At 57.6% G+C, this 57,671-nt stretch carries 37 protein-coding genes, 3 pseudogenes and 1 other annotated feature (1 of these 41 running past the window's edge); of the genes and pseudogenes, 12 read left to right on the top strand and 28 right to left on the bottom strand.

Features of this window, described 5'->3' with window-relative positions; genetic code table 11:
• The 13 genes and pseudogenes from XH87_RS00205 to XH87_RS00145 all read right to left on the bottom strand — a co-directional run.
• Positions 1 to 667 (bottom strand): IS3 family transposase gene (locus XH87_RS00205; RefSeq protein ID WP_271585701.1). Its coding sequence is split into 2 segments (ribosomal slippage): positions 1 to 376 and positions 376 to 667, totalling 1,233 coding nucleotides (it extends 565 nt beyond the left edge of the window); the frame shifts between segments, so codons are not numbered across the junction.
• Positions 267 to 383 (bottom strand) — a sequence feature (AL1L pseudoknot). Its footprint overlaps the gene before it by 117 nt.
• Before the next feature lie 408 nt (positions 668 to 1,075).
• Positions 1,076 to 1,372, bottom strand: coding sequence for an addiction module antidote protein (locus tag XH87_RS00200; protein WP_271585700.1), 297 nt, complete (start codon positions 1,370 to 1,372; stop codon positions 1,076 to 1,078).
• Between the two features lie 3 nt (positions 1,373 to 1,375).
• Positions 1,376 to 1,672, bottom strand: coding sequence for a type II toxin-antitoxin system RelE/ParE family toxin (locus XH87_RS00195; RefSeq protein ID WP_271585699.1), 297 nt, complete (start codon positions 1,670 to 1,672; stop codon positions 1,376 to 1,378).
• A 76-nt stretch (positions 1,673 to 1,748) separates the two neighbouring features.
• A complete protein-coding gene (locus XH87_RS00190) occupies positions 1,749 to 2,660 on the bottom strand; it encodes a mandelate racemase/muconate lactonizing enzyme family protein (RefSeq protein WP_271585698.1) in 912 nt (303 codons plus the stop codon).
• Positions 2,661 to 3,345: 685 nt separating this feature from the next.
• Positions 3,346 to 4,266, bottom strand: coding sequence for a TauD/TfdA dioxygenase family protein (locus tag XH87_RS00185; RefSeq protein ID WP_271585697.1), 921 nt, complete (start codon positions 4,264 to 4,266; stop codon positions 3,346 to 3,348).
• Between the two features lie 761 nt (positions 4,267 to 5,027).
• Positions 5,028 to 5,318, bottom strand: coding sequence for an aldehyde dehydrogenase family protein (locus tag XH87_RS36680; protein ID WP_442868224.1), 291 nt, complete (start codon positions 5,316 to 5,318; stop codon positions 5,028 to 5,030).
• 220 nt (positions 5,319 to 5,538) lie between these two features.
• Positions 5,539 to 6,230, bottom strand: a pseudogene (locus tag XH87_RS36675) (aldehyde dehydrogenase family protein).
• 836 nt (positions 6,231 to 7,066) lie between these two features.
• On the bottom strand, positions 7,067 to 8,236 hold the full coding sequence (locus XH87_RS00170) for a M20 aminoacylase family protein (protein WP_271585694.1): 1,170 nt from the start codon (positions 8,234 to 8,236) through the stop codon (positions 7,067 to 7,069).
• On the bottom strand, positions 8,233 to 9,408 hold the full coding sequence (locus XH87_RS00165; RefSeq protein ID WP_271585693.1) for a M24 family metallopeptidase: 1,176 nt from the start codon (positions 9,406 to 9,408) through the stop codon (positions 8,233 to 8,235). The genes XH87_RS00170 and XH87_RS00165 overlap by 4 nt, the downstream gene beginning before the upstream one ends.
• A 690-nt stretch (positions 9,409 to 10,098) precedes the next feature.
• The gene (locus XH87_RS00160) at positions 10,099 to 10,959 is read right to left on the bottom strand and encodes an acyl-CoA thioesterase (RefSeq protein ID WP_271585692.1); all 861 of its coding nucleotides are present in this window, start codon (positions 10,957 to 10,959) and stop codon (positions 10,099 to 10,101) included.
• Positions 10,960 to 12,778: 1,819 nt separating this feature from the next.
• Entirely contained in the window at positions 12,779 to 13,639 is an 861-nt protein-coding gene (locus XH87_RS00155; RefSeq protein ID WP_271585691.1) for a MaoC/PaaZ C-terminal domain-containing protein, read from the bottom strand.
• Positions 13,640 to 13,761: 122 nt separating this feature from the next.
• Positions 13,762 to 14,856, bottom strand: a complete 1,095-nt coding sequence (locus tag XH87_RS00150; protein ID WP_271585690.1) for a KamA family radical SAM protein — start codon at positions 14,854 to 14,856, stop codon at positions 13,762 to 13,764.
• Positions 14,857 to 15,999: 1,143 nt separating this feature from the next.
• Entirely contained in the window at positions 16,000 to 16,893 is an 894-nt protein-coding gene (locus XH87_RS00145) for a TauD/TfdA dioxygenase family protein (protein ID WP_271585689.1), read from the bottom strand.
• Between the two features lie 1,620 nt (positions 16,894 to 18,513).
• Between XH87_RS00145 and XH87_RS00140 the strand changes: the two genes are divergently transcribed.
• On the top strand, positions 18,514 to 18,726 hold the full coding sequence (locus XH87_RS00140) for an avidin/streptavidin family protein (protein WP_333909168.1): 213 nt from the start codon (positions 18,514 to 18,516) through the stop codon (positions 18,724 to 18,726).
• A 71-nt stretch (positions 18,727 to 18,797) separates the two neighbouring features.
• Here XH87_RS00140 and XH87_RS00135 read toward each other — a convergent pair.
• The 4 genes from XH87_RS00135 to XH87_RS00115 all read right to left on the bottom strand — a co-directional run bounded on the left by XH87_RS00135 (position 18,798) and on the right by XH87_RS00115 (position 29,001).
• Positions 18,798 to 20,023, bottom strand: a protein-coding gene (locus tag XH87_RS00135; protein ID WP_442868223.1) for an IS3 family transposase whose coding sequence is annotated in 2 segments (ribosomal slippage) — positions 18,798 to 19,759 and positions 19,759 to 20,023 — 1,227 coding nt in all. Because the reading frame shifts where the segments join, the coding sequence is not laid out codon by codon here.
• Between the two features lie 2,006 nt (positions 20,024 to 22,029).
• Positions 22,030 to 24,276, bottom strand: a complete 2,247-nt coding sequence (locus tag XH87_RS00125) for a di-heme-cytochrome C peroxidase (RefSeq protein ID WP_271585688.1) — start codon at positions 24,274 to 24,276, stop codon at positions 22,030 to 22,032.
• A gap of 67 nt (positions 24,277 to 24,343) precedes the next feature.
• Positions 24,344 to 25,714 (bottom strand): hypothetical protein, encoded by a 1,371-nt coding sequence (locus XH87_RS00120; protein ID WP_271585687.1) that lies wholly within the window; start codon positions 25,712 to 25,714, stop codon positions 24,344 to 24,346.
• 89 nt (positions 25,715 to 25,803) lie between these two features.
• Positions 25,804 to 29,001, bottom strand: coding sequence for a hypothetical protein (locus tag XH87_RS00115; protein WP_271585686.1), 3,198 nt, complete (start codon positions 28,999 to 29,001; stop codon positions 25,804 to 25,806).
• A 1,292-nt stretch (positions 29,002 to 30,293) separates the two neighbouring features.
• Here XH87_RS00115 and XH87_RS00110 point away from each other — a divergent pair.
• The 4 genes from XH87_RS00110 to XH87_RS00095 all read left to right on the top strand — a co-directional run bounded on the left by XH87_RS00110 (position 30,294) and on the right by XH87_RS00095 (position 40,447).
• Positions 30,294 to 32,123 carry an AAA family ATPase gene (locus XH87_RS00110; protein ID WP_271585685.1) on the top strand — a complete coding sequence of 610 codons (1,830 nt, stop codon included), beginning with the start codon at positions 30,294 to 30,296 and terminating at the stop codon, positions 32,121 to 32,123.
• Positions 32,120 to 32,770, top strand: a complete 651-nt coding sequence (locus XH87_RS00105) for a 4Fe-4S single cluster domain-containing protein (protein WP_271585684.1) — start codon at positions 32,120 to 32,122, stop codon at positions 32,768 to 32,770. The genes XH87_RS00110 and XH87_RS00105 overlap by 4 nt, the downstream gene beginning before the upstream one ends.
• Positions 32,771 to 33,101: 331 nt before the next feature.
• A complete protein-coding gene (locus XH87_RS00100; protein ID WP_271585683.1) occupies positions 33,102 to 39,050 on the top strand; it encodes an AAA domain-containing protein in 5,949 nt (1,982 codons plus the stop codon).
• Entirely contained in the window at positions 39,050 to 40,447 is a 1,398-nt protein-coding gene (locus XH87_RS00095) for a hypothetical protein (RefSeq protein WP_271585682.1), read from the top strand. Before XH87_RS00100 ends, XH87_RS00095 begins: the two co-directional genes overlap by 1 nt.
• 360 nt (positions 40,448 to 40,807) lie before the next feature.
• On the opposite strand, the gene XH87_RS00090 is transcribed toward XH87_RS00095, so the two are convergent.
• The 4 genes from XH87_RS00090 to XH87_RS00075 form a co-directional block, all read right to left on the bottom strand.
• Positions 40,808 to 41,458, bottom strand: a complete 651-nt coding sequence (locus XH87_RS00090; RefSeq protein WP_271585681.1) for a hypothetical protein — start codon at positions 41,456 to 41,458, stop codon at positions 40,808 to 40,810.
• Positions 41,459 to 41,893, bottom strand: coding sequence for a helix-turn-helix domain-containing protein (locus XH87_RS00085; protein ID WP_271585680.1), 435 nt, complete (start codon positions 41,891 to 41,893; stop codon positions 41,459 to 41,461).
• A 7-nt stretch (positions 41,894 to 41,900) separates the two neighbouring features.
• Positions 41,901 to 42,401, bottom strand: coding sequence for a hypothetical protein (locus XH87_RS00080; RefSeq protein ID WP_271585679.1), 501 nt, complete (start codon positions 42,399 to 42,401; stop codon positions 41,901 to 41,903).
• A gap of 159 nt (positions 42,402 to 42,560) precedes the next feature.
• Positions 42,561 to 42,794 carry a hypothetical protein gene (locus XH87_RS00075; protein WP_271585678.1) on the bottom strand — a complete coding sequence of 78 codons (234 nt, stop codon included), beginning with the start codon at positions 42,792 to 42,794 and terminating at the stop codon, positions 42,561 to 42,563.
• Between the two features lie 497 nt (positions 42,795 to 43,291).
• Here XH87_RS00075 and XH87_RS00070 point away from each other — a divergent pair.
• The 4 genes and pseudogenes from XH87_RS00070 to XH87_RS00055 all read left to right on the top strand — a co-directional run.
• Positions 43,292 to 43,531: pseudogene (locus tag XH87_RS00070) on the top strand (integrase core domain-containing protein); the annotation flags it as partial.
• A gap of 3 nt (positions 43,532 to 43,534) precedes the next feature.
• Positions 43,535 to 44,056 (top strand): toxin-antitoxin system HicB family antitoxin, encoded by a 522-nt coding sequence (locus tag XH87_RS00065; protein ID WP_271585677.1) that lies wholly within the window; start codon positions 43,535 to 43,537, stop codon positions 44,054 to 44,056.
• A complete protein-coding gene (locus XH87_RS00060) occupies positions 44,049 to 44,324 on the top strand; it encodes a hypothetical protein (protein WP_271585676.1) in 276 nt (91 codons plus the stop codon). Before XH87_RS00065 ends, XH87_RS00060 begins: the two co-directional genes overlap by 8 nt.
• A gap of 674 nt (positions 44,325 to 44,998) precedes the next feature.
• On the top strand, positions 44,999 to 45,181 hold the full coding sequence (locus XH87_RS00055) for a hypothetical protein (RefSeq protein WP_271585675.1): 183 nt from the start codon (positions 44,999 to 45,001) through the stop codon (positions 45,179 to 45,181).
• Between the two features lie 348 nt (positions 45,182 to 45,529).
• Here the strand turns inward: XH87_RS00055 and XH87_RS00050 are convergent, their stop codons facing one another.
• From XH87_RS00050 to XH87_RS00040, 3 genes are all read right to left on the bottom strand, one after another.
• On the bottom strand, positions 45,530 to 45,718 hold the full coding sequence (locus tag XH87_RS00050; protein WP_271585674.1) for a hypothetical protein: 189 nt from the start codon (positions 45,716 to 45,718) through the stop codon (positions 45,530 to 45,532).
• 267 nt (positions 45,719 to 45,985) lie between these two features.
• Positions 45,986 to 46,660, bottom strand: a complete 675-nt coding sequence (locus tag XH87_RS00045; RefSeq protein ID WP_271585673.1) for an HAD family hydrolase — start codon at positions 46,658 to 46,660, stop codon at positions 45,986 to 45,988.
• Between the two features lie 10 nt (positions 46,661 to 46,670).
• Positions 46,671 to 48,245, bottom strand: coding sequence for a hypothetical protein (locus tag XH87_RS00040; protein WP_271585672.1), 1,575 nt, complete (start codon positions 48,243 to 48,245; stop codon positions 46,671 to 46,673).
• 1,593 nt (positions 48,246 to 49,838) lie between these two features.
• Here XH87_RS00040 and XH87_RS00035 point away from each other — a divergent pair.
• On the top strand, positions 49,839 to 50,225 hold the full coding sequence (locus tag XH87_RS00035; RefSeq protein ID WP_271585671.1) for a hypothetical protein: 387 nt from the start codon (positions 49,839 to 49,841) through the stop codon (positions 50,223 to 50,225).
• Positions 50,226 to 50,522: 297 nt separating this feature from the next.
• On the opposite strand, the gene XH87_RS00030 is transcribed toward XH87_RS00035, so the two are convergent.
• The gene (locus XH87_RS00030; RefSeq protein ID WP_271585670.1) at positions 50,523 to 50,705 is read right to left on the bottom strand and encodes a hypothetical protein; all 183 of its coding nucleotides are present in this window, start codon (positions 50,703 to 50,705) and stop codon (positions 50,523 to 50,525) included.
• 395 nt (positions 50,706 to 51,100) lie between these two features.
• Between XH87_RS00030 and XH87_RS00025 the strand changes: the two genes are divergently transcribed.
• Positions 51,101 to 52,243, top strand: a complete 1,143-nt coding sequence (locus tag XH87_RS00025; RefSeq protein ID WP_271585669.1) for a DUF4236 domain-containing protein — start codon at positions 51,101 to 51,103, stop codon at positions 52,241 to 52,243.
• Positions 52,244 to 52,368: 125 nt separating this feature from the next.
• Here XH87_RS00025 and XH87_RS00020 read toward each other — a convergent pair whose 3' ends face one another.
• From XH87_RS00020 to XH87_RS00010, 3 genes are all read right to left on the bottom strand, one after another.
• Complete coding sequence (locus XH87_RS00020) at positions 52,369 to 53,703, bottom strand: IS5 family transposase (RefSeq protein ID WP_271585668.1); 1,335 nt, start codon at positions 53,701 to 53,703, stop codon at positions 52,369 to 52,371.
• Positions 53,704 to 53,963: 260 nt separating this feature from the next.
• Positions 53,964 to 54,170, bottom strand: a complete 207-nt coding sequence (locus XH87_RS00015) for a cold-shock protein (protein WP_271585667.1) — start codon at positions 54,168 to 54,170, stop codon at positions 53,964 to 53,966.
• A 1,469-nt stretch (positions 54,171 to 55,639) separates the two neighbouring features.
• A complete protein-coding gene (locus tag XH87_RS00010; protein WP_271585666.1) occupies positions 55,640 to 56,803 on the bottom strand; it encodes a T6SS phospholipase effector Tle1-like catalytic domain-containing protein in 1,164 nt (387 codons plus the stop codon).
• Positions 56,804 to 57,159: 356 nt separating this feature from the next.
• Between XH87_RS00010 and XH87_RS00005 the strand changes: the two are divergent.
• A pseudogene (locus XH87_RS00005) lies at positions 57,160 to 57,671 on the top strand (transposase); the annotation flags it as partial.

Raw genomic sequence — 57,671 nt, 5'->3', positions numbered from 1 at the left:
GCCGCCTTGTCGCTGATCGTGGTCCTGATGGGCTTGCCACGGATGACCCCCTGCAAACCCATGTCCCGCATCAGTCGCGACACTGTGCAACGGGCAACATCGAAGCCTTCGCGTTTGAGCTGGCGCCAGACCTTGCGCATGCCATAGACGGAGAAGTTCTGATCGAAGACGCGCCGAACCTCGATCTTCAGCGCTGCGTCCTGCCGGGCGCGCGCCGACAGCTTGGCGGGATCGCGCCGTTTGGCCACATGGGCATGGTAGGTCGAGGGGGCGATCGGCAAGACCTTGCAGATCGGCTCGACCCCATGCGCCCCACGATGCTCGTCAATGAAGGCGATCATGGCTTGGACCGGCGGTCGAGCTCCGCCATCGCAAAATAAGCGCTCGCCTTGCGCAAGATCTCGTTGGCTTGCCGAAGCTCACGGTTCTCCCGTTCCAGGGCCTTCAGCTTCTCGGCCATCTCGGTTGGAACGCCGGCCCGCTGCCCGCTGTCGACCTCGGCCTTCTTCACCCAGTCATGCAGGGTCTGCGGGGTGCAGCCGATCTTGGCCGCAATCGAGGTCACTGCCGCCCACCGCGACGGGTGCTCGCCGGCGTGCTCGAGAACCATCCGAACCGCGCGGTCCCGGATCTCAGGCGAAAACTTGTTCGTCGTCTTGCTTGTCATGGCTCCATCCTCTCAGGAGTTGGAGCCTCCGGCAAACCCGGGGCGGTTCATTAGACCGGCCGTTGCCCCGTCATGCGCGCTCCTTTTGTGTTGTGGAGGTTCGAGGCGGCGCTTGGCGACGCGGACACGCGGCGGTGTCCGTGTCCGACGAGGAATGAAGAGACTGTGGACGAGGATGATTGCTCCAGTATCGCCAGAACGGGATAGCTCCATACATAGCCGGATTGCCGGTCATAGCATGACGAAGAAGCCGGAAGACAAGGTTTAGCGAACGAGAAGCCCAACAGCGCTTCGAGGCTGCACTACTTGGCGCGCTCAAGACGCCGCATGAGCCGCTGAAGGAAAAGCCGAAGGTAAAGAAAAAGAGAGCCAAGAAAAAGCCCGGAGGGTGATCCGGGCTTTTGCGCTTTAGGCGACTTTGGCTACTTTTGGTTCTGCGTGTAGATGTATTCCTAAAGATCCAAGCACCTTGAGGACGGTCCCGAATTCTGGGCGCCCCTCGGAGCTAAGCGCCTTATAGAGGTGCTCGCGGGAGAGTCCTGCGTCTTTAGCAATGGCGGTCATTCCGCGAGCGCGAGCAACGGTGCCAATGGCATCAGTGATAAACGCTGGGTCATTGGTTTCGAATGCTTCGCTGAGATAGGCCGCGATTGCTTCTGGACTATCTAGATACTCTGCTGCATCAAATGGTCGGGTTTTGGCCATTGCTCACTCCTCCAACTCACTCGCGATCTTCTTTGCGTTGGCGATGTCTTTGTCTTGTGAGTCTTTGTCGCCACCGCAAAGAAGCAGGATCAACTCTTCACCGCGCTGGGTGAAATAAACTCGGTATCCCGCACCATGGTGGATGCGAAGTTCGCTTATTCCTTCCCCGACCGGCTTGACGTCTCCCGCGTTGCCCTTGGCCAGTCTATCGACCCTAACTAAGACCTTGGCCTTAGCCACCGCATCGCGTAAACCACTGAGCCAACTGGAGAATTGCTCCGTTTCTCTTATCGCCGGCACGTGTAAGTTATAAGATACACAAGCCTTTTGTCAACACGAAAGTGAAGTCCCGGTTCCTATCGCGTTGGCCGGTGCTTCACGAATTTTGGCCTCGGATTAGGCTGTTTGCCCGCAGGAAGCGCCGGCCCAGGCGGAAGTCGAATTCCGCGAAGCGGTGCAAGTGCCCGCCTGCAGCGCAGGTATCGGGCTGCGCGATGTCGAGCGCGTGCGTGACGAACAGCTCCCGAAACCCAAACCGAGTAAACTCACATTCGCCGCCCGCTATCGGGATCGAAAGCGCCGACTTTACCGCACGATAACCGGCAATATCTTCCGGCGGAACCGGTTCCTCGAACCAGCCGATATCGTGCTGCTCAATCATTCGCCCGAGTCGGATGGCTGCAATGCTGTCATAGGCGTGATTTGCATCTATCATGATTGCCACGGTCGGCCCGATCGCTTCGCGCACAGCGCGCGTCACGGCAGCATCTTCCTGTACGCCGAAGCCGACCCGAAGCTTTAGCGCAGCAAACCCTTCGGCGACGTAGCCTGAGGCCTCTTCGGCAAGATAGTGGATTGGATCTGCTGCTCTGCGTCGATACAGGCCGGTAGCGTACGCGGTGATCTGGGTACGCTGCGCGCCGCCCAGTAGCTGATGCACCGGAGCGTCAAAATACTTGCCCTTGATGTCCCACAATGCGATATCGATGCCCCCGAGCGCCTGAATCACAACGCCTTTCTGGCCGTGATCGCGGAGTCGTGCATAGATCATACGCCAAAGATAGTCCGTGCGTACTGGATTCTCGCCGATCAGCCATGGAGCGACGCAATCGACCACCGCGGCCGTTACCCGCGCGGGGCCATAACATTCGCCCCATCCCACGACACCTTGATCTGTCTGAACTTCGACCAACATGGCCGTGCGGGCGTCATACCAACCACGCGAACACGCAAGCGCTTCTGAGAGCTCTGCTTGAAGAATGTGGGTGCGAACCGCCATTATCTTCATCGGCTTGATCTCTTAGTCGCGTGGCTCTAGTGCCATTACAAATCGAATGTCTCTGGACCATGATTCAGCCCAGCGGCAACGTAGGAATGCGCAACCTCCCAACATATGGCGTGCAGGCAATGATATCCCGCTCGCAGAAGGACCGGCGTTTTGGTGCGAGCGCGTTGCCGGCCTCGACCTTTCCGTTCCTCGGAAGCATCGAGGCGGCGAAGCGTGCTTTGTCTCTTCGAAGCGCCGACTTACTGAGTTCGTGGATGAGCCCACCTTTACCGACCCTATTCTTGCCGCAGACGTATCTGCTCCAGTGGCGATCCGCTGCTCGCCCTGTGCCGTTTGTCTAGACTGCATGGCGAGTACCTCGCGCCTCTCTCGGCCCCTTTCCGGACGGACTAACTGGTCCCCGCTACCGATTTCGTAGCATCAGACACGCAGTGGCTGTTCAAGCGCTCCGTGCGAGCGGTACGATCGTCACAGCAAGCATCAGCGGCCATTACTCGCGGGCTTGCAGGCTTTTCGCAGAGAGTCCCGAAGTTCACCAACATCGCTAGGAGATTCGAGGTCACTAAGATGTCACCTTTATCTCAGTCTGCATGACACTCGCAAAGCCGACAGCCATTCACTTCAGATGCTACCGGCGTTATGGGTAGGCTCTCATCAGCTGTATGACCCTAAATTGGTAAGCAGCCTAGGAGGCCTGCGCCTGCTTGGTGACCTTGATCCGCGTTACGCTGCGTCGACCTTCCGCGCTCACCGGCACCTCGCCGTCGATCACCGCACGACGTACCACGCGATGCTGATCGCCGTAGTCATTGACCGCATAATGTTGGGTCGCGCGATTGTCCCACATGACGACGTCACCCTGCTTCCAGTTCCAGCGCACTGTATTCTCGGGCCCGGTGATGTGAGACTGGAATAGATCGAACAATTTCTGGCCATCGTACTTGGAAAGTCCGACAAAGCGCCGCACCAAATCGCCAAGCACGAGTGTGCGTTCGCCGGTTTCGGGATGGACGCGCACGACTGGATGCTCAGTCTCATAAACCGTTCTGGTGTAGATCTCGTCGAAATGCTGTCTGTCCTCCTGGCTCGCATTCCCCATTACAGTATAGTCATAAGCATTGCTATGAACTGCCCATAGTTCGTCTGCAAGGCGTTGAAGCGGCTTTGGCAGCCAGAGATAGGCTGCCGCGGTGTTCGACCATACCGTATCGCCACCAAATGAGGGGATTACGACGCCTCTCAGGACAGCAATCTTGGGATAGGCATCCACGAACGTCACATCGGTGTGCCAGAAGTCGGCCCGACTACCGCCGCGCGCCGAATCCAGCTCAATCATTGAGGTCGTCCCTTTGGTAACCGCCATCGTCGGATGAGCCACAAGCCTACCAAAACGAAGAGCAAACCGCTCGTGCTCGGCGTCATCCAGATGACTCTGATCGCGAAAAAACACAACCTTGTGCTCAAGCAGGGCATCCTTGATCGCCCCGATCGTCTCGTCCGACAAATCTCCCGAGACCTTTATATTGGTCACTTCAGCGCCTATCCGCGCAGCGCGCTTGGTGACCTTAACACCCGTGACTTTGTTGTTCAACTTTGCCTTGCTCATCGTCGATTCTCCCGGTGTAGTGGTTCTTCGCTAGACGACGCTGGTCAGCAGCAACGCAGCCTGCAATAACGATCACTCCCCCATCGCACGCCCGTACTAATGCCCCCATCATCGGCTAGCCCGAATCTTCCGCTTTATGGTGCTGCAGGCAGTGCTCGGGTCTCTGCTTTCGTTTCGGTTCGCAGAACGCGTTTGAGAGCTCCTAGCGGGAGGCGTTCGGGTGCGCGCGGATGTCACGTTCATGGAAGCGCCTCGTCTCACTGCAGCATGCCCAGCAAGTGCTGTGCCAGCTGCTGCAGGGGCTGAAGGACACGCCGTCCATGCAAGAGCCGCAGCATGTAGTCCGAAGTTGGACAACCTGAGCGGAAGCGGTCTTGTAGGTTTGTGCCGAATGCGACAGCAAAGGTTAAAACACCGAGCGGCGGCGCTCGACAGGGCGAGAGCAGGATCGCAAGTTATCGCCTAAATCGACCTGGGTCTGCGTCGCACTGGGTAAGCGTGGTTCTCGCACGCAAGTTGGTTGGGGATTCGCAATGTGAAAAGGTCCGACGTGCTACAAAAAACAGCTTAAGCCGGTTAGGTCCAGACAACGCGGTTGAGAAGGCGATAAATCATTGCTACGAGAACGTCTCGCAAAACCGATGATCAGGACCGGCTCTGCTCCGGGTCATGCTAGCAGGTGCTGCCTGATATTGCGCGTGGGAGCCCGAGCTTCGATGATTGTCATACTTTTAACTGACGCGGCCTCCAAACGATTTGGCTCACGATAGCATCCGAACCATACACCCAGGCCAGCCGCTTCGACTTATGTCGCGTCGGATGCTAAAGGGGCTATGCCATCCACCTGACATGATCACACTCGTCTTCACCTTCATATATTGTTCGGCCGCCTCCACTCCGTGCTCGATGCCAAGACCGCTCGCCTTGTGCCCACCAATTGGGGTCCCAGTGGAGAGAGTATGGGCACAATTGATCCAAACAATGCCGCTTACCAGCAAGCGGCGGGCCCGTTCGGCACGATGAAGCGACGAGGTCCAGACCGAGGCGGCCAAACCATATCGTTCGCAAGCTGCCAAGCTTCTTCATCGGTATCGAAAGGACGCAGCGCATGACTGGACCGAAAATTTCCTGTCGCGCAAAATCGCTTCGAGCGCGTACTTCGTCACGATCATAGGCAGGAAGAAATGTCCACCAGCCACGGGCCGATAGTGTTTTTGGCAAACATACCCCCCATCCACATCCGCGGTAAGGCGCCGAACACGCGTAAGCTGCTCAGCGGAAATGAGAGGGCCGATCTGCGACGAGAACGCGTGCGCAGCTCGTGCAGGTTTGGCCAGCATTCTTGAAGGTGCTGAAAACCGCGGCGGATGCTGCGCGTGGCAGATCAGCGTCATCGAATGCGATCAGCGGCGATTTTCTGCCAAGCTCAAGGATGACGCCCTTGAGCGCTTCACCGGCTGCGGCCGCAACGCGTCGGCCGGTCGCCATGGATCCCGTAAAGCTGATCTTCGATACCCGCGGATGCGTGATGAGCGGCGCGCCTGCTTCCGCTCCAAATCCAGTAATAATATTAACGACACCGTCTGGCAGCCCCGCTTGCTGCATTAGCGCAGCCAACAGAAGCGTAACCAGCGGACTCTGCTCGCCGGCTTAAGAATAATCGTATTTCCACAGGCGATGATTGGCGCGATCTTCGTTGCTGCATTCAACAAGAGATAATTCCACGCCGAAATCGCTCCTATGACCCCGAATGGCTCTCGCTCGACGAGTTCCGTCGCGTCATTTCCCATCGGCACAGTGCTGCCGTGCAGCTTGTCAGCTAGGCTGGCGTAATAATCGAAAAGCCGGGCCGCATGCTGCACGGAATCGGTTGTGGTCTCGCTGATCGGTCTTCCGCTGTCGAGCGTCTCAATCGTGCCAAGCCCTTGGGCATGTTTCCGGATCTCCTGCGCGATGCGGAGCAACAGCCGGTACGCTTGCCGCTATCTCAGGTCCACGACGCCGCGGCGGCGTCAGCGGCCCGCACGGCCCGATCCGCATCTGCGGCCTGCGCTCTCGATGCGACCATCAGATGCCGGGCATCAATCGGGCTCGTGACTGCGAACGTACCAGCATCAGTCGCGCAGCACCATTGTCCACCGATCCAGAGCGTGCCTTGGCGAACGCATTCCACGGGAAGCAGATCTCGAATGTCTTGGCATCTCCCTCCTCTCTTCTTAAAACATGTGTTGCTACGCGTAACCGAGGCGCTACCGAGGCTTGATGCATCTGGTTTGCCGCCGCGGAGTTCTGGCGAACCTGACTCTCTGCGAACAGCGTAGCTATAGAAGCAGCCGCGGAACCGAGCTCAGTACATGACGTTTCTTCCCCTACATCGTCCTCAGTTCGCAGTTCCATGAGTACTGGTATCGCAGCTCGTCTGCCAGCATTGGCATGTCAGTTCGAGCACGCTCTCGGGCTTGGCGGAAGCCAGTAAAGTCGGCGCGCGTAGCTTGACCTCGCCAGTGAAGCCATGCACTCAAGTGTCCATCGGCGTCTGATTGCCGATACAAAGTGTCGCGTTCGCCAACATCGGCTCACTCAAGTAGCCGACCGGGCACTTGTAAACTGATTGGCTGAAGCGCAGGATCGGCGCGCACAAGTAGCGAAGGCATTTGTACGCTCGGTGGTTTGTACTTTTCGACCCACAGTTCAAGATTTGCAAGGAGCCGAGGGCTATTGCTGCAATCGGAAACACCGAGCAATTCTATCGTAACTGTATCCCTGGCTTAGATGTGGACAGGTGGTGGTGCGGTCACCGCTACACATCAGAGGCCAGCACCGTCTCGACGACGTTCGCCCAATAGCCGATCCCATAAGGCAAGGCGTCATCATTGAAGTCATATCCCGGGTGGTGTAAGCTAGATGTCGATCCGTTGCCAAGAAAGATGATTGCGCCCGGCCTTGCTTCAAGCATGTAGGCGAAATCTTCCGAGCCCATCCGTGGGCTTGTCTTCTCATCGACGCAAGCCGGTCCAACCAGATTGCATGCTGCTTTGACCGCCAAGTTTGTTTCTTCCGGATGATTGATCGTGACCGGCGCGGACCTGCGGTACCCAAATTCGACATCTGCGCCAAATCCCCGCGCTATGCCTCGCGCAGCCGCAACTATCTGCCCTTGTGCGAAGTCGCGCAAGCCGGCCACAAGAGTTCGGACGCTACCCGCCAGCTCTACCTCGTCCGGAATGACGTTGTAGGCCTGAGCGGCGTTGAGTTTGGTGACCGATATCACGAGCGCCTCCATCGGGTTTGTGTTCCGAGAAACCAAGGTTTGCAGGCCGACGATGATCTGTGCGGCGATGACTACCGGATCGATGGCCTCATGAGGCTTGGCGGCATGGCCGCCCCTTCCCTTCACGATGAGGTCGAACTCGTCGAGAGCGGCCATGATCGGACCTGGGCAGATCCCGAACTTGCCGACGTCGATTCCTGGCACATTGTGCAGGCCGAACACCTTCGCTATTGAGAATCTGTCCATGATTCCTGCCTGAACCATCCTTTGGCCGCCCTCTCCACTCTCTTCAGCAGGCTGGAATATCAACGCCACCGATCCCTTGAAGCGCCGAGTCGTCGCAAGGTATTTCGCGGCGCCTAATAGCATGGCCATGTGACCATCATGCCCACAGGCGTGCATCTTGCCCGACACTTTCGACGACCAGAGCTTCTCAGACCGTTCAAGTATCGGCAGCGCGTCCATATCCGCGCGCAGTGCGATAGTCGGCCCGTTTCCACATTTGCCGTCAATCAAGGCGACGATACCAGTTTCAGCTATCCCCGTTTCGATATGATCAACGCCGAAAGAAGCGAGCTTCTCGGCTAAAAACCTAGCCGTGTTGTAAAGCCGATATTCCAGCTCGGGATTCTCATGAAGATGGTGGCGCCAAGCAGTTGCCTCCGCCAGCAGATGTTGAAACGCATCGATGCCATTCATTTGGAACCCACAGTATGAAATAGGTTGTGATCTGTACGGCTGAGCAGTTCCGCGCCAGACTCTGTGACGACCACGTGCTCGCTGCAACCAAACAGATGACCGCTTTCCCCAAACAGAATAACGGGAAGATGAAAGGTCATTCCCGGCTGCAAAATCTCCTCTGCGGCAGGCTCCAGGCTGAGGTTCCCGCGTTCTGTCCAGTGGATGCCGCTTTGGTACCCAGTACGATGGCGAAAGGCGCCCGGGCGTCCAGATTGCTCAATCACCTTGCGCGCGGCGGCGTCCACGGTCTTCGCGCTTACCCCCGGCTTAATCGCGGCAATGGCGGTTTCGAGCGCTTCAACCGAAAGAGCGTGCAACGATTCGGCCTCACGATGCCGACCAACCACCGCGCTGCGGACCAGCCCTGCGGCATAGCCGTGCTTCACGCCGCCGATCTCAATCATGGCGGGTTCATTGTTTCGAATTACGTGTGGGGTCGGGACACCGTGCGGCATCTTCGTCCGATCACCGAACACGAGAGTAACGGATCGCCATATTTCGCCGCCAGTTTTGCTGGCTTCTCCAACTATGGCTGCGTACGTTTCCGCTTCGCTCACGCCTTCGCAAACCGAGTTCCGAAACACGCGCACGGCGAGATCGGTTGTCGACATTGCTTGACGCATCACATCGAGCTCAAGCGGGCTTTTCACTGCAGCGACTGACGCAACTAGATGGGAGGCGTCGGCGGCTCTCATGTCTGGACACAGTGCCTGCAGTGCACTCACATCGGCCGGCGCCAGATTCCAACATCCGAGTTCGAGACCCACTCTCCGATCCTGCAGCCGATGCTGGCGAAGAACCTCGGCACAGGTGTTCGCAAGATCGCCCTGGTGCCTATAACAAATGACCTCATCGACGCATCCTTCGGCGCGGACAGCCTCGGCATCGTACTCTCTTGCAACGAGAACCGGCGCATGGCCCGGCGCTAGAATCAATGGGAACGGCGCGAAGTACCCACCAAATCCATGATAGCCGGTTAGATATCTGAGGTGGCCGATAGCAGTAACCACAATTGCATCAAGTTCGGCGCGCGCTACCGCTTCAAGCACCTTCTGCTGCCGGCGATCGTACTCCGACTTTGGGAATGGAGGACCCGCCCACGGAATTTCCGAACCTGTCGCTGTGAGCATAGAAGCCTCCATCTTCGGCCATACCGTGCCTGCGCCTTTTCCTCTCTCGAGCGACTTCGCGTCGACACTCTGCGATCGGATAGACCCCGGTCTGCTTCGTAGCCGGCGGCCCCCAGCCCTCAGCATTAAACACTGAAGCGCTCAGAGACGGACGTCACAACTGCCGGGTTTAGTAGTTTCAGAGCTGACGAGCTAAGCATTCGGGCGATAGCTAGCCTAGTGAGGATCATGTCCCAGCAAAGCACCTGAACCAATTACGACAAGAGCGAACACCCAGTCTTGTTTACGGCGTATTCAAAGCGAAAAGCATTGTGAAGCACTTCGAGCGAACCAGTGTGCGGCTCGAGTTGGCGCGATGTACACCGCGGTTTATAGCGGGCCTCCTACGATGGTTGCGCAGACGCATGGTCAACCATTTTCCTGCCGAAAGTGGATCGGCCAACGGCGCGACGAATGTGTTTATGAACGGAGTAAAGTCCTAACACCGTAGACTTCATCGCAGAATGAAAGGTCCTGAGCGTCGGGGAGACCGTACCGAGAGTCGCCTGCCAAGAGGCGATGTGATTTGCCAGGTATCCAATGGTCATTGATCCACTCCTTTGTTTCTCGGGAAGGCACGCTTGCAAGCAGCATGGACGGGCAGCTTGCGCTCGCTGGCTCAAGCCACACTTTCCCCCGCGCTGCGCAAGCTCAGCGTCGCTCGCGCACCGAGCCCTCCTGGGCGACCGAAGCCACCAGCGTGCCGTCGCGCCTAAAGATCAGCCCACGAGCGAGGCCGCGGCCGCTCTGCGCGCTTGGCGAATCCTTGGCATAGAGCAGCCAATCATCGGCACGGAAGGGGCGATGAAACCACATTGCGTGGTCAAGACTTCCGGACAGAATGCGTCCATCGAACAGCGTACGCCCATAGCGCGCCATCACGGCATCCAGCAGCGACAAATCCGAGGCATAGGCCAGTGCGCAAATGTGCAGCGCCGGATCATCGGGCAGCTTCGTCGCGGCCTTCATCCACATATGAACTCTTCCGCCCTCGATCTTCTGGCCAACATACCGGCCGATCTCGACGGGACGAAGCTCGACCGGACGATCAGGTTCATAGTAGCGGCGAACAATTTCCGGTAGATCCGGATATAGTGATTGCTTCGACAATTCCTCAGCTGCGAAATGCTCAGGCCCTGGCACCTCCGGCATTTTATCCTGGTGTTCGAACGCGCCTTCCTCACCCTTATGAAAGGAGACTATCATCGAAACGATTGTGCTACCGCGCTGCAATGCCGTGACGCGCCGGGTCGAATAACTTTTACCGTCGCGCAGGCGCTCGACCTTGTAGATCAAGGGTACCTGAGGATCACCGCTGTGGATGAAGTAGCAATGTAGTGAATGCGGCAGCCGGGCTTTGACTGTGCGACATGCTGCAAACATCGCTTGTCCGATGACCAGGCCACCGAATACCCGTTGCTCCCTCGCGCTCGGGCTATTGCCGCGAAATAGGTCAATCCCGATCGAGTCAAGGTCGAGAATGGCCGCAAGGTCGATCCGACTTTTTTGCATTCAAGAGCTCTTAGCTTGTTCAGTGTCATGGGCGGACCGGGACGACGAAGAGCCCCAGCGTCTTGAGGCTTCGAGAGATGAAGCATCCTCGGAGCGAAACGCCGCGTTTCGGGGGCCGGTATTCGAGCTGCCTCTCCGCTACCAGCACTCCATACGTGCGACAATTCACGCCGCCCCATCTTTCGATAGGCTCAGCGCCTGTGACAGTCGTTCAAGTCTAAAGCAATCGGCATGCCGCTCCGCACATCAGCCGACCCCAGCAAAGAACACAGTGGCGAGCTTCTTGTACCGTCGGCACTGGTCGCACTGTCGGCGTTTTGTTCCGGACATGTCGTGAACCAAACAACTGGCATGCAATTGGTGTATGTAAGATACGGCGCGACAGCTTATTTCAGCTGCTTCCTAGGATCGCAGGTCGTACCCGCTGCGGCTGAACGCGATGCTTCACCGCTGATGGCATAGCCGGCACGCTGACGACGACCATTTCGCCGTCCGAATGACTCAAAACTGAAGGCGCGCAGGGTTTGCAGCATGGATCGTATATTGTCGCGCTTCCACTAGATGCTGTCGTCTACTGCTACGCACACGGGTTGCAGGCTCATGATGCTTCGAGCATAGTTGTCGCGCAAGAGAGCAGAAGGCATTATTCGCTCGATGCTGATAAAGGTGACAGCACGGTCTTCATTATTAGGTATGATGCGTAGGTTCGTACCAGTCTTCAATGTGAGGTGGGCGAATTGATGATGTCACCGAATTACAGGAACGCCGCGCCTCCAAGACAAGCAAGAAGGCGATTATCAATTCGATCGACCTGGATTGCACAATCGTGCCTCGTGAGATGGCCGACATCTATCCTGTCAAGACGAAATGTCTAGGCTGTGGCGTCCACAGCGAAGCCTCTGTCATCTCCGCCTATCTGAAAACGCGCACCGTGGTCGTTGACGGCGGTTGCTTGCATGTCGCCAACGGCCTTAAGGCACCTTCTCCCGGACGACATCCTTCATCCTCCCAGATGGCGGCGATACGATATCGTGATCAGTAGTGCAACTTCCTTCTTCATTGTTGATGCTTGGGGACCGGAAGCAGGTCACGTGCGCGTGCATCGCTTTTGTGCAATGCATCACATTCCCAAACCCTTTCTTGCGGCACGTGCCGTCGCCTAGCTAACGCGCTAGTCCCACACCCAAAATCCGCCGAGGCTTATCACAAGGACGCCATTCTAATGTTCGCAAGGCTCATGCAGCAGTCAATCGGAAATCTTGCCTCATGGCGAACTCTGCGCCCCAACAGCCAAGGGCCGAATGGTTCAACTCTTCAGTTTAACCGCTATAGCCTGGAAGGCGTGTCTTCGGCCCCTGACTGCTGCTAGGAATTTAACTGCTCCATGCGTACGATCCAGAAACCCTGTGCTGACAAGTGATACAACGTTCGGCAGACTGCTCAATGAGATCGGTCTATTTCTTCGCCGCTCGTCGACTGTCTCTCGTTGAGGGACGCATTTGAGATCGCATGCTCTTTCCGTTCTGCAAGCTTGCGCCACTTCTCTAGGGAGTTCAAGCGCGCTTCGGCGTGGCCTCGCGCGTTTACCTGGCTTCGAGGACTACGAGAAGACGCACCGCCGTCGGTTGAGGTCCTCGCGCGCGATCAGCCGAATGGCCCGCCCTTGAGGGCCGCAGTTGGAGTGCTCCGAACGCCTCAGGTTCGTTGCGCAGCCCATCTATGCAGACGTTGCCGCCTTTCATGCATGTTGGCAATAACCGCTAAAAGAGTGCGACAAACTCGCAGCCGGATAGGTTACAAGGAACGGTCCGAACCCTGCTCAGTGTAGCACCGTCTGCCCATTCTTGACGACCGTAACCCGACGCTCTCTCACGCAAGCTTCGAAGGAGATCGAATTACCGTCCTTCCAGAGATTGACGGTAACAACTTCTCCCGGGAACACGGGCGCCGAAAAGCGGGCGCGATGACGATGAAAAGCAGACGGATCGTAGTCGGCATAGCTCTGCAGGACGGCTCTGCAGGTCAGCCCATACGTGCACATTCCGTGCAGAATGGGTCTTGAAAAACCGGCTCGACAGGCGAACTCCGGATCACTGTGCAAGGGGTTTCGGTCGCCAGAAAGACGATAGATCAGGGCTTGGTCAGGTCGGGTCGGGATATCGAGTGATCTATCTGGTGCTCGGCGGGGCACCTGGTGCGGCTCCGGCATCCCCTCCGATGGCCCACCAAAGCCGCCGTCACCTCTCGCGAATGTCGACGAAAGGATTGTGACGATCTTGTCGCCGCTCCCCTCTCTGACCACCACCTCGTTCTGAACGATCGCGCCTTTCTCCTTACCCTTGTCATAAATTCCCCTCACACGCGCGTCCGCCGTCACGTTCGCTGCGACGGGCATTGGCTTGTGAAACGTAATGTCGCGTTCGCCGTCAACCACCATGACGCGATTGAGGTCAATGACTCCGGGGCGTGCGCCCCAAACGCAGACGGAAGCAAACGTCGGGATCACCTTTAATGGCTTCGAAGTTGCAAATGCTTCGTTGACAAATTGTAGCTCCTCCTCCTTCAGCGGATCTGAGCCCATGCCAACTCCAAGTGCATAGAGCATTACCTCCCTGTCAGTCCAGGAATAGCGAGCTCCACAGGTCCTTAAGTTCAGTGCAGCGGGATAGTCGAGCGGCATCCGAGCCTTTCTACGCTTGAGACCGGGGCGCGCCGCCGGCGGCTGAACTTGAATTCGCTTCGTGGGGCGGCCGGCGTACCGCACTCGCTCCGACCCGTGGGCTGGAGCGCGCGCGTTAGATTTCATTGTTCGGGCAGATCATCAAGCCAGCAGGCTGTCGCGACGTGCGGTCGGGAAAAGATCGTTCCGATCTTCTCAGTAACTTTATTCTGGTGGTAGCGCATATACACCCGGCCATCCTGGCCTAAGTCCAAAAGCTCTATTTTTCCTGTGTAATGGGACATGATGTATTTAAATGTCTTCTCGATCCCGCTCAGACGTTGGTTGATGCCGCGTACTATCTCTAGTCCCCGCCGCAGTGGGACTTGGAAGTGCGACGCACCCTTCACGGGCCTCGCCTGAAATAAGTAGTAAGGTCGCACTCCGATTTCGTGGCATTTGGCGAAGGTCGCCGCCAATATCTCCGGATCGTCGTTGACTTTGGCGAGAAGCACCGACTGATTAAGGAATTGCACGCCCTGTGCTCGCAAGGCGCGAACTTTGTGCTCCGCCTCGCATGAGATCTCACCTACGTGATCGAAATGCGCGACGATCATTGGGGTTTTACCCGCCTTGTGGATACGCTTGAATAAGGCCGATAGAGCGGAATCCGCAAACCGCCTTGGCTCATAGGCCAGCATTCTTGTGCCAAATCTGATGGAATTCAAATGGTTTATTGACAGCAGGTGGTCAACGATCTTGTTCAGTTTGGTGGTGCTGAGCACGAACGGGTCACCTCCGGAAAGAAGTACGTTCGTCATCTCAGGATGGCGCGCAATATATTGCGCGGCCTGGTCCAAATCCGGTGCGATTTCATCCGAAGCCTTGCCCACAATGCGCTTGCGAAAACAGTAACGGCAATATGAGCCGCAGCGTTCCGTCACCAGCAATAAACCGGTCTGGGCGTACTTGTGCTGGAGTCCCGGCGCGACCGTGTTGTCGTGCTCGCCGCTCGTATCCAAAGTGCCCGGGCTCTCGAACTCCTCGACTGAGGGCTGGACGACGTACTTCAGCTGATCGTAGTAACCGCTTTTGAGAATTTGTTCGCGATAAAACTTTGTGACGTGATAAGGCGTGATGTTGTTGGCTTGCAGCTCATTGTCGCTAACCACGCGCGTTTCTTCAATGAACTTCAACACGTGTGCTCTGCAATCCAGCGGATTAGCTGTGGTTTCCATTGCCGCACCTCGTATGCCCTTATCATCGCGGTTTAATTCAATGCGATCTTCCCCGTCTACAATACAGTATCAACAGTGGATCGATACCTACCTAGTGTGGTGAGGACTATCGGGCTCGAGAGTTGAGGAAGGTGCACCGGTACTCGCCTGGTGTGCGCTGAGGTTAGCGGCGCGACCGCGAACCTAGGTCGCAGCCATGAGGGCGTGTTGAGATAGACTTGAATCCCAAGGGATAGCCAAATCAGGCGAACCGTGATTCATCCTCGAGGCGCGGAAGAGGCTGGCGGGGTGGCGCATCGGCGACTCTTCCGATTTGGGTGAGCGAGGCCGTGGCTAAGGGCGGTCTTTCAGGCGGCACGGACTTTCCGGGGTAGCGAGCGCGATCCATTGGGTGTGGGATTCGCGGAAACGCGCCGCACAGCAGCTTTGCCGACCGGCGCGGATCGACGTTCCGCGATGAAGCGGCAGCGGGATTGGCTCGCTGGAACTGCGGCGTAGCTGATGGCACGTCGTTACGCCTGGGCCGATGTCAGCCCACGCGCCATCGGCGATGGGCCGAACGGCCATTGGAAGACGACCACGTTCGTTGCGGGTCTCACCTGCAAAGGGCTGATTGCATCTTTCGTGGGCGACGGCCCGATCAAGGCCGAGTACTTCCTGGCCTATGTCGAGCAAATTCTCCTCGCCGTACTGCGCCGGGGCGACACCATGATCCTCACAATCTGTCGAGCCAGAAGAACGAAGAGGGCTTGCTCATCGCAGGCGCCGGCCTACTCTTCCTGCCGCCCTACGGCCCGGATCTCAAGCCGATCGAGATCGCATTCGCCAACCCCAAAGAACTGTTGCGGCAGGCCCAGGCCAGAACCGCGGCGCCCTCTGGATCTCATCGGGCGACCCCGAACATGTCCACTCCTGAAGAACGTGCCAACTACGTACGTCATTGCGGATGCAATCCGCTTTGATCGGGACCGGCTCCAGTGAACCGCGCAGCATGCCCAAGCTATGCGACCAGCGCGCCCAAAAGAGGCAGATTGCCCGCGCCGGTTCGCCGGTCCTGCCGGGATAAGCTCGAAGGCCCGGCTCCGCTCGACATTGCAGGGCCGCAACTTAGCCTTGGACCGCCAGCGTCTTGTGCGGACACTGCTAGGCAGCCTCAGCGGCCCGTGATTTCAGCCTCTTGATGTGCGATACGCCGGTGTCAATCGCAAGCTGGTCCATGGCCAAATGAGGACTGCCAATTTTGTTCACGGGGTACGCCTCAATCGCGCGATTGTCCCAGATTGCGACGTCGCCAGATTTCCAATTCCAGCACAGGGTGTTCTGCGGGGCGGTGAGATAGGATTGCAGAAGTTCGAACAGCCTTTGGCTGGGATAGCGCTGCAGGCCGACAAAGTTCTGCACGGAACGACCGAGCGAGAGCATGCGTTCGCCAGTCTCGGGATGAACACGAACGATCGGATGTGCCGTTTCGTAGATCGCTCCGGTGGATACGTCCTTCCTGTCGGCTTCGGTAGCCCCATCCGTCGCAGTGTGATCGAATGCGGCGAAACGCACAGCCCAGAGGTTATCGGCAAGCATCCGCAGCGGATCGGGAAGGTCAAGATAAGCGGCCACCGAGCTTGACCAAGCGATCTCCCCGCCAAAAGTTGGGATCGCTGCACCTCGCAGCACTGAAATTGCTGGGCGGGCGGCACTGAAGACGTCGGCATTGGAGACGTCATCACCGTCCATCTGATCGACATGATCGCGCGCGCCATCAGGGAGCGTCTTCCGGATTGTTAAGCCTCCCCTTGTGGCCAGCATTGTGGGATTGCGTATCAGCGAGCCAAGCCGGAGCACAAAACGCTGTTGCTGGGCATCATCGAAATGTCCCTGATCACGGAAGAAGATGACCTTATGCTCTAGCAGCAGCCGGTTGAAGGCTTCGATGACCTCGTCAGGCAAATCGTCCGACAGCGTAATGTTCTTGATTTCGGCACCAAGCCGGTCCGCGTGCTTGACGATGTCTGCTCGCGGGATGACGTTATCAATGGTCATTGTGCCACTCATGACGGCGCCTCTCTGTGGATGTTTAAAACAAGCCCCGTGTTTGGTGGTCGTGTCTGGCGACAATCGCGGCAAGGCCGTCGAGGACCCGCATCCGAATTGTCTGAGCCTGGGTCACCACGCCGCACAATTAGGCGGCTGACTTTTGATACACACCACCAGCATCTTAGGATCTGACTCCCTCTGCGTGCCGACGCGGCCATTGCCGTTCCCATCGAAGGACATTGCATATAGGGCCACCAAATCGATTTGCTGCCTGATCAACAGTGCAGATCATAGACGCAATCCATGTCCGGTCCATGAAACGAAACCAGCTTTCTTTTCGAGCTTGCGTAACGTTCGCCTCGTCTCAGAACTCGTGCTTGGAAAATCCGCGAATAACGATTGCGTCGTCACCTCACGCGACCGGCATGGCCTCATCCGCACGACAAGAATCGGACTCGTTCGCGGCCTGCCCTCGCGAAGCGAGGTACGACAGGACGCCTCGCTTCGGTAAACCAATTCTCTCTTAAGTCGTATATTATATCTTCAACTACCTCAACGGGTCTGCAATCACTTCCTCGCGACTTGGAGTTGTCCAATGCGCGTCGTCTTTTCGTCGGCTGGTTTATTGGGTTGTTCTTCTTGCCGAGCAGGAAAGCCGCGCAAAATTCGAACGCTGCAATTCCCATTGCAGCTAAACAACGGACTCAATCCCTCGATTTGCGAAATCTGCGCTCATCATCGAATGCAGGTCGTCAGGGCTGAGACCTACGTTCTTGGCTCGGTCCGGAGGCGTAGATTTTCCTTACGGAGCGCAGCTTGTTTTGGCTTCCTGGCAGTTGACCGCACAGAATAGAGACAGAGCGCGGGACCGCGCAGGAATACCGTGCGCTCCCCGAGACAATGCAGCGACTTCGCGCTCTCACATTGCAAGCCGCAAATTCTGGCAGGCTATTTTTGCTCCACTATTGGCAGCACGGCTGAAGGCAGCGTCGGATCTAAGATCATAAGCCCCGGTCCATCTTCCTAATGATCGCCCTGCCTTCCTCTCCTCTAACAACTGCAAGGCGCGTGATCACGATCACACACGCACCAAAAATGCGCTATTTCAGAGAAGACGATGAAAGAATGCACCGGCAGCGTAACAACGCACCCACGCGGCCGAGCCATCGTGCAAGATGCTCATCGCCGCAACAAAGCCCCGCTCAAAACCTAAGGTTCGTCACAAGCCGCAGTAAACTCCATTAAGCTTACTTGCATGTGCAGCCAAAGCTGCTTGTAAGCAGCTCGCGCGGCGCGAAATTGTGCTTTGAGCCTTGCTGGTCCGCTTGGCAGATCGGTCTCATTATGCCGCTTAAGATAAGGGCTTCACCGGGCGGGGCTGTTAGCAGCTTGGCTCTGCGCAATGAAAAGGACGCGGGGCAAAGCGGCGTTCAATTTGAGCGCTCTCATAAAATTGGACGACGCCTGTTTATGGACGGATGATTGGCTCCTTACGGAGCTCGGTGGAGTGGACGATGTCGTAGGAGGCTTGGGAATGACCCCGTGAATGCTTTGGAGTGGGACTAGTGATTCCGGCAGAGGCGCAACCTATCTGGCCATGGCCCAACCAAATGCTGAACACTAAGCATCAACAGCTTTGACCAGAATACAGGCGCGATCTCCCGCACCTATACAAACAATGCAAGCAGCAGCTGCGACGAACCTCAAGCAGTAACTGGCTGGCTTGCTCAGACCAATCAAGGCGCAGCCATCAGTTTTACCGTGAACTTTGCCGGATGTGGCTCGACGACCGTTCGGACGGTCAATAGCGCGTCGAGCTATCAGGGGCTATGGCTGTGAAGTGGACCCCATGCGTGGGACCACGAGACCGGTTTGTTAGTTGGATTCTCGACCGCTCCGATCTCCTGATATCACGCTGCGAACAGCGCTGTCTGCTGTTGTTGCTGCGGCTGTGGGCATGTGGGCAACGCGGCAGCGTTGTCCAAGCGCAGCGTCATGTCCACAGCCAGACCGGCGGCCATGCCTTCGTGCCACACCTCCATCGGCGTGCGATTGGCCAAGGCTTGGTGGGGGCGCACGGCGTTGTAAAACGCGAGCCACGAAGCGACGCCGGCGTGGGCCTCGCGGCCGTCGGCGTAGCCTTTGAGGTAGATGTCCTCGTGCTTGAGCGAGCGCCACAGCCGCTCGATGAACACGTTGTCCATCCAGCGGCCGCGGCCGTCCATCGAGATGCGCACGTCGGCCGCCATCAGCGCGCCGGTGAAGGCGGCGCTGGTGAACTGGCTGCCCTGGTCGGTGTTGAAGATCTCCGGCCGCCCGAAGCGGGCAAAGGCTTCCTGCAGCGCAGCGACGCAGAAGGACACGTCCATCGTGTTCGATAGCCGCCACGCCAGCACCGCCCGGCTCGCCCAGTCCATGATCGCCACGAGATAAAGGAAGCCGCGACCGATCGGAACGTAGGTGATGTCGGCGCACCAGACCTGGTTGGGGCGCTCGATCGCGAGGCCCCGCAGCAGATAGGGGAAGATCTTGTGCCCCGGCGCGGGCTTGCTGGTGCGGGGCTTCGACCCGAGCGCCGCGATCCCCATCTTGCGCATCAGCCGCTGCACGCGCTTGCGATTGATGGCATGGCCCTCGGCGCGCAGCATCGCCGTCACCCGCCGCGAGCCGAGGAACGGCCAACTCGTGAACAGTTCATCGATCCGCCGCATCAGCGCCGGATCGTCATCGTCGTTGGCGGCAGGTCGCGGCCGATAGACGCTTGAGCGGGCGACGCCGAGCAGCTGGCACTGCCGGCGCACCGACAGCTCTCCATGGTTGCGGTCGACGAGCACGCGGCGATCCGGGGCGCTCATCTTCCGGACCTCTTCGCTAAAAAATCCCGCTCGATGATCAACTGCCCGATCTTGGCGTGCAGCTTCTCAATCTCGCGCTCGTGTCCGGCTGCGCCGTCGCTGCCGCTCTCGAACGCCCGCGCCGCCTGATCCAGAAGCTGCTTCTTCCAAGCGTAAATCTGGTTCGGGTGCACCTGATAGCGCTGCGCCAGATCGGCCACCGTCGCATGCTCCCGCAGCGCCTCCAGCGCGATCTTCGCCTTCAGCGCCGCGTCAATCTTCCGTCTCGTCCTCTGCGTCATTCTCCGCTCCGTCGGTTGTGACGGAACGGCCCAAAATCCAATTAGTCAACCGGTCCGATTTTCGGGGTCCACTTCACGAGAGCAGCGCAGGCGGGAAGCTCTCGAACTCGAAGAAGAGCCCCGAAGTGACATCAAACTCGAGTTGGTTAGCTTCGATACTAAAGCAGACGGTCACCGATGGTTCACAAGCAACCTGCGGTCGACCGGAACGATCCGCCCGGTGCATACGCCCGAACTGACTTCTTGTCAGTTGCGCGCCTCCCAGCCTCTCTGACGTCATGCGCGACCACCGACGCAACCGTCTTGACGCACTTGTTCGTGAGAGCTGCAGGATGGCGAGGCTGTGCGCGACAAACAGGATGAGAGCGAAATCTCACCTTGATCGGCGCCACCTACCCGACTGTGCGATGCAAGCAGCCGACGCTTGCCGGTTTTCTCGCCCTTTCCGTTCGCGCTGCTGCGGTTGGGTCGCTGATCAGCTCAGCCGCCGCGCATTGTATCACGTCACCCCTTCGCGCTCGATCACCACAAGCCTTCGTGCAGGGCCCGCTCCGGAAGATCTTCGGCGAGTATCCAGCACTCTCCGCGCGATCCGATTCGAAGTCACCACAGCGCTGCCTGTAGCAGTCGGAGGCCTCGCTCGGGCCGGTGTGGCGGTTCGCGACAGATTGCTCAATGGTTCTAATCCGTCGACGCGACATCGTCAGGCCTGATATTTTTCCCTTGAGCCTCAGGCGCGCTTCCGTGCCACCTTTTTTCAGCTAGAATAGTTTACTCGAACTTGCGCTGGTCGCCGTCTCTGCGCACCATGTTCCTTGCGGATTGCTTGGTCAGTCGTCGGATGCCGCTATGATCCCGCTTCGCGAGACCCGCTGGCCAGTCCCTGAATTGAATCGGTTTACGGCGACCCATGCTGTCTCGGGCGCATAGCCATTCCGGATCAGCTTCCACGACGGCGCGCTCCCTGAATGCTTCCAGCTCCGCGGGATTTTGCTGATGGATTCGGATCGGCATGCTTAATCCAGTTTGGTTGAGCCGGTAGGTTCGCCGGCACCGCTACTTTCGGATGAAGATCGACGAGAACCTTGCTGTAGCCACATCGAGGGAGCACTGGTCAAGGCGTTCCGCCCAACTTGCCTGAGAACTTCGACGGACGTCTCGCCGCGAGAGGCGGCTTCTAGAATTTTGGAAGCGACGTGCGCTCGGATGCCGGTCTCGTCACGCGGCAACTCCTGGCAAACTTCATCCAGAATTCGACGGAGACAGGCGATGGTTTCGGAGTTGAGCATAGAAGGTCTCCTCCAATGGAGCGGTGCAATGACTGCACTGAACGGCGCATTTCACGACATAAATATTGTCAATTGCCAATGTGAACGGCGACGGAAATGGCTTTTAAACCTCTTCACTTAAGGTTGCATGATCATACATGAAGAACGTCGCGCGTCATCAAGTCTGGTGTCTTTAGCGAAGATTATCGACATACTCGGGCAAGTCGTTCGATAGCCTGATGGTCTTGTCCGCGCTAAGCTGGCCTCGCGGTTGAACATGTCCGCTCGTGGCGCATCATCAATGATCGGCGATTTATTCGATGTCGTGGACCCGACAAGCTCTGTCGATGACGCTAGACTAGCCCGCGCGCGCGATCCAGTTCACGTTCCGAGTACACGTCTGCGCACTCTGCACCCAGCTCGAGCGCGGGAGCACCTCCTGACTTAGCAGCACCGAAGAAGATCGGGGCTCTACTCCTGATCAAGGCTCTGATCCTGGCCAGAGTTCAGCCTTCTGATCGAATTAATCAGCCAAGCCCGGCCGGCCCGGCATGACCCGCAACCGAATCAAGGACCGCCGCCGTCATCCGATCCTCGAAGGGAAGTCCGGCAACTCCCTCGCAGGACATTGAGTGACATGTCCTCAATAGGCGGATGAGTTTACGAGGCGTTCCCAAAAAGATCGACTTGGTTCTGGCGTCGGGCGACGAGCGCCGAGCTTCCAGGGTGACGGCCTCCTTACAGCGTCTTCAAATACTCTAGAAGCGCCCGCCGTTCGGCGTCGGTCAATTCTGGCCCGATGACCCCAGGCGGCAGCTTCGTGATGTCGGTTTCCTTGCCCTCAAAAGAATGCCCGCGATTGCTATTCCCAAGCAAAGATACGTTGAAATCCGTCAGGCCGGCCGCGCAGGCGTCGCTCGCTCGTACTTTCGCAACGAGCCCGACGTCAACAGGATCGAATTTGCGGCTGCCCACGCAGAAAGAGCTCGGCCGCCGGCCCTGCGGCAATAACATGTCCTTGAGCGTCGGCACGGACCCGTTGTGCAGATACGGAGCTGTTGCCCAAACACCGTCCAGCGGACGCGCCCGGTACTGAGGTTCAAGGGCAAGGACATCTTCGTCCTTGCCATTACGGCGCACCCGCGCTCCAATGTATGCTCGCGGGTTTTGGCAATTCTTCCTCGGCCCCCACATCTGCTGCTTGGATTTATCGGAAGAGTCGTTCGCGTGGTTCCATTGATCGATCGTCTTGCCCACGACATCCATCAGCGCGAGCACGAATAAGGGGTTTGGCGCCGGATCGGCCGGAAGGCCGCATCCCCAGACTTTGTTCAGGTCATCGATCGGATTGAGGCCGAGTGACGCAGGTAAGTGAACACGCCGAGTCGTCAGGACATTGGATTGTTGACGATCAGTGCCGATCGCGTTCACCGGCAGCTGAGCGACGTTGAAATAGTGGCGTCCACCGATCTCCACCCAATTCTTCTCGCCCTTGGCAGAGCGATCCGGGTTCTCCGGCTTCCAGAACGAATCCTCCGGCCACTTTGCGTCGAATGCGGGATCATTGACCGGCCCTCGGTGGCATTCAAAGCAGTGCGAGCGATAAAGATCGCGGCCTTTCTCAACGAGTTTTTCGTCGATGGCCCAGGCCGGGTCGCCTCGAAACCTGTTCTGCGCATCCTTCCATCGTGGCGCGACAAGCCCATTGAACTTTCTGCCGCTTGCCTCCGCCGACGAAAAGGGATCGGTACCGCGCAAAAGCTCCTCGAATCGCGCAATGTCCGATAGATGAATGGATGATTCAAATAGCGGCCGTCCCGGCGCGGGTGCCCTCATATTGATTTTCGCGCTGACGCCGAGCGCTTCACCCGAATTGCGAACAAGCTCGTTGAGAACGGAGGCGTCATACTGCGCCCAAAGGAAGTACGGCGTGTCCCAGATTGGCGGAAAACTCACAGGAGCGTCGTTGCGCGCGAAGTTGCCCTTGAGGAGCGGATCTGGGAGTTCTCCGGTCGCTGGATCGAGAAAATTTGTGTAGAAGACCTGGTTGCCGATCCGGTTCAAGGCATCAAGCCGACCGAAACCCTCGTCGAGATTCGTGACGCCCTGCCCCGTCAAAAGGCTATCGTTTGCGGCCTTTTGCTTCTTGATCTTTTGAAATGCGAGCTCCAGATCACCTCGAAGCTTCTTGCGGTCGACGCTTCGACCTTCAATGCTTTCCAGCCGGTCGGCGAAGCGCTCAAACCGCCACGGCAACATCAGCGTATAGCCGATCGATAGCCCAATGACCCGTTCAACCTCGCCGAGATTGACCATCGCAGGCCCACCATCAAAGCGGATGCTGACATTCTTGTATTCGAGATGACCGGTATGACAGGCTGCGCAGGTTAGTCCGATCTGATCTTCGTAGAAGCCTCCCGTTGTCGGGTCGACGCCCCCTTTCAGGATCGCGAAACCTACAGGCAAACCATTTGCATTGTCAGGCGTGCTCGCTGTCCAAGTGGCGCTAACGCCCTTGGCATCCTCCTGGTAGCCGTACGCAGGTGAGCTAGCGTCAAAGTCCTTTGAGCTCGGACTTGGGATGAAGCCAAGGCGTCGCAGATACTCGTTGTCCGTCAGGCTCGTGTAACGGATCGACAACTCAGGACGTTCTAGAGCCAGGAACCATCTATAGGGCACAGGAATAGTCGCCGTGCCTTGGGACGTGTGGTGGAACCAGTAACGCTGCTGCGCACTCCAGTTCTGCGGCAGCCAGTATGCGCTATCGATCTTCGATGGCGCTGGCAGCGTCGCGGGCAGCAATTGGGCAACCAGATTTGCGTCATTCTTGACCTTGAGCGCCGCATCGCGAAGCTTCTCCGGTACGAAATACGCAATCCCTATTGACGCCGCCACGACGAACACAATCGCAAACAACAGACCGGCGACATGAGGCCACCGCCTCACCACGCCACCCACCCAAGAGTTGAACGAACGTGCCCCCATCCCGAAATCTCCTTAATCTCAAATGCGCCTGCCGCCGCGCGTGCGCGCCAGCCAGCAATGGCGGCTATTACTTGTTCAGCAATTGGCTATTGATGAAGCTGACGACGTCAGCGGTCTCGGCTGCCGCGCGTCGCGTTATGGTCGCGGCCGCTGGGCCACCATGCAAGAATGAGGGGAACCAACCGAAATTGCGAACATTCCAGTCTTCTTTCGGTAGAACGGCTCGGTTTACGCCGGACACCGCGAAGCCTTGCACTTTCCTGGCCAGCGGCTGCGCGGTTTCGGTGTGACAGCTCACGCAGTCCGTATTGAAGAAATGACTCTTCTTCGTATCGGCAATGACATTGACGATCTCGAGTACGCGGCTATTGGCGACCTTGGCATCGATGAAATCGGCTGTCGAAACACCCTTACGATTGGCAAGCGGCAAGGGAGGATTCTGCAGCGCCGCGTGGCGACACGTCGTTGGATTCTGGTTGTTCGTGACCGGCCGCGGGACCACGTGCGTGTGGCCTACGATGCTAAACATCTGCGCGGCATGAAGGCCGTCGAGCGTCGGGCCAGGCACTGGTATTAACCGGGCCTGGGGGACCCTCAGCATCGAGACGAAAACCCAGGGTTCGGGCGGTGAAATCCCCATGACAGCCATGGTGTTGAGGCGCTGCGGCGAGAGATGCTTTTCCAGCAAAGCTTTAACCGCATCACGAAACGGTTTTGCGGATGCACCGATAAGGCCCGGGTGCACGTTCATGTCACCGGCAGTTGAGACCTTGACATTGCCGAACTTTCCCGCCGCAAGTTGATCACGCAGAGATGCGACGTCACGGACGATTGCCTTGAAGGCTTGGTCGTCAGGTTTAAATCGCGGGAATGGCGCACAACCATCAAGAGGTGAATCAGGCTCGAGGTTGAAACTGAAGATAAGATGACCGGCAGTGTCATGGACCTTGAACCCTTCGGGTCCATTGGTCACTGGCTGAATGATCAGGCGGATTTGCGGTTGCCGGCCAAACTGGGCGATGACATCAGCAGATAATCCCGGGGCTCCCGGATCGATCCGGATGCCCGCAACGAACCAGGCATCGATCTTTTTCACGATATCAGGCAGCTGAATGCGGCGCGTGCCCGAGTCCGGCACGCCGTGGCGTTCTGGATTTTCGGCGTTTGCAATGAAACGCGAAAAATCCTCATCGGACAAAAGCCGCTGCGGAGCCCCAGTGGGGCCGGCGAGATCGGAGATTGCGATCAGATTGACGAGGTCTGCTGGTGCTTTCGGTGGAGGAAACAGGATGGACACGTCATTGGCCGAAAGCGGCTTCGACGGCGTCTCGGCCCGGGCTGTTCCTGCTCCCAAGGCAACGGCGACGATCAATCCCGCTGCGGACAGACTTGTAAGCAGCCGACCAAGTTTTGACCGGCGGATTTCACCTTTTGCCATCGTCGGCAATTCCCCTGTAAGATTGAAAAATCGAAAGTCCCACCGCTTTCAGTCACATAATTCCCGCCCGCGGCCGGGGATCAGGATGCTTACTCGCTGCCGTAAAATTTGCTCTGCAGTGTCTTGAGTTGCGTCGGATGTAACGCCTCTTCAATGCAGCCGAGGAACATCTGGCTTCTTGCATTGACATGCTCCCTATCGGTTGGGCCGTGCTCCATGTCGGTTTGCAGCGCACGCACGGCGATCCAGTCCTTCGAGGGATCCTTGAGCAACTCAAACAGCGTTCGGTTTTGATAGGGATGGAGCCGAAAGTGGGCGAAAGCGACCTTGGCTGAGATCTTCGCATCGCGCAGTGCGTCGGGAAGCGTGAGGAGATCAAGCCCCGGCAGTTCTCCGAGCTCTTGCATTTGATCCTGCGCTTCCTGATATTGCTCGCGTCCCACCAGTTGATACATTCCTCGTGGACGAAACCGCCAACCGTCGTCCGTTCCCACCTGGTTTCCGAACGGGTTACCCTCGTAACCAAGAACAAAGTTCGCCAATTCCTTCGGATGGTTGAGCAATGCGTCCATGCCGATGGGCGATTTGTTCGCGGCCGCGAGGTCGGCGTTGTTCTTTTCTATTCGATCGCGCCATTTACGCGGCAATTGAGCGACCGCGCTGTAAGAGAAGTCTTCGCTGCTGCGTGTAAAATCGGCACTGTCATACGAGAGTGCCCCGAGGATATAGGCCAGGATACGCGGATCGCTCTCCTCGATGCGGTCCCATTCCTGCAGCAAAGCCTTGACCTGCTCGGCCTGGAAATATGCCATATAGCCCTTTCGATATGGCGGCACGGGTGCAGGAACTGGCGAATGATTCTTGATCGATTCCGCCAGCTGATGCTCGTACGCAGAAACTTTATCCTGGTATTTCTGATAGCCACGCTCCTGCAACCACTTGCTCTCATAGCAGGCAAGTAACGGCTGCGGCTTGATCTTTGAAGCGGGCCTGTATTCCTTCTCCAACTCATCGGCGTAAGCAGCCTTTGCAAGCTTGGCGTCCCTAAGCGCTTCAAATGCAGATGCGACGGATCCGTTCAACAGATGAAACAATTTCACTTGCAAGCAATCCGCGTTGCTCTGCTTCTTGCGGGATTGATCGAAGTCATCCTTCGGCAAACAATCCCAAAAGCGGCCGCTGCTTAGCGAGATGATGTCTTCGGTTTTCTCAGATAGCGTCCAACCAAGCGGCAGGTTGTAAAACGAGCCTGTAATGTCTATACGGCCGAACGTTGGAAAGCGTTGCACGCTGGGCCTTATCTCGCTCGTTGGCCGACGATCTATATTGGTGGCGTGATTAAGCGCAACATAGGTTCGAGAGCTTCGCGTGCTCAAGAGCGCGCGCACTGGCTCCATGAGCTCACCGAACATGAAGGAACCGTGGTCTCCGAACTGACCGCTCACCAGCGACAACAGATAAATCCGGAATTTTGGCGCGTCAGAGGTGCCCTTGATGCTATTGAGCCGCTCAATCAAATCGAGCGCGGTCTCTATTCCGGAATTCTCGACATATCCGCCGTCCACGAGGCGCGCCTGCGGATTGGCGGTAATACAATCATTCCGCAAGGAGACCGTCGCGGCCGGCGTCACCCATGGAAACCGAGCGCTCGTAAAGGCCGCAGAGCTAAGCGGGATCCGCAGCGAGTGGCTCTTGACAGTTTGATCGGCTCCGGTGCCGGCACGATCAAGCATCGAGAGAATACAGAGGTCTTTGTCTTTGGCGTGGAGCGGGTCGATATCGAAGGGAGAGATGACAACGCGTTTGCCGCTACCGGCATCTGTCGTGTTCAACAACAGCGCCGGCATATTGTTGGAAGGTGTCCAATGTGACTGAAAATCGGCCTTTAGCAGATTCGATTGGTCGCCAGCGCCCTTTTGGCTCTTCAGCATTCTGTCTGCAGCATTTTCCAGGGTGTACTCCAGAAAGCGGGCGCGATCAAAACTTGGGATAGCGAGCGGAGAAAACAGCTGGGTGAAATCGGTAAATAGAAAACCGGCAACCAAGGGCGAGAGAAAATCCGTCTCCAAGACGCTTGCAACGCGCTGTTCTACCTGCCCAGAGGCATCGATATCCTCGGCCCGGCCGACGCCGGCCAAAAAGTCGGCGATCTTTGGGCATGTCTTTGCGTCAGGAGCGATCGTATCAATTGGCGCATTATCGGCATGAAGCGCAGCTGCGAAGATCGCCGAGCCGACGCTCCCTCCGGAGACGCCGCTTATCGCAAACAGATGCTGCCGAAATGCCGGACAGAGATCCTGCATCCTGGCAAGAAAGCGCGCCGCATTGTTGGCGGCGTAGATGCCTCCACCCTGGGCAGCCACAATGAATACCGGATATTCTCCGAGCCTCTCGGCCTCGGCCAGGCGCGGTTTTTGCCGAAGCCAATCCCGAAATGCTTCGACTGCAGAAACGCGCATCTCTTCTGATGGGCCGTTGGCTCCGGCCACGCTACGCAGCCCGTGGTCATCGCCTCCGAACAATGAGGCAACCACGAACAAGCCGCCAAACACAACCGGTATAAAAGGAAAATTGAACCTGATCGTCAGTAGTGCAAAGTGGGTGGTGAGACCGGCCACGCACATCGCAAAGAGTGCGATTACGCCGAACGATCCGACGAATTGTGCAAGCCTGTCCGGAAACAAAACGAACCCGGTCGTCAACAGGGCGATGCCGCCGATCGTGAGCGCGAGAAATCTATAGCGGATGAAATAGGCGATGTTCGTCCGGTTCGCGAGTGCGGCCGCGCGATCTTTTGATTCCATCCGCCAAGCGAATACGACAAACGAGGCGAGCAGGATCAACATGGCAAGCGCAAGGATGAGCAGCATATTCCGCTCGAAGGCGAGCGCTTGGTCCTGAATGCGGAAGATGCTTCCGACTTCTTCGACCTCACCGATCTTTTCAGCCGGCCGCGAGGCGAGTTGACCTGCCGTCGCGGCGATGATCGGCAACGCTCCGAGTACAATGGGTGCAGCTTTGATACAGAAGGCCAAGCCGCCCGTAGCGGGCGGGATATGAGGCAGGGTTGCGGCCGTAAGCTGAAATGCGGCCGCCCAGATCGTTAGCGCAATCACACCAAGGGCGACAAACTCCTTGAGCGTTACCCACCCAATGTCGTCAGCGGCTATCCGGTAGAGCTCCTGGATCTGATCGGGCATGTATAGCAAAAATGAAATGACCACCGAAAAGACAGAAATCCACCGGAGGTTGCGCAACAATGTAAAGAGCTGCTCGCGCACAGTCATCGCGTCAATTTCCCATACTGTCTATCGGAGATCGTCCTGAGCGAGAAAATAGGCTTGGGTTTTTGGAAATTCGTACCAGCCTTCGTCGAAGGCATTGCGCGACAGATAGCGGGCGGCCCGCAACAAATTGACGAGAGATTTCCTATCGGTCACCGCGTCGAAAATTGAGAACATAACCTACAGTAGTGGCGCGATTTATCGAATATTCTCTTGAATCGTCAAGAGATTTTCAATGCTGAGGATCGAGACCCGTGACGTCGATGTTTTTCGCTCTCGATCCGCCACCTTGCGCGCTTTTTCTTCACTCATTCGCTTAGAACGCAATAAAGCCGCATGCCCCGCACCTCACTCTCGTGATCGGTCGATCGTAGATCGTCATCACTGGACGCAGGCTTCAACGCTTCGGACAACGCGGACCGCGTCAGGCAATAAGCTAGCTTTATTGAAGCTTTGCGACCTCACGCCGGTTGAGCTCGCCGATCTGCAACCTGCTTATCCAGCCAGTGGGGATATGTGATTTCGGCTCGTGGGCGTTCGTGCCGGCGCCATCAGCACACCAGCAGTGCCAGATGCCGGATATGTCTCGGCCACCGCCCGACTAAACGTTCGAGACTGTTCTTGACGCCGTCGTAGGCTGCCCAGTCGTCGATCCAGCACTCCTGCGGAACGAGATCGGGGCCGGACGAAGTCGGCTGGACCCTGCTGCACGCCTCAATTCCCAAAAACAGGTCGCAGTCGAAGGCAAATCTGGAGGACCGTGCTGCCCTTTCTCGCTCGCGCGAGCTTGATGGTCGGCCACTCAAAGACAAGATACCAGTCAGTTAGACCTTTCGATCCGACTTAGGACGTCCGCGCGGCCGTTCAGCTTCTCGCCTCGAATACCCCGCATCTTGGCGACTCTATGGATCGAGGGCGCGCCAATCACGCCACCATCGACGGCGAGGCACTCGATCGCGGTGGCGGCGAGATCACGGTCTTTGTTTGATCGACGCCCGCAGTCGTCTAGCTCACCGCCCTCGGCGAGCGTCGCAACAACATGGGTGACTAAAGCTGATCGCGCGATTCAGATCGAATTTGTGTCAGATGCAGACAGCCAGGGGACGGACGAGATTGCCAGGCACCCGATTAATGGCGCCCGATGCTCTGCAGGCACCCTTCCGATCTCGATCGAACCGCCCTTCTCGTCCTTCGTCGCGTTATCCCATTTCCCTATGGATTCTTGGGAAATACTCTCGAAATCAGCGAGTAGGATAGCTTATAGTCGCCCGATACGCGTACAAGGGGGCTTCTCGGTGCACGACAGTTCGGCAGACAGAGCCAGATGGCTCCGCGATTTGCTGCGCTTTTTGCCTCTGCGCAGCCAATTCGTGCTTTCCGGCAATACGCGGGACCTTCAGATCCACGAGGTCGGTCCGGGCGAGTTGACCGCAGCGCCGCTATCAAGGGTCCTGCCGGACGTTTTAAAGGCAGCTGGTTATGGGCGGATCGCATGGTTCGATCTTCTGAACGGATTTCGGGAGGTCGAGCCAGCCGACGGAAGCTACCTCCCTCAACTGGGTCTAGTGCCGACTGCTGGCACGGCGGCGGGCGGGATCGATCTGTTGTCGACGACGCTCGAACGGCACGTCATGGCTGAAGGCCAGCCCTCTGCCCTTATCGTCGACTTTGCCTCAAGACTGATCGCGCGAAACGACGCCTTATCACCTGCCGAGCAGCAGCTTTTCTCCCGCGCGCTGATCCTGTCTCATGCGGCGCGGGCGCGTCCGGCGGGTGATAAGCGGCTGCCCTTCTTCAATACGGTCGTCTGGATCGTCGACAAGGAAGGTGATCTGCCCGATTGGTTCCTGATCGGAAACCCGAAGATCAGATACGTGCCCATCGGGCGACCGGATCATCTTGCGAGAAGGAGCATGATCCGCTCCCTTGTCCGAAGTCTACCCGGCGCACAGAACGCGGACCAATCTGAGATAGAAAAGTGTACTCAAGGATTCGTGGACGAGACTGAAGGCCTTCTGTTGCTCGACGTCAGCGCGGTCGCGCAGCTCGCCCGCAGCGAAGGCGTGCAGTTCGATCGGATCGGGGATGCCGTCCGGCGCTTCAAAGTGGGCGTGACTGAGGATCCCTGGCGCAAGATCAATCGCGACAAGATCACTTCGGGTGAAGAATTCGTCAGGCGCCGCGTCAAGGGACAGTCTCACGCGGTCACGCATATGCTCGATATCGTCAAGCGCGCGGTGACGGGGATCGGACAATCGCCGCGCGGCGGCCGGCCAAGAGGTGTCGTCTTTCTTGCTGGGCCGACAGGTGTCGGTAAGACGGAACTCGCCAAGACCATCACCAGTCTGCTTTTCGGCGATGAATCTGCGTATATCCGCTTCGACATGTCGGAGTTCAGTGCCGAGCACTCGGACCAGCGGCTGATCGGGGCACCGCCCGGCTATATCGGGTATGATGTCGGGGGCGAGCTCACGAACGCGATCCGTGAAAAACCGTTCAGCGTCGTCCTGTTCGACGAGATCGAAAAGGCCCATCCGAGGATTCTCGACAAATTCCTGCAGGTCCTCGACGACGGCGTCCTCACCTCGGGACGAGGCGATCGTGTCTATTTCTCCGAAGCGTTCATTGTCTTCACCTCGAATTTGGGCATCTACGTACCGGGGCCATCCGGTGAGAGAATTGCCAACGTCACGCCGGAAGAGAACTTCGAAGGCGTGCGGAGAAAGGTCCGAAGCGAGATCGACAAGCACTTCAAACAGGTCCTCAACCGGCCCGAGATATTGAACCGGATCGGAGAGAACGTCATCGTCTTCGATTTCATCCGGCCCGAGGTTGCAAACGAGATATTCGATCAGATGGTCGACAACCTGCTCAGGGACGTCAAATCGCTCGGCTATGGCGTGACTTTGACCGGAGCTGCCCGCGAGGTCCTTCGCGGCCTGTGCCTTTCTGATCTTTCAAACGGCGGCCGCGGCATCCGCAATCAGGTTGAATCTCACCTTATCAACCCGCTGTCGCGCAGTCTCTTCGATCGCGGAGCGGAAACCGGACACAGATACAGGATTGAACAGATTCGACCCGGGCCATCGACCACGATCGATCTCGTGAGCGAGCAGTCCCCATGAAGATGGTCGATCTGTCGCGCATCCATTTCCCGGTCACAACGTTGGGGCCCGGCCGAAGGATCGGGATCTGGTTTCAAGGCTGTTCGATCCGCTGCCCAGGATGCATCTCCATGGACACCTGGGCGCACGGACGAGGAACGACGACCGTAGAGGAGGCCGTCGAGGTAGTCTCGCCATGGCTTTCGACCGCTGACGGGATTACGATTTCGGGTGGCGAGCCCTTCGATCAGCGCGAGGCTTTGTTCGATCTTCTGGCACGACTTAGAACTCGAACCAAGGCGGACATCCTGGTCTTTACCGGCTACCCCTGGACCGCGATCTGCGAAGCGCTAGCCACATCGCCATCTCTTATTGACGCGGTCGTTTCCGGACCGTTCGATATCGATGAAAAGCAAACCCTCGCGCTTCGTGGCAGCGACAATCAGGAGCTGCACCTCATGACGCCCCTGGGCCGCGCTCGGTTCGCGAGTTTCGACCGGCCGATCGACGAAAAAGACCGCACCTTCGACGTCATGTTCGACGATAATGGCGACGTCTGGCTTGCGGGCATTCCGGCTCGCGGCGACTTCCGGCGCCTGCGAAATATGCTCGAAGGCGGCGGATCGACGCTGGGAATTTCGGAAGATACACGTTTCCCCTCTGTTTAGAATTTTGCTGATGATTAGACTTTGCCCGAACTGCAATACCGAACGCCCCGTCAGCGAGATATTTTGCGAAGGCACGTTGAACGGCCAAACCTGCGGCTGGGACCTATCGGCGGTCGATATAACGCCGGCCGGATCGACGAGACCAAGGCCAAATCCAGCTGTAGTTCCTCTTCAGAGCGCCCCGACCTGCCGAAACGGTCATCAGGGCTCTCTTGGCGACCTGATCTGCAGCCTATGCGGCGAGCCGATCATCGAAGGCGACCAGGCGCCCTCACCGACCGAGCCCATTCCGACGCCACAGCCCGCGCCAGCGCCCGGCCAGGAAACGGTCGTGGACGGTTGGCATCTGCAGGATCGGATCGCCTCGTCCAGCACAGTTCGCGAGCGCTTCGTCGCCACGCGCGCCTCAGACGGACAGCGAGGAATACTCACGCTTTACGCTATAGGCTCGGAACCGGACCAAGCAATCTACGATTTGCTCTTAAAGCTTCCTCGAGATCACGTTCCGGAATTCTTCGCAACCGCTCGCTGGCAAGATCGCGCCTACGAGGTCGCGGAGGAATTCAAGGACGGCACTCTGGTGGATTTTGCCGTCGATCCAGGCGATCCGGCGTCTCTTGCAGCGTTAGTCGGCGAGCTTGCCAAGGCCGTTCACGCTCTCACCGAAGCCGGATTGCGACACAGGGATCTGCGCCCTTCCGTGATCTTCGTGCGGTCAAAAGAGCCGCTTGACCTCGTCATCGGGGGCTTCGGCTCGGCACGGCTCTCCGAATTCGACCTCGATATCGTGTCTCCGCTTGAAACGACTCGCTATATGGCGCCCGAGGCAATCGCCGGCGGCGTCGCCCCGGCGTCCGACTGGTGGAGCATGGGGATGATCTTGTTGGAGAAGATCACCCAAGGCGCGTGCTTCGCAGGCATCAATGAGCAGGCCTTTCTGATCCACATTCTCACCAACGGCGTACACCTCCCCGAAAGCCTGGATGAGCGGACCAACACGTTGCTGCGCGGCCTGTTGGCGCGTGACAGGCGTCAGCGCTGGCAGTGGAAGGAAGTTCAGGCGTGGCTACGCGGAGAAAGCGTATCTGCGCCAGCGGCCGATACAGCGGCCGACACAGAGGGCGGGAGCTCGATTTCGCTGAGCGGCAAACAATATCGATCTGCAAACATGTTCGCATTGGCAGCGGCGGAAGCTGCGAACTGGGACCAAGCCAAGGCGCTTGTCCTTAGAGGCGCCGTTGCAAGCTGGATTTCGGAGGCCGGCTTCGAAGCGGCTGTTGCGGCAGGTCTTCGGCAAATTCTGCGGACTGAGGACCTTCAGGAGGATTTGAAGCTCTCCATTTCGCTTAAAACTCTCAATCCGTCGATGCCTCTGATCGTCAGAGGCAATATCGTCACACCGGGTTGGCTGCTCGACCACCCGAGCGACGGTTACAGTCTGATCACAGGTCCTGCACCCGACCTGCTGCGGAAGATTGATCCGGACGATTGGCTCTGGCGGCTGAAGGTCCGCTCGGACACGGTTCGTAGGCGACTGAACCAACTCGAAATCGCGGTCGACGAGGATGCTCTGCGCGTTCACCTGCTGTCGACCTCTATGGCCCGCCTGGCCGCGCTCTGGGAAGAACGGCGAAAGTTTTTCCCCGATACCGACCATGCCGGCGTAGCAGCGCTCGCTGAGCGCCGCATTTCGGCGGAAGAAGACCTCGTCATCCTGCTCAGCGCGACCTCGAACCAGTTCCGCTCGGTCGCCGAAGTCATCGAAGAAGCAAAAAAGGAAGCGTCGACGGCCGGGCTCGGCAACTTTTCGGCACAGGAGGCGACAACGCTCCTCGGCGGCCCACGTCGCGAGATCTACCAGGCGATTGACGAGCGCATTCAAAACTTCGCCAGATGCGGCATCAAGGAAGTCGACGAGTGGGCAGACCAGTTTCGCCTGGACCGACGGATGCCCTTAGGGCGCGCGCTCGCCCTTCTTTGTGTGCCCGCCGAGACGTGGAAAGCGCTTCCGAAGCAAGGCTATGTGTCGACGATCTTGGACTTCTTCGCCAAGCGGATTTCAGGCGGCGTCTTGCGCGGGCCGCTGACGCGCATGCTGATCGGAAAATCGGCCAGGATCGATCTCACCGAGCTCGATACGTCCAGAGTGCCGGCGGCTGATATTCTCGACCAACTGCTCGGTCGTACGAACCGGACCGTGAACGTCGATCCGGCGGCTTTCGCCGATGACGACGGGCTTGAGCGAAGGTTGCGCTCCTTGCACTCCCATGCATTGCTCTACAGGCGCGATACCGGCATCGATGGCCTGTTCATGGGATTTCCGTTCCTGATCATGCGCGATCATCGGCCGAACGCGAGACCGCGGATTGCGCCGGTCCTGCTGTGGCCGGTGCGCGTCAATCCCGAGGTCGGAAACCGCGGTCATGTCACCTTAGGTTATGGGCGCGAGAGAAATCCCGATATCGAGATCGAGCATGTTCTCGTCAATCCCGCTCTCGAAGGAATGGTCGGCATTCCCGAGGCGAGACGTTGGCAGGAAGCGGCCAACGAGCTCCTGACCCATGCAAGCTTGTCGGTCCAGGCGGTGATGGACGCCTTCAGCCGATTGGCCAAGCCTATTGGCAACGAATTGACTGCTCTTCCGGGAAAGGACGTCGAAGTCGGCGCGCAAGAACGGCAGCTGGTGCCAGCAGCAGTGCTGTTCCATCTGGCCTTCATGGGCCAGGCGGTGATGAAGGATCTCGAGACCCTTCGGGGCTTACCGCCGACGGCCACGGCACTGGAGGCCGCCCTGCGCCTGAACGAACAGCAGGCGGCGCCTTCGGCATCCCCTCCGGTGAAAGAGGCCGATCGGTACTTTACTGCGGACAGCGATCCCTCGCAGGAGGCGGCCGTCCTCGAAGCACGTCAGGCCCCGGGACTGGTCATCGAAGGACCTCCCGGAACCGGCAAGAGCCAGACCATCGTCAACATGGTCGCGGACGCCATCGGCACGGGAAAATCGCTCCTCGTGATCTGCCAGAAGCAGGCCGCTCTGGAGGTAGTCCGCAAGCGCTTGGATAAGGAACGCCTGACGGATCGCTTTGTCATGATCACGGATGCGCATCGCGACCGTGAGCCGATCGTCGGCTCAATCCGTTCGCAGGTCCATGCGTTGCACAACCTGTCTCCCGGAGGGTCTGCGGCCTGGAAGCGAGAGCGCGATCGCCTCGCCGCTCGCATCGAGACGCTCGAGACGGAGCTGGACCGTCGCCAGGTTGCACTTCATTCCGTGGATGATCGAACCGGATTGTCCTATCGAACGCTGCTCGGCGAACTGCTCGAGATCGAAGAAGCAAGCCCGAAACCCATTGAGGCTCCTGAACTCCGCCCTTTCCTGGCAGATCTACATCCCGCGGACGTGGCGCGGATCGAGGAGAATTGCGGCCCGCTCGCGAAATTCTGGCTTCCGTCGAAATTTGAAGACAATCCTCTGTCCGCCCTCAAGCCGTTCAATCCCGATCGAGGAATCGCGGCTGCGCTGGCCTTGCACCTGCAGGCATTTTTGCAAGCCGACGCGCGGCGGGAGCAGACCGACGCTGAGACGGCGAATTGTCTGAACATATCGGATGCGGCGGAATTTCGGCCCTGGCTCGCCGAAGCGGATGAGCTCCGCTCGATCAGCGATTCGGTTTGCGCAAATCTTGCTCGATTGCGGCCGCTGTTTCGGAACGTCGAGGATGGGACATCGGAAGCTGCGCGCATTCTCGAGCGCCTATCAGCGATTAAAGAAATCTTCTCATCGCTCGATGGCCCATCCTACAAACCGAACTTTTGCTCCAAGCTCATCGCCTTCAATGAGGAAGAGCTCTGCTCTGCCGAGGAACTCGCGGGCCAAGTTCGCTTGCCGGCAAGCGCCCTACAATGGCTCAACCCGCTCCATTGGCTGCGCACGCGCCGTGTACGCCAGCTCCTTGCGTCATTGCAGCTCCCGCAAGATAACGACGCCATCAGCTCGTTGTATTATGCGGTCGAGCTCGAATTGGCCATACGCCAGCCAAGGCACGAACTCGAGCAATATTTCACGATCTTGTTCGGCCGTGCCCCCAATCTGGATTTGTCGCCCGGTAAGCTCGCCGATTTCGCCGAGCGCCTCGGCTCGTTCCTCAATGGTCTGGCAGGCCATAATTCGCTCATCGATCGGTGCCCCGACCGGCTTGAGCTCGAGAGAGCGCTCTCGGCCGGAACGACCGAGGAGCTCGGCACGTTCTTTCAGCGGGCCGAACTCGCGCTCAGAAGGCATGACACGCGAGAGGGGAGCCGCGCCGCATTGGACCGGCTCAGGACCTATTTCGACGAACTGTGGCTCGGATCGAGACGCTCGGCGGTCGAGAATGGTCGCTCCAATGCGAGCGCCATTGACCAGATCGTGCAGGCTCTGCCGATGCTGAGCAGCTATCAGGAGTATCGACTTCGCTCTTCGCGCCTGGGCGACAAGGAGCGTGCCATCTTCGCAACACTCAGGTCCAGGGAGTCCGACCTTTCGGACCTGGCTTCCGAAGATCTCGACGCCTGTATTCGCACCACTATAGGCCGCGAGGCCCGTTTGGCGTGGAAGACCGATATGGAGGGCACGAATCCTGACGTCTTGTTCGACGCCGACGAGCTAGATGCGAAGGTAAAATCGCTGGCGGAGGCCGACGCGCAGATCCGCCAGTACAACCGGGATCTTCTCGTCCAAGATATCGATGCAGCAAAAGTGCGTCCGACCAGCGATTGGGACGCGATCACCAAGCTGCGTGGCCCAAGAGCGCTAAGATTGCGCGAATTCATCGATCGTGCCGCTCCGCTCGGTCTTTTCGCGCTCCGGCCGGTCTGGCTCATGACGCCAGATGTCGCGAGCCGCGTACTGCAACCTCGCGCGGGACTCTTTGATACCGTCATCTTTGATGAGGCTTCGCAGATGCCAGTTGAGTACGCGCTGCCCTCCCTGTTCCGCAGCAGGCTCGTCGTCGTCAGCGGCGACGAAAAGCAGATGCCGCCGACCTCCTTCTTCACCAGCAAGGTCGAGAACGACGAAGCGGCAATATTCGACGGTGAAGAACCAGAAGAAGGAGCCAGCGAGGAGGAACGCGAAGCCTTCGCGGAGACGTGGAATCGCAGAGAGATCAAGGATTGTCCCGACCTCCTCCAACTCGCTCGCTCCGTGCTTCGGACCCGTACTCTGCAGGTGCACTATCGTTCGAAATATCGAGAGCTAATATCATTCTCGAACGCATCGTTCTACGCCAACGGCCTTAGCGTCCCCGTTCGCCATCCCGTAGAGACAATCCGCAGGCTCAAGCCGATCGAAGTTGTGCGCTCGGACGGCACTTACAAGGCCCAGACGAACCAAAAGGAAGCCAGCGATGTCGTACAATACCTATCGCAGCTTTGGGAGGATTCATCGCCACCGTCGGTTGGTGTCGTCACATTCAACCGCAAGCAGGCCGACGCCATAGAAGATGCTTTGGAAGATCGCGCCGAAAACGATGCAGCGTTCCGAGAGGCATTGATGCGCGAGCGCGAACGTATCGAGCATGGCGAGGACATGGGCTTTTTCGTCAAGAATGTGGAGAACGTGCAAGGCGATGAACGTGACATCATCGTTTTCTCCACGACATTCGGCCGCAACGAACACAGCGTTTTCCGCAAGAGCTTCGGCGCGCTAGGCCACGCCGGCGGTGAGCGCCGCCTGAATGTCGCGGTAACACGTGCGAGAGAAAAGGTGGTCATCGTCACATCCATGCCGATATCGGAGATATCGGACCTGTTGACGAGGCGGAGTGGTCCAAGGGTGCCGCGCGACTATCTGCAAGGCTACCTCGAATATGCCAGGACAGTATCCGATGGTCTTGCAGACTCCGGAAAGACGCTCCTGGACCGGATGGTAACCGAACCACGTCCCCACCACGAAGCGGGACATCATGAGGACGACGGCTTCACCAGGTCCGTCGAAGCTTTTCTGGAAGCGAGTGGCTATAAGCCCAGTCGGGCTCGCGATGGCGGCGCATTCAGCCTTGATTTTGCCGTGACCGATCCCCGGACCGGCCTCTACGCGATAGGCGTGGAATGCGATGCGCCGCGACATCAATTGCTTCAAAGAGCTCGGGCTCGCGAGATCTGGCGTCCCAATGTGTTGGGAAGAGCCGTTCCTTATGTCCATAGAGTTTCGTCGTATGCTTGGACTCATGCTGGAGACGCCGAACGCCTCCGGCTCAAGAACGCTGTCGAGCACGCACTTCGTGGGGGAGGATTGTAATGAGCGGACCCAAAGCCTTCAGGATCGTCACCCGAGCCGAGATCATCGCCATCTGCCACCGCAACCTGGCGCGGCTTGACGCCGCGATCGAAAGCTGGACCTCCGCCGGCAGACGCAACGGGACCATTGAGCAGAAAGACATCGACAAAGTTATAGTCCGGCGAGATGAGCTTCGTCGCCTGCTCGAGGCCGATCGTTTCAGCGAACTCCAGAAACAGGTTGCCGCCGAGATCGTCTTCCTTCGGGCTGATTCCGAGCGCCGGGTCGAAAGAGCCGCCGAAATCGCGGCCCGTTCGAACCGCGAATTAAGGCGCTCGAAAGCGGCAGCCGAGGCGCTGCTAGAGAGACTGCAAGCTCTGAAAGTCGAGATTCCCGCCAATATTCAAAGCGAGCTCAGTGGTTTGGCAGCATCTTCCGAGCGCTTGGAAGCGGCCATGGCAAAGGCGCTGTTGCTGCTTCCTTCTCTGGCGGCACCGGATAGCGCGACAGACCGGCAACGCGAGCTTGCCAGTCGCCTGGGCGCCGGCGAACGGCGCGACACCCTGCAGGAATGGATTTCCGGGCAAGCTCAGGAGATGGAGGATCCCGCCTTGGGACGCGTCGATGCTCTTCTCGGCGAGTTGCGTGGGCTTGGCATCGATCCCTCCCCATTCTCGGACCGTGTTGCTCTCATGGAAGCAGAGGCGCCGGCTCGAAGATCGCTTATCGCAGATAGCCTTCTGTTGGACCTGGCCGCGGCCGTGAAGGATGGCCGCGCCAGCGCGCGACTAGCGGACGAGCTTCGGGCGCGACGCGCCGAGCTTTCCGTGATGAACTCAGCGGAGGCTATCTCGCTGGTGACCGAAATCGAGGAAGCCCTCGCCTCCCCATTGCCCAGCAACCGGCAAGAACTCTTCAAACGCGCAGACGTTCTCATCGAGGAAGAATTCAAGGCGATGGCCGCGGCGGAGCGCAGGCGCGTGGTGCTCGAAGGTCTTGCCAGCCTGGGATACGAAGTATCGGAAGGAATGGCGACCGCGTGGGTCCAGAACGGCCAGATTGTCCTTCGTAAGGCGGCCAATCCTGGCTACGGAGTAGAGCTCTTGGGCGGATCGAGATCGGATCTCCTCCAGGTGCGCGCCGTAGGTATCGGCAGCTCGGCCGAAGCTCGCGATGCAAATCGTGACCACGACATGGAAACGATCTGGTGCGGCGAGTTCGATCGCCTGAAGGCGTCGGTCGCTAAAGCAGGCGGGCACTTTGCGATGGAATTCGCAAGGCCTGCCGGCCAATTTCCTCTCAAGATCGTGTCAGCTCCGGATGTAAGCCACCCCACGAAGCGGAAGTTGTTGAAAGTTCATATCGAGCACGATCAATCAACCCGCCCAATTAGCAATTTGCAAAAACCCAGCTACTAACCTAACGGAGATCATCTCACAGATGTCTGCGAAGATCACACGGCCCGAAGTATTTCTTTCGCGCAGTCGAGAGCTGTTGCGGCAATGCGAGTCGAATATTTGGTTACGTCCTTCATCACTTAATTCCGATCTCGTGGCCATATTTGTCGATCATTTCGATCAATTGCCGCGCCTAACCTAAGTACCTCGCAAGTTATCGATTACTAGCGGTGCTGGAGACCTACAGGCCGCTAGAACTGGTAGCTAACCGACACTCCCGATTGGCAACTCAGTGTCGCAAGAAGCTAGGATCATTCTTGGCCGGTCGGTTCGTTCGCGGTTACGGGGCAACGGTCTGCGCTTGAATCTATTCAACCGATCTCAAAAGATCTTTTCAAGCTGGTCTAGAACGCGCATGTGGTCAGCCGTGCGAAGCGGCGCAGAGGAAAAGTATTCGTTCGCGCTGTAAGGCTGTCCAGCTCGCCGCTCGAATACAAACTCTGGAGGCCGAGGCACAGGAAGTGCGGCCGAGTCGTAGTGCAGCTTGATCCCGCTGATTTGATAAAGCGCGACTGGCTGTCCATAACTCTGCAAAGACTGGCCTATTAGGGCGGCTACCGAGTCGATCTTCTGAAGGTGTTTCTCAAGATTTGCGTTGGACGCGATCTCGAGCTGACTGAGGAAGGCCTTCACGCCATTTTCCTTAACGGGGATATTGTGCTCGGTCGTTGCCCATTTGAGAACTTCGCCCATAAATTCATCGCATGTGCTGTTGTCGGCTAGCGCCTCGCACAGCATCCCGTTCTCGTAGATCTGGAACTTAGATATGACGGCGCCCTTGTAGTATCCTTGCAGAAACGTCACGCCCTTCGTGAAGTCCAACTCCGCTACGGTAGTCGGCACTTGGACGAAGCCGTACATGTCTTGCAAACCTCTAATCAGCGGGATGGGCGATCGTCGCTCCGCTATCGGGTCCGCCGCTTCCGCAAAAAAGCGAATAGCGTGGCTTAGTAGAATGCCTTTGATCTGCATCTATTTCACGCCGATAAGTTGCGAGCGATAGCTTTGCGGTGCTTCAGGAGTGGCGCTTTTTTGCGTGGCCCCTAGCGCAGAAGGCGTTGATGTGTTCGAGGACGGGGCCGTGGATGCTATTTGCATGAGAGGGTTGTTGGTGTTCGCCGGCCCGCCAACTGCCGACGATGACGTTTGCCCGGCTACTCGGTGATTTCTCTCGGATTCTGACGGATCGAATATCTTCAGTTCGATGTCGTGGTCTAACCCCCAAACCATGTCGGCAATGGTTTCGATAGTCATGTTGGTCCGACCGGTAAGACGATGGTGCACGGCGGACCGATTGATGCCGAGCTTGTTGGCAAGGCTCGATTGATTGAGATCGCCCGCTTCATATTTTTTGGCATAAGCGTCCCGTAGCTGTCCTTCGATCATTCCGGAAAGCTTCAAGAACATCTGCCGTCTAGGGCTTGGCTGGCGGCGGGAAGATGGCAAGGATATCTCCTAACAACACAGAATCTTCGAGCTTGTGAGCTTTAATGAAGGTCAGCACGTCCTCGCGCTTGGAGTCGTTCAACCCTGAAAATTTCTTTGTGTCGGTCTCAAGCGCGAATCCCACCGCCACAAACGCGCGCGCCCGGGGACACCATCCATAAATTCTCGCGCCGGGGACATGAATCTTCCAAACGCCCTTCTTGTTGGGCAGCATGCGACGAAGATCACCTGCGCTCGGTCGCTCAGAGCATCTGAAATCGCATAAGCCCTGCTCGATATGCTCCGCAATCGTCCTTCCGCCTATTGTGAACTTGTCATCATGCAGCGCATCCGTGGCGTCGAACGCGCTCCAAAACTCCGGCGCAACCCATAACTGGTTTACCGTCTGCCTGGGTTCCCAAGCGGGTAAATCGTAGAGTTCCGCTACCTTTCCCAGAACATTGTCTATTGTTGCCATATAAGTCAACAAATCTAAAGTTCAAATGAAGTCGACCGTTAAACTTCTGAAGGTTGTGACGAGATAGCAGCACTACGTCTGGGAAGGAAGCGTTGCGGGGCATCGCTAGGACCCCAATTCGGCCCGGAATCTCGATCCAGGCCGGCGGGCCGCTGTCGTCTGCCCTGAGAGCTAAATGGCGCCGATCTTCACGCAGATCGCATGAGCAACCATGAATATCGGGAGGGCGATGAGGAACCATACGATGGCGTCCGCGTCGCGATCCGGCGCGAACTCGCGGTTCGCGTCTGTCTCCCGTGCGTGAGGGACTGCTGAAAAGGCTTGGCTTGGACGGGTGCGCTTCGCTGCGCGCCGCAAGAGCTGTTTGACCGCAACTTCGTGCTCATGCGGGATTTTGTTCTTCATGATTTCCGATGACCAAAGACGAGACCGAGCGCGCCTACGATAACTAAAACGTTCCCCGCGACGATCAGCCAGTGTGGCAACCCCAATCTGGAGAGCATTTCAAGCGCAGCGCTCATTTCGCCTTTGCCCGTAACCCGATCTCGACCAGCCGGCGCACCGCTTGAGCGCGCGTCAGCTCCTCTCCGGATCGAGCAATCCAGGCATCTAGCTCCGCCAGTTCGGCGGTGTGCCAACGCTCGCCTATTTGGACGCCCTTGCCAGTTGTGGGCGGCCTGCCACGACGCTTTTTTGTGGTAACACGAATTGACTCCCGCATAATTATTGTTACCATAAAAGCAAGCCGAGGGGAAGTTGGCCCTTCCGCCTCGGCTCTAACCCACAGCATGGAGTGACCCATGACGCAGGCTATTCAAGTACCTACGCCGAGCCCGTCGACTTCGGTCAGCGGGCTTTTTCGTTGAGCGGAGCCCGTCGTTCCATGGAGAACAAACTGCGAAGAGACGCTGTTCACGTCGCTGGCCCAGGCCCGCGTCGCGCTCGGATGCTGGCGCGCCGATTACAACGACGCACGACCACACTCGCGGCTCGGATGGAAGACGCCGTCCGAGTTCGCCTTCACCTGCCACCCGCGCCGGGATCTGGCGCTGCGCTATGCCGAAGGCTCCGCGCCAGCTCCCGTCGCTCCCACCGCCCAACCGGGCAAATCCAACGACCGGGGCGAACTCAGAACTGGATAAAACTTGGGGGCAAGGTCAGAGGCACTCAACGAGATTGGTCCGGCCATTGAAGCTTGGATATCGGCCGCGGAAGCTGCTGGAAATCCGGTGCCGCCACCCGCTGCTCTCGATGATGAGCTTCCTAGTGGGAAATTCTTAGTTCGAGTTGCGAAGACCGTTCACGCCCAGCTTTCCGCGGCCGCGCAGCGTGAGGGCATAAGCCTAAACCAATATGTTGGAACGATCCTAGCAACCGCTACGCTAGGGAACATCTATTCCCGCGCCACTTCCGGACTGCAAACACCGACGCTTCCGCTGGTTATGAAGCCACTCGTATCAAACCATCATCTCACGATGACGTATTTCACAAATTACGCCGAGCAAAATCGCGTCATCACCTCGGGCCTGAAAACAATGCAGGTAGCAGGAGCGATAGCTCGAAGCATGCAGGCCCCAGCACATGCCGAACAATTTGTTATCCGAACATTCACCGGAAAGCCTGTTTCAAAGTCGGGCGCACGGAAAAAGGCTGCAGTACATGGCTGACCCTACTCAGTATTCGTTCGAATTGAGTGAAGTGACTCGAGCCTTAGTTCGGCAGCAAGGGCTAACTTCCGGCCAATGGACTTTGGGCATCGAATTCAATTTCACAGCGATGATGGCCGGACCAAATCCGAACGACGTAAAGCCAAGTGCATTGCTTCAAGTCAATCGTCTACAGTTGGTTCAAGTCGGGCCGGATACCGTTCCTGGCGAACCTGTAGTTGATGCAGGCAAAATGGCTGCACGGAAAAAGATCAAGACTAAGGCGTAGGCGACCTAAATCCGCAACGGCGTCCTTATGATGACGTTCTGCGGCCCACTCAACTCGGTCAGCGCCCATACCAGGGCGTCAACACGATCCGGCGAATAACCGAAAGCTGGACGTCGAAGAACTTCGTCGTTGGGGCGCGAAGTACGGGGCTTCGTTTGATGGACAGAAAATATGAGGGAACGCAAGCCGTGTACTCTTGGTGTCAAACGCCATCCGGAACTGCCCCCTCATATTGCCTCAGATGACAATGTTACCGAAGCGCACCCTAGTGTCTCCTGAATCAGCTGCCGCGAGTCCGAGCAAGCCGCTCGCGACGCGCGCCTTCCAGAGCGCCGTAGCGAGCGAGCGGCTTGCGGTGATTCGGCGAAAGAACCTGTCGGGATTAGATACCAAGACACGAAGTTTGGACCGATAGTGTGATTTCTGTGCTGCTGATGAGCTGTCGAGCGGCCTTTGATCGCCAGTTCTTCACCAATCGCTGCACCGTACGCCGCTGATGGCCGCTGAACCGACCGGGCGCATGCGCTTCCAGCCGGGAGAGAAGATCGACCGCAACAAGGCGCCGGGAATTTTTAGGGGTTTTCAGGGGCTTAGCCCCCCAAAATGCACCTAGAGGATTGCAACTTAATGGATTTTCAGGCCTTGGCGTACTATATTGGAAGGAAGGAGAATTCATGTCGACCCGACGTACTGCGACCAAGCCCCATTATACCGCCGAGGTGATCCGGAGGTTGGCTACCGCCAACAACGTTACGGTAGTCATGACGGCGAATGACGTCTTTGCCCAGCACGTGACGCGACACCGCGTTCAGGCTGTGCGCCTTCAGGCACGCTATCTGCGCGAAAGCCGTCCGTGACGTTTGATCCGTTTGGGGATTTTGCGACGCGCGGCTATTTGCGCAATGTAGCCAAGGCGAAAAAGCCAGAAATCGTCCAACGGCTTCTGCACAACTCGTTCCTGACCGGTATCGATGCGGCCTTGGCAGACCTCAAGGCGTGGCCTTCGCTGACCTACGACGACGTTCTAAAGACGCACAAAAACGCTCTTCGAAGCCGTATTCCCATGGGCCGGCGAGGATCGGCACACAAACGCGTCCCACATCCACGTGAAAAAGGGCGCCGTCTTTTTCGCTCATCCCGACGACATTCGCAAAGCCATCGACTACGCGTTGGAAAACCCACCGCCAGCGATGTCGCAGAACGACTCATTTACGACGGAGGGTGCGAACCTTCTTCAAGGTCGGACCACCATATTCCTTCGTCAATCCGCCGCGAGAGTTGTTGATACCCTCTTTGATCAATACCTGCAGCGCATCGTTGCGAGACAGCTTTAGCCGCGCCCGACGTTTCGCGACTTTCTTCAGAGCTGCCAGAAGTTCCAGATTCAGGGTCAAATCCTCTCCCTCTCTCTCTCAACGAGCCCTTTGAATGGCCGGAACTCGCGGTCGTGAGCGTCAAGTCTACCTGCACTATCGCGCCTTCTGAGCTTCTGAGCAAAGCGATTGCATAAGTACGAGGTTGTCTAGTGAATAATCGCGCCTTTCGGCAGATGGTGAGCCGAGCTGCTGAGACCACAGGCCTTTCTCATGCGCCCACTCCGAGAAGGTCTACCCAGTCTCGCCGCCGGCCTAAGTGCGGTGCCTCGCGTTCGCACATAGCATCTATCGGAAAAAGCCGTGCGTTTGAACAATCGGTATCAGCTCGTGATAGTTGTGGATGATGTGGTCCGGCTTCGCAGCTCGCAAGCGCAACTCGGAAACAAATCCACCGGTAATGGATATGCTTATCAGTCCAAGGCTTCGTGCAATATTCGTTTCTACCGGCATATCCCCGATGATGAAGGTTGACTTGGGATTTATATCTTTCTGCTCCATATATCGCCGAAGCCTCTCCCCTTTGCTCATCGTTTTATACTGCGTGGCACGGCTTTCAAAGGCCAGGACGCCGTCGAAGTAGCGATCGATTCCGAGCCTTTGCAATTGAGCAACAAGGGGCGCGACTATATGGTTGCTCACGATGATCGACGAAGCCGCTTCTTGGCGCACCAATTCCAGCATTGTGCGCGCACCTACGCGTAACTCCGCTTTATCGGCGAGCGGCTCGTAGGTATCATGAAATATTGCGCTCCCATCGTCATCTACGGCTGCGATTTCCTCTTCTGACATTCCGATATTTCGGAAAAGAATGGAGAGTGGGACATCGCAATGATTCCGAAAGGTGTCCAGATCGATTGTCCGGTGTCCAAAGCGCTCCAAGAGAGTGTTCGTCGTTTGCAGTAGCGCATCGGCATCGTCAAGCAACGTGCCATTCCAATCAAAAACAAGAACTGGCTTCATGCGTCGGGCCTCACGCAGCGCTGTCGTGGTCAGCCACCAGGTTATGCAGGTCTCTATTTGCGCGCGTTTGCCCTGCAGGAGTTGGCATTTCGAATGTAAAGGGTGACAAATCTATTCCCTCGTTCCCCCGCGGCAGCAACGATGTGAGACGCGGGAAGGGCAAGTAAGTCACAGTTGCCGCGTTGATCGAGGCCGCGATCCTTCCTTCGATGGCTTTGAGGACATGCGGCTCGATATTTTTAAATAGTAGGCTTTGCTTCCGCTGTTGAGCGGACAGTCCCTTCCATGTCCGCCAGAAGGCCAGTTCATCGATGGTCTCAATATTCACGCCGTAGTAATTTGGGGCCACGATAGGCGGTGAGCCGATTCCCCAATGGACAGCTTTGACACCCGCAGCAAGAAGCATATTCGTTACGGTCCGACTGGTATCGCCACGAATGAGGGCTTCATCGGCAATGAGTATCGTGCGTTCTTCGACGTCAGTCGAAGCCAGGCGGTACTTGTGAGCAATACGACGCTTGCGCTCGCTATTTGGGCCGATGAGAGTTCGCTCAGAGATTTGTGTCTCGATGACTTCACGTCGTTCGGCGTTAACCCCGCGTGCTACGAGAGATGAAAATAAGCCGTCAGCGTAGGGTCCTCCGGTATGAGGCATGGACGAGACGATGATTGGAGTGGCGTCCGGCTCTGCGGGAAGCCGATGCGCAATAAGATCACCCAGCGAGAAACCGATACTGTAACGAGTTTCGAGGTGAGATCGACCCCGGATCGACGTATCCGGACTTCCGAGGTAAAGAGTTTCGTAGACGCAAAGCTTGGCGGCACGTTGAGAATCGCTGACACAACGATCGAGGAAATGCCCCTTTTTGCCATCCACATATTTGATGTGGCCGGGGACGATTTGGTCTGACTTGCCTCGAAGCCCGGCAAAGGCGCAATTTTCCGACGCAAAGAGCAAGAATCCGTCGTCGGTCTGCATGAACTCCAAAGGGCGCAGACCATATCTATTGCGGAAAGCAACTAGGTTTCCTTCGGTGTCCAGCAAAAGCGCACTAATAGCACCATCAATGCGCTCATCAATCTCACGAAAGACGTTCTCGTAATTGACTCGCAGGCCTTGGCGCCAATAATCCCTTTCACAAATGTGTTCAACCAGCTTGGGCAAGAGTTCGGCATCCGTCCGACCCGCGAAGGTGCGACCTTGGGCAACCAGTTCTGCCCTAATCTCCCGAGCGTTTACTAACGCTCCGTCCAACGAAATTGTCAGTTGAAGGGAGGTGGCCCTGCGATTGGGAGTTGGTTGATCGTCGCTCTCACCCCCTGTGCAAACTCGACCGCGAACATGAGCGATTGCAACATGGGGAGTGAACTCCAGATCCTTCTCTTCCTTGTCGATCGCACGCAGTTCGTGTGATGGCCGAGATGCGGTTTTATATCGAACGCCTTTGTTGTGCATGAAGGCGGCGATGCCGACGCCTGCCTGTCCGCGAAGTGAGAGCTTCGGAAGCATGTGCTTGAGCTGATCATAAACAGTCTGATGGGAACTGCTCCAAGGCAATAGAAAAGCGGCAGCGATACCTGACATGCTGGTAACCTTCTTGTAGCGTCCCCGTCCCGAGCCAGTCACAAGGCGGATGTAGTCCGCCGATCCGAGAAGGAATGGACCTACCCTTAAGCAAGCTTCGTACCAGCGCCCAGCGCTCAGCAACTTGACCAGACCATCGAACCCGCAGGTGTCGAGATTTCCGCTCTCGCAATCTCTGTGGCGGGACAAATGAGCTGGCGTTTTCGCGACAATCCGTCTGAAGCGCGACGAGCTCGTATGAGAAATAACAAAGCCAACACTCGTGCGGCAGCGCATGTGACGACCAGCAAGGCATCACTGATTCGCCTGGATGCATGCTTCGGAAGGTCGTACTGCGGAAGGTCGTACTGCGGCTCACGCCAGAGCTCCGCCACGACATCCTATCGTATCTGGTCTCTAGGCAGAGCGATCCGAAAGCGGGTCTACCTCATGCTCGAATCGCTCTTCACACGAACTCCAAGGGCCTAGCGTCGCCAGCGGCCGGGGTTGAGGTGTGATGCTTTGAGCAGTGCAGCACACCTCGCAAGATCTTCGCTACGCAATAGGCTTCCATAAAGCCTTGAATTGCTTGAGGGCAGTCTGCCATTTCGCTCGACGAAACGCTCATCCGCGTTAAGTGCCATCCTGTAACCCAGCACAAAACCACTGGATCAACGTGAAGAACCGCGGCTGAGCCTCTCATGCGTTCGGACACTCCGGGCTGCATTTCAGCCCGGCCCTCACTCTAGAGAGTTCTAGCGCGTTATCCGAATATCGCCTGCGTCTTCTGGCAGGGGCCCGCTCGCCATCAAAGTCATTGTGCGAGAGCAGCGCTCCCAAACCGAACAGAACCCTGCCGCCAATCCAGATGAGGATGGCGGTGACATAAACCGAAGTGCCGATCCCAGCCGAGCCAGCCCGGCCGAAGAGAGACCCCGCATCGAAGAGGAGGCCGATCACGCCCCAAAGCAAAACAGCGCAGTTAAAAAGCCCCTTCGGGACGCTGACGGCTTCGTACCCGAAAGGTCGGCTCCCATTGTTGCCCGCGCGTAAAAGGCTCCATCGAATGGCCGCGCTTCGAGTCCTGCCACTTCGCTCGTTATCGATGAGTGCTGTAACGGTTGCCAGTTCTCGAATTGACATAAGTCCCGCCACGGTGTGATGAGCCGGATCCGCCCAAATACCTGCCGCCATGACTGGTAGTGTGATGTCCGCCGCCGTAGCTGACGCGCCCTCCATGTCCTCCGCGTGCGTTTGCTTGTTCGATCACGCCGAGCATCAACAGACCGGCAACTATTGCAATCAACTTCATATTTCGCCCGCCCCTTTCTCGAATGTGGAAGCGTATCCAAGCGCAGCCAATGCGCGATAACAACCTTTGAGACGCGCAAAATATGCAGCTTTACGCCGGGAACAGCTGGAGCGGAGCCGTTTTCCGGCGAATAAGGCGCGCGCCCTCGTCCCCGAAATTTCTCAATTTCCAAATGGAGCCGGTGACCTCGTCTGAATGCCTAATCCGATCGAGCGGAAATACCGCGGATGAAAGACCCTCTACGCTAATTATCATCATGGCCGCGATGCTAACGTAGGCCTGCTACTTGCTCGGGGCCAACATTGTCGTCGCAGGAACTTTCCACCCAGTCGACTGCTGCAGCCGATCGGAATCTAATCTTCGTAGTGATCGAGCGTCATCGCGAGCTGTCGGCGCATTACGATGCGGCCTTGTCCGTATCGGCGAAGCTCGATGAGGGGCCTGAGTTTGATTCCGCCGACGAAATCAGCAGTCAAAGGAACCAAGCTCTCGCGGAGCATGCGAATGTGCTCATCCGTTCAACGCCAACCACGATCGCGGGCGTTATTGCTCTGACCCGTTACGTCGGAAGCCTACGAGAGTGGGAGCTTCCCGATGATGATGCGTGGTATCAGGTTTTCTTAGAAGGGCTGGCAGACGCGATCGATGGAATCGCCATGGCGCAGCGGCTTGGGCGAGACGGCGATTAACATGGTGCTCGCTTTCATCTTCCGCGGCATATTTTTCTGGGGGGCCATTGCTGCGCTTCTCTATTTCCTGTGGAAGTTGCCCTTCTGAAGCCCGACGAGTAGGCGCTCGCCCGAGCCAATGAGGAGCGGCGGCTTTTCAACAACGTAATCGCCCGCTCCTTACAGCATTGATCGCTGGGATGGATGTCAAGAACCGGCGGGGCGCACGCGCCTCGCTATCTATAGCGCACATGGCAGATCGGTTAGGCACTGGACCCTGGCTCCGTCCGAACGGCTCGATTCTTGTGCGCGCAGACCTCACTTCTTTGGCCATGTCGCGCGCGCGAATGTCATCGCTCGGCGGAAGTCGGTCATATCGACCCAGTCCTTCTCTTCCATGTGTCGTTCCCAGGTATATCCAGGAGGATCTTCCTCGTGCACGCGCTCTTTTGCGATGAAATACTTTCGATCAGTGGTATTGACGCCGTTCTTCGTAACCATCCATTGTAATCCGACCCAAAGTGCTGGCATGGCATCGACCTCCGTTATCGCGACCAATGTAGCGGCGGACTTTGAAGATTGTGAAGTTAAGGGAAAGAAGGGCCGAAGGATTGTCGCCACCCATATCCCATACAAGCGGGCGTCCCCGCACAGAATGGTTTGAGTGCGGCTCGCCTTTATCGGACCAGATCTTGATTGCGGTAGCGAGAGCATAGGTGCTGGGCTTGCCCCCAAACAAATTTGATCCTGAAGCGCCGGACAAACGATCGAGCGACGCGACGGTACGCTATATATCAGGATTAACGCGGGGTCAGGACTCCCATGGATCTCCTATCAACTATACGCGCAGGCCAGCGCCCCCTCACTCTTGTAGTATTCGATCTCTGCACGATAAAATGGCACGATACTACTTTCATCGTTTGCCAATCGTTGTTCCGATGGTCTTTAGATTTCGCCGCAGCTTCAAGATCATTCCCGGCGTCCGCCTGAATGTGAGCGGGAGCGGTGCCAGTGTCACGCTGGGGCCGCGCGGCCTGCACTACACCGTTGGCCCACGTGGCACGCGAACGACGATCGGTCTGCCGGGATCCGGGGTGTCGTGGACGTCCTACCAACCATACGCGGCGGCCAACGCCTCGCCGCCTCCCCTGCCGGACGTACACCAGCCGCCCGTTCCTGATCCGATCGAGGTCAGCCAGGGCACGGTCATCGACAGTGCTCCGATCGATGAGCTGGTCGCCAACTCAACCATCGATATTGCGCAAACTTTGGCGGCCGCCCGGTCCCGATGGCGGCGGTACAAGATATTAATCGCGGTGCTGTCCGCACTCTTTGCCGTTGGCGCCCTGATGGTCGCCGGCTCAGCTTCCGCCGTCCCCCCGGTCGCGGCCTTTGTCCTGACGGCTGGCGTGGTTCTGATCGTCGGATCGCTCGCAATCCATGGCCGCCAGTCCAGTACCGTGTCGCTCGAGTACGAGCTGTCAGCGGAGTATTCGTCGCGGTTTGAAACCCTCGCTTCGGCCTTTCACGATTTGGCCAGTTGCGGCGGCATCTGGATCGTCCCTCTTGAGATGCAGGAAGCGGATTGGAAGCGCAATGCTGGTGCCTCGAAGCTGATACAACGGCACCCCATCTCCTTGGGCAGAGACAAGCCGCACCTGGTCAAAAGCAACGTCGATTTCCTGAAGCTGCCACTTGGAAAAGAGACCTTCTACCTGACGCCTGACGCCATCCTCGTCACTGCCGGCAGGACGATTGCCGCCTTCGCCTACCAGGATGTACAGTTCGCGTTCCGAAATGCTCGGTTCATCGAGGAAGAGACTCCACCTCATGACGCCATCGTGGTCGACCAGACCTGGCGCTATGTGAATCGCAAGGGTGGTCCGGACCGGCGTTTCAACAACAATCGCCAGCTACCGATTTGTCTTTACGGTGAGATCGATATGCGCTCCGCAGCCGGCGTGAACGAGCGCATCCAATGTTCGCGTGGAGATGCCGCGCAGAGATTTGTCGCAACTCTCGCGGCAATGTCGGCCTGACGGCGCGACTGGCCGCTTAGGTTTAACGATCCAGTCGGTCACAACGGTGCGGACAAGGAAACGGCCTCAGCGGCACCGGGGGAATTATGCTGAGTCGTTCGTGAAGAACTGGCGCGGTGCCCGGCTCAAGCGATGTTTCGAGCCGGGACGGTTTGAATGAAGGCTCGGATGATGACACGCAAGAGCTCTGCGAGCCATCGCAGGAGCAGGCTGAAGTTATAGCCGGCAGCGGCGAGGACAGCGTTGATGCGATCGCCGAGGCGTCCCTTGAGATAATTGCGGTCCATGCGATGCTCGGCCTTGACGTGGCCGATGACGGGCTCGACAGCCGCGCGACGCTTCATCTCGCGCCGGATGGAAGCTGTGACGCGTCGGACTTGACCCGAGATCCAGACCCTGAACCGATGCGGGTGATTGTGACCGCGATACCCTTTGTCGACGTGGATACGGCGAGCCTCCACGCCGGTGAGCTTCTCCATGTCGGCGATCACGGGACCGAGCGTGTGCCCATCGAAGGGATTGCCATGCAGGGCCTTGGCGTGGAGCACGAACTGCCCGCCCTTTGGAGACGTCACGGGGGTGGCGATACTGACCTTGCAGCCGAACTCGTAGGGGGCGCGGGCTTTACCCTTGCCGATGCACTCGACCTCCGGGGCATGTAATGCATAGACCTTTGGGCCGCGCTGATGCTGATCCTGGCTGCGCACCTGCTGCGCTAAACCGAGCAACGGACCGAAGCGAGCTTCCAGGACCCTATCGCCATCAATCTTGCGGTGGATGTCGCGGATGATCCGACCAAGCCGTGTCCGCAGGAACTTGAGCTGCCGCCGGGCGCGTTTAAACTGATGGGCATGGGTGTAGCGGCCGACCATGATGGCGGCGTGCTTGGCCAGGCGCAGATAGCTCTGGCGCAGCGGCACACGGTTGCGCTTGGCCAGCCGGACCAGTTTGATGATTGCTCGATGCATCAGCCGCGCGTCGGTCGGATGCGCAACCGCCTTCGGCTGCACCGTGGTATCGACGACCACCCGTTCCAGATCCTTTGGACCGATAGCGCCGGTCTTGTGCGCCACCGACAGACTTTCCTGGATCAACGCGACGAGCTGTTCCTCCCCGAGCCGCTGGCGCCAGCGTGTCATTGACGATCGATCGAACGGCAGACGGTGACAGAAGCTCAATTCGCCACAGAAGTATTGGTAATAGGGGTTCTCTATCCAGCGAGCGCACAGCACCTCATCTGACAGGTTGTGCATGTGCTTCAGAATGAACAGGCCGGCGACCAGCCGCGTCGGCAAGCCCGGCTGCCCCGACCCTGCCTGGCACACCGAACTGAAGCGTTCATTCACGATGCTCCAGTCGATCAGCTCCGCCAAACGCACCAGCGGATGACCCATGTCGATGATCTGATCGAGAGCCGGAAGTAACAGGTCTTTCTGGCGATCATCCCGCGGTTTGCTCATCGCATTCCCCAATGTCGACGACGCCGTAAGGGAATCACGAATCACTCAAAAGCAAAATCCAAAAACGCAGGAAAGCGAGGTCCAACACCCAGCTTTCCTGCAAAATCGAATACTATATCAAGACCAATTCTGCTTGTTTCTCAGGTCAATCCGCATTCTTCACGGACGACTGCTGAGGCCGTATCGATGCTTATCGGACAAGCCGAAAGCCGAGTCAGAACACCGATGAACCTGGCTTGGTTCCTCGGGGCCGGACGTCCTCAGCCAATGCGGAGATTTTCCGCGCTCATCTTGCCAGAACGTCCGGCTTTCAGCTCGTAGCTGACCCGGGCGCCTTCCGCGAGGTTGGTGTAGCCGGCCTTCTCGACGGCACTGATGTGCACGAAGACGTCAGCTCCGCCGTCCTCCGGTTGGATGAAGCCATATCCCTTGGTCGCGTTGAACCACTTCACAGTACCCATTGCCACGGCAATATCTCCAAACTGAACTCACGCGATTTAGCGAAGAGCATCGCCATCATCAAGAGCCTCGCCCAACGGGCCTCAATCGCTTGAGGCCGGGCCGGTTCCTCCGCGTGACGGTCCGCGGTTGCACCATCATCCAAGGCGGCCTCTCGCCTTCAGACGGCGGCGCCGTCTTCAGCTCAACTTGACTTTGCGCAACGCGATCCAGCTGCTCGAGGGTCTCGAGAACCTTTCTGCCCTCCTCGGTGATAATCCAAGACCCTGGCTCTCGCCCGATCAATCTTTGCCCGAATATGTCGAGCTGGGGAGCACGGCTTCCGATCCGCGTCATGCGCGCGGGCCACTCTGGCCCGCTGCTGTAATAGATGGCGAGGTGCTGCTTGACAACCGCGATGCTCGCCCGACCGTCTGGCTACCCGGCAAGTATCCTCAATATGGAAAGCTGAAAACTCACGCCTGCAGGCCAACGACTCAAGGAAAGCCACATATTACCGGCGCGCGAGGATGCGACGTAGCGCGGGGCATGGTTTTCCAAACAGAAACCTTGCCCCTTAAGCCTAATGAAGCCGGAAGGCAGCTTCTTGGTCCAAGGCGCGACCTGACTCCGAAAGGGTTGCACCGCGATTTCCGGCGCGTCCGGGCACTCCCGCGTCACAAAAATCGGCGTCGACGGACTCGACTCTTTGTTCTTGATTACGTTCTCATTGCCCCATAAGCGATCGACCTGCGAGCTGGCGTATGCCGTCCCCCAAAGAGCTCGAAAAATGGGCCTCCGCGGCCGAGCGGAAGGCAACTGCACATGGCAGCCAAAGCGACCTGCCGCCAGAATACTGGGACGCCACCCTGGCGGATCCAGCCATATACCGCATCGGGCATTCCGATCCAGCAGCGCCGACTATCTGAAATTCCTCGTCACGTGCTCAGGGTGGCATGTCGTCGATGTGACCGCATCGTCAAGATGCAAAAAAAAGCGAACGCTGTTCGCTTCTTTGGCCAGCAATGGCGCTACCACTGTGGCGAGTTACTACCTCATGCGCGAGTTTTATTTCTCTCTCTGAGGGGACAGATCGAACGGGTAAGAGTAACTCAACGGTAGAACGGCAGCTCCCAGGCCGCGCTCCTTAGAGATTAAAACATAAACCAGCGTTTATGTTTGACGGCGCTTGCGCATCTCTCGTGCACCTGCTCCGCATTCCACTTCGGCGTCTTCATCTCCGATATCGTCAACGGACCAGAAGATTAGGTCTTGCTTCTCATAAGAAAGAGCGGAGCTTCGCCCGCTGCTTACGATTCCGCCGTTCAGCTCTTGCGGTCAGCGGCGCCATGGGTGTGAGACCAACGCCGAAAAATTCTGCCAGCGTCATGTAGAGGCAATTCGCGAACTGACTATCACTCGCGTTTTCGGCGGGGATGAGTCGTCCTGATCCTCAGCGATTGGTCACATCATCTTGGTTCGCGCATTACGTGCCGCACTATCTTGGCTTTCGTCTGCGCCGAGTCCAATGATTGAGCCTTTTCTGAAGCTTGGGGTCGACTTGATCACCGCTTCTGTTGAGCCTGTCTTCATACTTAACCGGGTTGCTGCTCTTCCAATACACCAACTTGTCTTTCAGATACCAGTGAAGAGGATGCACTTCGTCATCTGCGTTGATCAGCGCTAGCCTAGATCGACGTCTCCCGACTAGCGGCTCCTTGTTTATGAAGAAACGTTGGGCTTCAATTCTCGATGAAATAGAGCTCTCGACTTGCTTGTAAGCCTTAGGGTCGAGCGCGACATTCGCGAGCTCCTCAAGTAGATCTGCCATCGTTAGCAGCGAAATATTGGAGACGAAATCTTCTTCATAACCGCCACCGACGTCAGAGTGGACGCCAGGTACCCATATCTCTCGGAGAGTTTCTGGCAGGTGGACAGGTCGATCGAACCTCTGCAATTCGAATTCCTCCCGCACATCATGCATACTCAATAGATGGACGATGTGCTTGATCCCCGATGCCGGATATTTATCTCTGAAGCGGACGTTCTTCGTCACAAGCTCATCCAATGGACCCATGACTGTATCGAACAGTCCAAGGAAGAGGATCGGGTGTTCTCCAATAGGATGGAAAGCTTCTTCGCCGGCTTGACCTCTTAGTTCCACTTTCAGTCTACTAATTTCTTCCTGGTATTTTGTGTCAGCTTCGACACTGGATATCTCGACAAAATCGTTCCACAGGGTGTCCAGATGTAGGAGTTTGTCCGACGTTAAGATGCCAAAGTCGGAAATAAGTCTTGAAAAAATTCTCGCAGCAACTGCTCCGCGTGAGAAACCGACCAGTGCGATCTCATCGCCCAATCGGTAGTTCGCACATAAGTTGACGTAGGCCCTTAGAATAATCTGTTCGATGTTATCGCCGAAAATTTGTTGCCGAACGGTGTCGGTTCGCCACCAGCGGCCTCCACCTCTTTGAACGGCCCTTCGCACGGTAAACTTGGTCCCAATCCCCGGCAAATAGAATGTAACCTGGGTCTGCAGCTTAGATCGTCCAACTCGTTTGCTCTCTGCAATCAGTTGGTTAAGCGCATAAACGTTTGAAAAGCGGTCCTCAGTGGCGTCGTTCGCTGTGCCATCAAATAGAAAAATCATCATCTTAGACATTATAATATAACGGGCGTGCTTCTCGCCCCTCCTCTGCCCTTCAGGTGCTCAACTTATCGTTGTAACCTCATTTTACAATTCTTTTTCAGGGGGACATCGGTCGATCTGGGAGTCGAATTAGCTGGCCTGGTCTATGGAAATGCCAAACCTAGATGGAACTCGAATTCCGCTATGGTCAAGCCGAACCTCCAACATGTGGAACAAAGGTTGCGCGGTAATTTGGACTGCGCGGTTTGGAAGCCAGCCTGATGTGTCATTTCCCGTTTATGGAATCCCGCTTAGCGCAACGCCCCTGACCTGCCACTGCGAATTTCCTCCAGAAGGAGTTAGAGTCCGGCCCGAAGAAGGACGGACAGATGAAGCGAGCAAGGTTCACGGAAGAGCAGATTATCGCGGTATTGAAGGAGCATGAGGCTGGGGCGAAGACAGCCGACCTGGCTCGCAAGCACGGTGTTTCCGAGGCGACGATCTACAATTGGAAGGCCAAATTCGGCGGCATGGACGTTTCCGAAGCGAAGCGGCTGAGGGCCTTGGAAGAGGAGAACGCGAAGCTGAAGAAGCTTCTGGCCGAGCAGATGCTCGATGCGGCCGCACTTCGCGAGCTCCTTTCAAAAAAATGGTAGGGCCCGCCGCCAAGCGCGCTGCGGTCGCGCATCTGCAGGCCGTCATGAGCCTGTCGGAACGGCGGGCCTGCTCGATTGTGGAGGCGGATCGGAAGATGATCCGCTATCGCTCCAGCCGCCCGCCGGACGCAGTTCTGCGTGGCCGATTGCACGATCTCGCCAATGAGCGGCGGCGTTTCGGCTATCGCCGGTTGTTCGTCCTGCTGCGGCGGGAGGGCGAGCCCTCGGGGATCAACCGGATCTAC

The sequence above is a fragment of the Bradyrhizobium sp. CCBAU 53415 genome, assembly GCF_028128735.1.
Lineage (GTDB): Bacteria > Pseudomonadota > Alphaproteobacteria > Rhizobiales > Xanthobacteraceae > Bradyrhizobium.
The sequence above is the reverse complement of the archived record's forward strand: the minus strand, read 5'-3'. Positions and strand labels throughout refer to the sequence as shown.

Bases quoted from the DNA above. Each gene is read 5' to 3' on its own strand.
- XH87_RS00200 (WP_271585700.1), bottom strand. From the start codon at position 1,372: ATGGCCAAAACCCGACCATTTGATGCAGCAGAGTATCTAGATAGTCCA.
- XH87_RS00190 (WP_271585698.1), bottom strand. From the start codon at position 2,660: ATGAAGATAATGGCGGTTCGCACCCACATTCTTCAAGCAGAGCTCTCA.
- XH87_RS00185 (WP_271585697.1), bottom strand. From the start codon at position 4,266: ATGAGCAAGGCAAAGTTGAACAACAAAGTCACGGGTGTTAAGGTCACC.
- XH87_RS00170 (WP_271585694.1), bottom strand. From the start codon at position 8,236: ATGAATGGCATCGATGCGTTTCAACATCTGCTGGCGGAGGCAACTGCT.
- XH87_RS00165 (WP_271585693.1), bottom strand. From the start codon at position 9,408: ATGCTCACAGCGACAGGTTCGGAAATTCCGTGGGCGGGTCCTCCATTC.
- XH87_RS00160 (WP_271585692.1), bottom strand. From the start codon at position 10,959: ATGCAAAAAAGTCGGATCGACCTTGCGGCCATTCTCGACCTTGACTCG.
- XH87_RS00155 (WP_271585691.1), bottom strand. From the start codon at position 13,639: ATGCCGCTCGACTATCCCGCTGCACTGAACTTAAGGACCTGTGGAGCT.
- XH87_RS00150 (WP_271585690.1), bottom strand. From the start codon at position 14,856: ATGGAAACCACAGCTAATCCGCTGGATTGCAGAGCACACGTGTTGAAG.
- XH87_RS00145 (WP_271585689.1), bottom strand. From the start codon at position 16,893: ATGACCATTGATAACGTCATCCCGCGAGCAGACATCGTCAAGCACGCG.
- XH87_RS00125 (WP_271585688.1), bottom strand. From the start codon at position 24,276: ATGGGGGCACGTTCGTTCAACTCTTGGGTGGGTGGCGTGGTGAGGCGG.
- XH87_RS00120 (WP_271585687.1), bottom strand. From the start codon at position 25,714: ATGGCAAAAGGTGAAATCCGCCGGTCAAAACTTGGTCGGCTGCTTACA.
- XH87_RS00115 (WP_271585686.1), bottom strand. From the start codon at position 29,001: ATGACTGTGCGCGAGCAGCTCTTTACATTGTTGCGCAACCTCCGGTGG.
- XH87_RS00105 (WP_271585684.1), top strand. From the start codon at position 32,120: ATGAAGATGGTCGATCTGTCGCGCATCCATTTCCCGGTCACAACGTTG.
- XH87_RS00095 (WP_271585682.1), top strand. From the start codon at position 39,050: ATGAGCGGACCCAAAGCCTTCAGGATCGTCACCCGAGCCGAGATCATC.
- XH87_RS00090 (WP_271585681.1), bottom strand. From the start codon at position 41,458: ATGCAGATCAAAGGCATTCTACTAAGCCACGCTATTCGCTTTTTTGCG.
- XH87_RS00085 (WP_271585680.1), bottom strand. From the start codon at position 41,893: ATGTTCTTGAAGCTTTCCGGAATGATCGAAGGACAGCTACGGGACGCT.
- XH87_RS00075 (WP_271585678.1), bottom strand. From the start codon at position 42,794: ATGAAGAACAAAATCCCGCATGAGCACGAAGTTGCGGTCAAACAGCTC.
- XH87_RS00060 (WP_271585676.1), top strand. From the start codon at position 44,049: ATGGCTGACCCTACTCAGTATTCGTTCGAATTGAGTGAAGTGACTCGA.
- XH87_RS00055 (WP_271585675.1), top strand. From the start codon at position 44,999: ATGTCGACCCGACGTACTGCGACCAAGCCCCATTATACCGCCGAGGTG.
- XH87_RS00045 (WP_271585673.1), bottom strand. From the start codon at position 46,660: ATGAAGCCAGTTCTTGTTTTTGATTGGAATGGCACGTTGCTTGACGAT.
- XH87_RS00040 (WP_271585672.1), bottom strand. From the start codon at position 48,245: ATGTCAGGTATCGCTGCCGCTTTTCTATTGCCTTGGAGCAGTTCCCAT.
- XH87_RS00030 (WP_271585670.1), bottom strand. From the start codon at position 50,705: ATGGTTACGAAGAACGGCGTCAATACCACTGATCGAAAGTATTTCATC.
- XH87_RS00025 (WP_271585669.1), top strand. From the start codon at position 51,101: ATGGCACGATACTACTTTCATCGTTTGCCAATCGTTGTTCCGATGGTC.
- XH87_RS00020 (WP_271585668.1), bottom strand. From the start codon at position 53,703: ATGAGCAAACCGCGGGATGATCGCCAGAAAGACCTGTTACTTCCGGCT.
- XH87_RS00010 (WP_271585666.1), bottom strand. From the start codon at position 56,803: ATGTCTAAGATGATGATTTTTCTATTTGATGGCACAGCGAACGACGCC.